The following is a 57,671-nucleotide window of genomic DNA, read 5'->3' on the forward strand; positions in this document are numbered from 1 at the left end:
CATCAAAATCGTGTATATGAGTAATAAATAATAGATTCTAAGAGGATCTACGCTTGATTTTATGCGATTTTATAACCAAGAAGTGAGTGATAGTCCATTTTTTGTTTGATGTGAGCAATCAAATCTAAGAATAGCAGTGAATCGACTTGTCGAAATATTACTCATCAATAAACATTGATATATTGGGTTACTCTCAAGCCTTTGACAAGGTATAATCCAATAATTTCCACGGTATTGAGCCAGTTATGGAGCTAATTCGCGGTATACAAAATATTAGAGCGCTACACCACGGTTGCGTTCTGACAATTGGAAATTTTGATGGTGTCCATAGAGGCCATCAGGCATTATTAAAACACTTGAAGCAAGAGGCGTCACAGCGAGGATTACCTACGGTTGTGATGACATTTGAGCCTCAGCCACTGGAGTTCTTTTTACCAGAAAAGGCGCCAGCGCGCCTGACTCGGTTACGAGACAAAATTAAGTATTTAGCTGAATGTGGTATTGATTACCTTTTGTGTGTCAAATTTGATAAACAATTTGCGGCACAAACCCCAGAGGAATTTGTTTCATCACTATTGGTGAATAAATTAGGGGTGAAGTTTCTTGCTATTGGCGATGATTTTCGCTTTGGCAAAAACCGTGAAGGTGATTTTCACTTTTTACAACAAGCCGGTGAAAGATATGGATTTGAAGTCGCTAATACTGAAAGTTATTGCGATAAAGGATTACGTATCAGTAGCACTGCAGTAAGAGAAGCGTTACTCAATGATGATTTAGTCCTTGCTGAATCACTACTAGGGCATCCTTACAGTGTTTGTGGGCGTGTTGTTCATGGTAATGAATTGGGCAGAACCATTGGTTTTCCGACAGCCAATATTCCTATGAAACGCTTAGTTGCACCAGTTAAAGGCGTTTATGCCGTTGATGTCTATTTATCAGATAATCAATCACCTTTACCTGGTGTGGCAAATATCGGAAGTCGTCCTACTGTAAAAGGGAAGGGCGTACAATTAGAAGTTCATTTAATCGACGTTAATATGGATTTATATGGACGTCGTATTGATGTTGTGTTACGAAAGAAATTACGTAATGAACAGCGATTTGCATCACTGGATGCATTAAAGCAGCAAATCGCAGATGATGTGGCTACTGCTAGGGATTTTTTATCGCAGCGGTCGGAGTCATAAACTAGCGGAAAATTGGAACTGAGAATCGAATGAGTGACTATAAAAATACCCTGAACTTACCAGAAACAGGGTTCCCTATGCGCGGGGATTTAGCAAAGCGCGAGCCAGAGATGTTATCACGTTGGTACAAAGAAGGTTTGTATCAAGCAATTCGTCAGGCTAAAAGTGGTAAGAAAACATTTATTTTGCACGATGGCCCTCCATACGCTAACGGCAATATTCATATTGGTCACTCAGTAAACAAAATTCTCAAAGATATTATTATTAAATCCAAAGGGCTGTCAGGCTTTGATTCTCCGTATATTCCAGGATGGGATTGTCACGGATTACCTATCGAACTAAAAGTTGAACAAATCGTAGGTAAACCAGGAGAGAAAATATCTGCAGCGCAATTCCGCGAGGAATGCCGTAAATACGCTTACGAGCAAATTGAAGCACAGAAAAAAGATTTTATTCGTTTAGGTGTTCTAGGAGATTGGGAAAAACCTTATCTTACAATGGACTATAAAACTGAAGCGAATACTATCCGTGCGTTAGCGCGCATTATCGCAAATGGTCACCTGTTAAAAGGGGCTAAACCTGTTCACTGGTGTACCGCATGTGGTTCATCACTGGCAGAAGCTGAAGTTGAATATTACGATAAAACTTCACCTTCGATTGATGTGCGTTTCACCGCAGTTGATCCAAACGCAGTTGCTGCAAAATTCCATGCAACAACAGATAAGCCTATTTCTTTGGTTATCTGGACAACAACACCTTGGACATTACCGGCTAACCGCGCTATCGCATTAAATGCAGAATTTAATTATGCCTTAGTCTCTTTTAACGATGAATGCGTGATTTTAGCCGCTGATCTTGTTGAAGATGTAATGAAGCGTATTGGCATCACAAGTTGGACTGTTTTAGGCGAATGTAAAGGTGCTGATTTAGAGTTATTGCGTTTTAATCATCCATTTATGGGCTTTGATGTACCTGCAATTTTAGGTGATCACGTTACTTTAGATGCGGGTACAGGTGCTGTTCATACTGCACCAGGCCACGGCCCTGATGACTTCGTTGTGGGTCAAAAATACGGTTTAGAAGTTGCAAATCCAGTTGGCCCAAATGGTTGTTACTTAGCAGGCACTTACCCAACATTAGATGGTATTTTTGTTTTTAAAGCGAATGATGTCATCGTTGAAATGCTAAAAGAAAAAGGTGCTTTGTTACATCACGAAGCCTTACAGCATAGCTATCCTTGCTGTTGGAGACATAAAACTCCGGTTATTTTCCGTGCTACACCACAATGGTTTATTGGCATGGATAAAAACGGATTACGTCAACAATCATTAAAAGAGATCAAAGGTGTTAAATGGATCCCTGACTGGGGTCAAGCACGTATTGAATCAATGGTTGAAAACCGCCCAGACTGGTGTATTTCTCGTCAACGTACTTGGGGTACGCCAATGTCTCTGTTTGTTCATAAAGAGACTCAAGAGCCACATCCACGTACTTTAGAGTTGATGGAAGAAGTGGCAAAACGTGTTGAAGTGAGTGGCATTCAAGCATGGTGGGATTTAGATATCCGTGAAGTGCTGGGTGATGACGCTGACGATTATATGAAAACACCAGATACACTGGATGTTTGGTTCGACTCAGGATCGACACACTCAACGGTTGTTGATGACCGTCCAGAGTACCACGGCAATTCAGCAGATATGTACTTAGAAGGCTCTGACCAACATCGTGGTTGGTTTATGTCCTCACTGATGATCTCGACTGCAATCAAAGGCAAAGCACCTTATCGTGAAGTGTTAACACACGGTTTTACCGTAGACGGTCAAGGTCGTAAAATGTCTAAATCTATTGGTAACACAGTAAGTCCACAAGATGTGATGGATAAACTGGGTGCTGATATTTTACGTCTATGGGTTGCATCAACAGATTATACTGGTGAAATCGCCGTATCAGATGAGATCTTAAAACGTTCTGCAGATACTTATCGCCGTATTCGTAATACTGCGCGTTTCTTCTTAGCTAACTTAAACGGCTTTGATCCGGCTAAACATCAAGTTAAGCCAGAAGAGATGGTAACACTTGACCGTTGGGCTGTAGGCCGTGCAAAAGCAGCGCAAGCTGATATTTTAAAACACTATGAAAATTACGATTTCCATAATGTTATTCAGCGCTTAATGCAGTTCTGTTCAGTGGAAATGGGTTCTTTCTACTTAGATATTATTAAAGATAGACAGTACACCGCGAAAAGCGATAGTGTTGCTCGCCGTAGCTGTCAAACTGCGTTATTCCATATCTGTGAAGCATTAGTTCGTTGGATGGCACCAGTTATGTCATTCACAGCAGATGAGATCTGGAATGAGTTACCAGGTGAACGTGCAAAATATGTCTTAACGGAAGAATGGTATACCGACTTATTTGGCTTAGATGCGTCAGAAACTTTAAATGATGACTACTGGGCTGAGTTACTTGCCGTTCGTGGAGAAGTCAACAAGGTATTAGAGCAAGCTCGTACAGATAAACAACTGCGTGGCTCTTTAGAAGCATCAGTCACTCTATATGCAGATAAAGCTTTAGCAGATAAGTTAAATGCGTTAGGTAACGAACTGCGTTTTGTTTTATTAACATCTCAAGCGAAAGTAGCAGATATTAATGAAGCACCAGAAACGGCATTAGCTTCTGATATGGCGGGGTTAAAAATCGCCTTTAACAAAGCAGATGGCGAAAAATGTCCTCGTTGCTGGCATTATGCGACAGATATCGGTCAAGTAGCGGAACACGCTGAATTATGCGGACGCTGTGTTACTAACGTAGCCGGTAACGGTGAAGAACGTAAGTTTGCTTAATTAATGAAGAAAACACTTTGCTCTACAGGTTTACGCTGGCTATGGCTAGCCGTCGCCGTAGTGGTGTTGGATTTAGGAACGAAACAGTATTTCATGCAGACATTTCGTCTGTATGAATCTGTTGCTGTGATGCCTTTTTTCAACTTCACTTACGCCCATAACTATGGTGCTGCCTTTAGCTTTTTAGCAGATAAAGGGGGATGGCAACGTTGGTTTTTTGCACTGATTGCATTGGCAATCTGCATTACTTTATTGGTAATGATGTATAAAAACAAAGCGAGTGCCAAACTAAGTAACGTTGCTTATGCGCTAATTATTGGCGGAGCATTGGGTAATCTCTCTGATCGTCTGATCCATGGGTTTGTCATCGACTTTCTTGATATTTATATCGGAGATTGGCATTGGCCTACCTTTAATATTGCTGATATGGGGATTTGTATCGGTGCAGGGCTTATTATTATTGAGAGCTTTTTCCCTGATAAAAATGTCAGTCCACAAGATACAAAAAAGCAAAAGTAATCAGACAAGAAGTTAACTAAAATAACCCCTGCCTTATGGCGGGGGTTACGCTTAATAGAAGGTATTAGTATGGTTATGCAGGTACTCAACGACAGCGCAGTGTTGCTGAATTTCACTTTAAAGTTAGCAGATGGCTCTGTTGCTGAATCTACACAAGCGCATGGTAAACCCGCCCTTTTCCGTTTAGGTGATGAAAGTTTATCACCAGCCTTAGAAGCTGAATTATTGGGATTATCTACGGGAGATAAAAAAACCTTTACGCTTGCGGGTGAACATCTTTTTGGTAAATACAATCCTGACTTGATCCAATACTTTATGCCTTCTGACTTTGCTGAGTCTGGTGTGCCAGAGGCTGGCACTATCATGTTATTTACAGCAATGAATGGTAGTGAAATGCCAGGCATTGTAAGAGATGTCACTGAAGATTCTGTAACAGTTGACTTTAATCATCCGTTAGCGTCAGAAGAAGTGACATTTGATATTGAAGTGGTCTGTATTAATCCGGAGGAGGAAACGGCGCATGCAAATACTGCTGGCTAACCCACGAGGCTTTTGTGCTGGTGTTGACCGAGCTATCAGCATTGTTGATCGCGCTCTGGAAATCTATGGTGCGCCTATTTATGTTCGTCACGAGGTTGTTCATAACCGCTATGTTGTTAACGACTTACGTGAACGTGGTGCTATCTTTATTGAAGAAATTTCAGAAGTACCCGATAACGCGATTTTAATTTTTTCTGCTCATGGTGTTTCTCAGGCTATTCGCCAAGAAGCTCGCTCACGTAATTTAACCATGCTTTATGATGCAACTTGCCCATTAGTCACCAAAGTTCATATGGAAGTGGCAAGAGCGAGTCGTAAAGGCAAAGAAGCAATTTTAATAGGTCATGCAGGGCACCCTGAAGTTGAAGGTACAATGGGACAATACAATAACCCTGAAGGGGGAATGTATTTAGTTGAGTCGCCTGCTGATGTTTGGAAATTAGAAGTGAAAGATGAAGATAATCTTTGCTTTATGACTCAAACAACGCTTTCTGTTGATGATACATCTGAAGTGATTGATGCTTTAAATGCACGCTTCCCTAAAATTATTGGGCCTCGTAAGGATGATATCTGTTACGCAACAACCAATCGCCAAGAAGCGGCAAGAGAGCTTGCTGAAAAAGCGGATGTTGTATTTGTAGTGGGGTCTAAGAACTCATCAAACTCAAATCGTTTAGCGGAGCTTGCACAGCGAGCTGGTAAGCCTTCTTATCTTATCGATAGCTTTGAAGATATTGATGAGTCATGGGTAGCTAATGCAAATATTGTTGGTGTTACAGCAGGGGCTTCAGCGCCAGATATTTTGGTTCAACAAGTATTAGAACGTTTAAAAACCTTTGGTGCTGATGATGTGGTCGAATTATCAGGGCGTGAAGAAAATATTGTTTTTGAAGTCCCTAAAGAGCTTCGTCTAGATTATAAAGTTATCGAATAATTTCACTTAAATGTGATCGTGGATTTAAAAAGCAGAGTGAATAACTCTGCTTTTTTTATGCTTAAAATAAAGTTAAATGAATAATCATGCTGTTCATCTCTTTTACTGATAATCACTCGGGTTTTGTGTGTTTTTCTTATCTTGAACGTTAAATGCTGGCATCAAATGGATGACCTCGTTAATCTGTAAACAATAAATAGAGATAATAAGTATTGTTTAGGAGAATTTAGTTATGTCTGCGAAAGAACTTCGTCTTGCCGTTGTTGGTGCGGGTGGTCGTATGGGGCGCCAATTAATTCAGGCAATTTCTCAACAAGAAGGAACGGTTTTAGGCGCTGCTTTTGAGCGTACTAATTCTTCATTGATTGGCGCTGATGCAGGAGAGTTAGCGGGTATCGGGCATATTGGTGTCACAATTACGGATAATTTGTTGGCTCAAGCGGGTGAATTTGATGTGTTAATTGATTTTACACGCCCCGAAGGAACGCTTTCTCATATTGCATTTTGTGTAGAACAGAAAAAAGGCATGATTATTGGTACGACTGGCTTTGATGATGAAGGCAAAAAAGCGATTGAAAATGCGGCCAATATTATCCCAATTGTGTTTGCTGCTAACTTTAGTGTTGGTGTCAATCTGGTGCTTAAATTACTTGAAAAAGCAGCTAAAGTGATGGGTTCTTACAGTGATATTGAAATTGTAGAAGCACACCATCGTCATAAAGTTGATGCGCCATCGGGTACTGCATTAGCGATGGGTGAATCTATTGCAGATGCATTAGGTCGTGATCTTAAAGAGTGTGCGGTTTATGAGCGTGTAGGGCATACGGGAGAGCGTGATCCTCAAAGTATTGGTTTTGCAACGATCCGTGCTGGGGATATTGTGGGAGAACACACCGCGATCTTTGCTGATATTGGTGAGCGAGTCGAGATAAGTCATAAGGCCTCTAGCCGGATGACCTTTGCAAATGGTGCTGTTAAAGCCTCTATTTGGTTAAGTGATAAAAAGTCTGGTCTTTATAATATGAAAGATGTTCTTTCACTGGAAAATTTGTAGTTTATAGAAAATATAGTTCATTGAAAACTCATAATTATTTTTATAATTATGAGTTTTTTGTTTTATATGTTATTTGTTTTGTTCTTATTTCTCTTTTTTGTTGGTTATCTCTATTTTTTGTTCGTTTTTATCTCTCTTGATACGCGAATTTCTCATTTTCTTCCTTCTTTCTTCGGTTTTTAAATTATCTTGGTAAGCAAACGGTTAAATTTGTCAGATTGATTGTATAAATTGTCACTTGGTTAATTAAATTGCTAATGAATGATATTTTTTAAATTAAAAAGGTGTTTTTTCTAGACATCTGCTCATTCGATCTTTAGAATGCGCCCAATTTGCCAAAAATTTGCCCAATTTTATGTTTTTGGCATTGATTTAGAGGCTTAAATCTGAATTAATATGCATGAAATGTGATTTATTATTCTCTGGAGGGCGTTTTGATTAGAAAAGCTATACTGGTTCTAGAAGATGGGACCGAATTCCACGGCAAGTCGATTGGCGCAGAAGGCGCCGCTATCGGTGAAGTCGTTTTTAATACTTCAATGACCGGTTATCAAGAAATACTAACCGACCCTTCTTACTCCCAACAAATTGTTACTCTTACCTATCCCCACATTGGCAACACCGGCGTTAATCATTCAGATGAAGAATCAGAAACAATCCATGCTCAAGGCTTAATCATTCGCGATTTACCATTAGTGATGAGCAATTATCGTGCTCAAGAAACGTTATCTGATTATCTTAAACGCCACAATATCGTTGCTATTGCAGATATTGATACACGTAAGCTAACTCGTTTGTTAAGAGAAAAAGGTGCACAAAACGGTTGTATCATTGCCGGTAAACATCCTGATACCAAACTTGCTCTTGAAAAAGCTAAGGCTTTTCCCGGCTTAAAAGGCATGGATTTAGCCAAAACAGTGACCGTCAAACAGCCTTATCAGTGGACTCAAGGCAGTTGGACGTTAGAAAATGAATTACCAGAGGCGAAATTGGCGACTGAATTGCCATTGCATATTGTGGCATATGATTTCGGTGTAAAACGTAATATTTTACGTATGCTGGTGGATAGAGGATGCCAAGTTACTGTTGTACCTGCTCAAACGTCAGCTCAAGAAGTTTTAGCGCTTTCTCCTGATGGTATTTTCCTTTCTAATGGTCCCGGGGATCCAGAGCCCTGTGATTACGCCATTAACGCCATTCAAACCTTTTTAGCTACTGATATTCCGGTATTTGGTATTTGTTTAGGGCATCAGCTATTAGCATTAGCTAGTGGTGCTAAAACCATCAAAATGAAATTTGGTCATCATGGTGGTAATCATCCTGTTAAAGATTTAGATAAAAATACGGTGATGATCACAGCGCAAAATCATGGATTTGCCGTTGATGAAACATCTCTTCCAGCCAATTTAAGTGTGACACATAAATCACTGTTTGATGGCTCTTTACAAGGTATTCATCGTACAGATAAACCTGCATTTAGTTTTCAAGGCCACCCAGAAGCCAGTCCTGGCCCTCATGATGCTGCACCTCTTTTTGATCACTTTATTGAGCTTATCGCGCAATATCGTCAAAACCTGCAACCAGTGACAACAAAATAAATCAGGAGCGAAAGAAAATGGCTAAAAGAACAGATATCAAAACAATCCTGATTTTAGGGGCTGGACCGATTGTTATCGGACAAGCGTGCGAATTTGACTATTCAGGCGCTCAAGCATGCAAAGCCCTGCGTGAAGAGGGATATCGGGTTGTTTTGGTAAATTCAAATCCTGCAACCATTATGACCGATCCTGAAATGGCCGATGCAACGTACATCGAGCCGATTCACTGGCAAGTTGTGAGAAAAATTATTGAAAAAGAGCGCCCTGATGCGGTATTACCGACAATGGGGGGGCAAACGGCACTGAACTGTGCGCTAGAATTAGAGCGCCAAGGTGTTTTAGCTGAGTTTGGTGTCACCATGATCGGTGCAACAGCCGATGCAATTGATAAAGCAGAAGATAGACAGCGCTTTGATAAAGCGATGAAGAAAATCGGCTTAGATACTGCTCGTTCAGGTATTGCACATAACCTTGATGAAGCTTTTGCTGTCGCTGAACAAGTTGGTTTTCCTTGTATTATTCGCCCTTCATTTACGATGGGCGGAACAGGTGGTGGGATAGCCTATAATCGTGAAGAATTTGAAGAAATCTGTATTCGAGGTTTAGATTTATCGCCGACCAATGAATTGTTAATTGATGAATCACTCATTGGTTGGAAAGAGTATGAAATGGAAGTGGTGCGCGATAAGAACGACAACTGCATTATCGTCTGTTCTATCGAAAACTTTGATGCAATGGGAATTCATACGGGAGATTCCATTACTGTCGCGCCAGCACAGACACTTACCGACAAAGAATATCAAATTATGCGTAATGCCTCGATGGCGGTATTACGTGAGATAGGTGTTGAAACTGGCGGTTCTAACGTTCAGTTTGCTGTTGATCCTAAAACAGGACGTTTGATTGTTATTGAAATGAATCCTCGGGTTTCTCGTTCATCAGCGCTTGCATCTAAAGCGACAGGTTTCCCAATTGCGAAGGTTGCTGCAAAGTTAGCGGTAGGCTATACCCTCGATGAGCTGATGAATGACATCACCGGTGGGAGAACGCCTGCCTCTTTCGAACCTTCTATTGATTATGTTGTGACAAAAATTCCTCGCTTTAACTTTGAAAAGTTTGCAGGAACCAATGACAGATTAACAACGCAAATGAAATCTGTTGGCGAAGTGATGGCAATTGGTAGAACACAACAAGAATCCTTGCAAAAAGCGTTACGAGGCCTTGAAGTTGGGGCGACAGGTTTTGATCCTAAAGTCGATTTAGATGACCCTGAAGCATTAACGAAAATTCGCCGAGAGCTAAAAGATGCAGGCTCAGACAGAATTTGGTATATCGCAGATGCTTTCCGAGCAGGTTTGTCTGTTGATGGGGTATTTAACCTCACTAATATTGATCGCTGGTTCTTAGTTCAAATAGAAGAAATCGTTCGTCTTGAAGAAAAAGTTAGCGAAGTCGGTATAAAAGGATTAAACGCTGATTTCTTGCGTCAACTAAAACGTAAAGGTTTTGCTGATGCGCGTTTAGCGAGAATACTTAACGTAAAAGAGCATACTATTCGTCAATTACGTGAACAGTATCAACTCCATCCTGTTTATAAACGTGTTGATACTTGTGCTGCAGAGTTTGCTACAGATACGGCTTATATGTACTCGACTTATGAAGAAGAGTGCGAGGCAAACCCAAACCAAGATAAACCTAAAGTGATGATCTTAGGTGGTGGGCCAAACCGCATAGGTCAAGGGATTGAATTTGATTATTGTTGTGTTCATGCGGCGCTTGCATTACGTGAAGACGGCTACGAAACCATTATGGTGAACTGTAACCCAGAAACGGTTTCAACAGATTATGATACTTCTGACCGACTCTATTTTGAACCGGTTACATTAGAAGATGTGCTTGAAATTGTGCGTATCGAAAAACCGAAAGGGGTTATCGTGCAATATGGTGGACAAACACCATTAAAATTAGCCAGAGCGTTAGAAGCTGAAGGTGTACCAGTGATTGGGACAACACCAGATGCTATTGATAAAGCAGAAGATCGTGAACGTTTCCAAAAAGCCGTTGATAAATTAGGACTTAAACAGCCTGAAAACGCGACTGTGACCGCTTTAGAAGAAGCGGTAGAAAAAGCACAATTGATTGGCTATCCGCTGGTGGTTCGTCCTTCTTATGTACTTGGTGGGCGTGCCATGGAAATTGTTTATGACGAAGTTGATTTACGTCGCTATTTCCAAACAGCAGTGAGTGTGTCGAATGATGCCCCTGTCTTATTAGACCGTTTTCTTGATGATGCGATTGAAGTCGATATTGATGCGATTTGTGATGGTAAACAAGTCGTGATTGGCGGCATTATGGAGCATATCGAACAAGCAGGTGTTCACTCTGGAGACTCAGCTTGCTCATTGCCTGCTTATACCTTAAGCAAAGAAATTCAAGATGTGATGCGTAAACAAGTCCGTGAACTTGCTTTTGAATTAGGTGTAAAAGGGTTAATGAATGCACAATTCGCAGTGAAAGGTGATGATGTTTATCTTATAGAAGTTAATCCTCGAGCCGCTCGTACTGTGCCTTTTGTGTCGAAAGCCACAGGTGTGCCATTAGCAAAAGTCGCCGCGCGTGTCATGATTGGTCAAAGCCTTGAAGAGCAGGGGGTAACAAAAGAAGTTATTCCACCTTATTATTCTGTAAAAGAAGTGGTTTTACCTTTCAATAAGTTTGCAGGTGTTGATCCTATTTTAGGACCTGAAATGCGTTCAACAGGTGAAGTTATGGGGGTTGGAGCAACCTTTGCTCAAGCCTTTGCTAAAGCGATGTTAGGTAGCAACTCGACCATGAAGAAAAAAGGGAGAGCGCTTCTTTCTGTGCGAGAGGGTGACAAAAAACGAATTGTTGATTTGGCAACGAAATTGCTAAAAAGTGGATTTGAATTAGATGCGACACATGGTACCGCTATTGTATTAGGCGAGGCAGGAATTAATCCACGCTTAGTCAATAAAGTTCATGAAGGTAGACCGCATATTGAAGATAGAATTAAAAATAGTGAATATGACTATATCGTTAACACAACTTCTGGTCGTCAAGCTATTGAAGACTCTAAAATTATTCGCCGTAGTGCTTTAAGATATAAAGTTCACTATGACACGACGTTAAATGGCGGATTTGCGACAACACTGTCATTAACGGCGGATCCTACAGCAAGCGTTATTTCGGTTCAAGAAATGCATAAAAAGATAAATAAAGCTTAAGTTTATTTATTGTCATAATAATGATCCCGAATATAAGGAAACTCGTATTCGGGATTTTTTCTATTTCTCTTCAAAAAGAAAATTTCATGGAAAAAAAAGCCACATTATCTTAAAAATAATGTGGCTTTGAATCTAATTTATTTGTTTATTAATAGGCGCCGTTTGAGCCACTCCAGTTGAAATTCTTAGTGACTACTTGTTTATTTCCATATACATCTAAGATTAGTTTAAATACACCATAACCTGTGTCATTAATCCTACATTCTTTATCAATAGCATATATTGATGATGTTGTCTTAAATTCATGATTATTTTCCGATGTATTATTCAAGATAAAATTATCTGGATAAATTACGTGTTGATTAATTATTCCTTGTGATAGATTCGATTGATTTAACGTTATATCATTTATTGTTGCAGTTAACGTGATTGGATAAAGTAATTTTTTATTATCACCCTTAAATTCAATTCTAGGTACTACTGTAAAGTGTACGGTGCTTGTTCCCCATGCGTCTTGGCAAGTTGGTGCTGAGCTACCACTATCTGTATATAAAAATTGAGAATTGAGATGAATTAAAAATAAATTTGCAGCCGTTTGTGCGGAAATAGATTTAACCGCAATGTTATATTCTTTAGGATAAGATTTATTATTTACATCAAAAGTGATCACTTTTAATTTCAAATTTTGTGGCTTATTAATATAAGATTCTGGTGGAGAGATAATAACAGGATCAGTTATATTGTTTTTAGGACTATAATTTTGTCTTTCCACTAATTGAATCAAATTATTCTTGTCATCATACAGTTCAAAGTTAATAGCATGAGGTGTTTTTATTGAGCTCCAATTAACAGTAAAGATATTATCTGAGATGTAAACAGGTTGCCAAGATAAATTGTTAGCATTTGAAGCAAGCATTTCTCTACCGGCAGACTGAAATTTTACTGAATCAATTGTAATATAAGGTGCAGGTTCAACCATAATATTATAACTATTATCGTTGTCATGATAATAAACATCATCTTTAATTGATAATGTGAGTGTGGCTTTTCCGACACCTAAGTGGGTGATTGCACCTTCCGGAGTTACTTCTACAACACTTGGTTTACTACTACTCCAAATGGCATTAATACCAGTAGGTAGTGTAGGAGTTGGTGCCTGAGCAGTCAATACGCCACTTGACAATGCATCAACAATTAATGTTTCATCTGAATTTTTAAAATGATAATTTATTGTGCCTTTATCTTGTGTGTAATTAATGACTATACTTGATGACTTAAATTGTTCTGTTGCTTGAGATAACACGGTAATAGGTGTATCGCCTGGTTTTATCGGTGTAATTTTTCCTTGTTCATCGACTGTTATTATAGCTTGTTTGTAATTGACAAATTGTTTAGGTGGGGGATTGTTTGTAGCATCTTTATTGCTATATAAAAGCACCACTTGTTGGGGAATATTATCATTCCAAATGGAGTTTAATTGAGTTTCTTTTGCGGCTAGCCCAATATCCGCTTTCTCAATCACCAAAGGATAACTATTTTGAGCTGGTTGATATTGATTATTACCTGATGTTTGTAGTGTGATAACCGCAGTACCTGCTTTTTTCATCGCAATGCTACCGGTCGCCGTATCAATAGAGGCAATGGTCGGATCTGAGCTAGACCACATAACGTTAATATTATTAGGTACTCCCGTATAACCTAGAGCGCTAATAGGTGCTGAAGCATAGGTTTCTTGCTGGATTTGTTTATCAAAAATAATATCAGGTTTCGGGATAGTGACTTTAATGGTTAATGGTTTTGCAATAGTTAATCCTTCCGCTTCAGCTGTTAAGATGATATCTGTTTTAACATTTGAAGTAAGATTGGTTTGATATTTACCATTTCCTAATGAATTTAGTGGGTTATCACTAAAGTTAGGCTTACCATTGGTTGTTTTTATCGAAACTTTTTTGCCATCAATAGTATTATTGTATTTATCCATTAAATTTACAGTGAGTAGAGCGCTATCTTTATTATCTCCCCCTATTGATTGACGGTTACTGCTAAAGGTTGATTTATTAGTATCAATATTCGTTGGATTTACAGTGACATCTTGAATTGACTTATGATTATTTAAATCAAGATAAGCACTCATTTTTAAGATACCAGCAACAGTACTGGTGACTTTTGTTCTAGCAATACCATTTGTATCTGTATAGGTACTAAAGTCATAGTCATTAGCTAAACCTTGTAACTTCCAAGATACAATAACATTAGGCAATATATTGTCATTAGCATCGACAATGGTTGCTTGATAATTAACACCGTTATCTCCGGCAATCATGCTTATTCTATCGACATTGACAGATTTGATTTGCCAGGTTGTTGCATCTGCACGAAGTTGTAAGGTTTTTTGTTTTTTAAAATCAACACCATTAACTTTAACACTTAATTGTGCTGTACCTGATTTAGTTCCCGTAGCTTCAATTTCATAGTGGCCCGGTGAGACTTGTTTAGCTGGGCTAAACTGAATTATCGGATTGTTAGAGATCCCCTCCACTTGCTGATCTGGCAGAATATTACCGCCTTTATCTTTAATCGTTAAAGTGAGTAATGCTTTATCTGTGCCGTTAGCGATGATTGTTGCCGGGATTAAGTTGATTTCTGAACTGTTTTCATCAACATCATCAGCGACAAAATTAACATCGGGTGCTGGGTAACTACCTGAAATTAATACGGCATTAACTTTAGCAATACCTGCCGGATTACGTGTTAATTCAACATCAGCAATACCTTTGTTGTCTGTAAATGTCAGCGGTTTAGCAAGTAAGCTATCTTTATCCGTCGTCCATGTCACACTGACGCCACTGTTAACAGGATTGTTATTTTTATCACTGATATAAGCGTGATAAACGATGGTATCGCCAGCATGAGGTTGTGTATTACTTATCACAAATTTATCAACTTTGGCTGTCTGGTTATTAGGCAGAACAGTTAATCGCGCTGTTTGTGTGAGTGTGGACGAATTAACTTTAGCACTGATTGTGGTTTGACCTGCTTTTAATGCACTAACTTGAGCTTGATAAATCCCAGTTGAGATTTCATTAAATGCAGTTGTAGTTGCGGTTAAATCAGTACTGTATTTAATGCTGATTTTGCTCGCCAGTCCGGTTAATAAATTATCGTATTTATCTTTTAACGTTAACGTAATTTGAGAGTGGCCCGTTTCAGAAATAATAGTATCAGGGATAAGTGATAATTGAGATTTATCAACAGAAATCACATCAGTATTAAAGTTAATCAGATGGTCTGCATCAAGAGATTGTTGGCTATCAAGCATCGCTGTAACTTGTGCCGTACCTGCTTGTGTACTGCTTAAGGCTATTTCTGCAATCCCATTTTTATCTGTTTTACTGATAGGTAATGAAAGTTTGCCTAGAGAAGTTAACCAACCCACAGCAATACCTTCCATACTTGGATTACCTTGTTTATCAACAATTTTTGCACGGATAACAACTTTATCTGTCCCATTTGCGGTGACATCAAAAGGCGCGATAACATTAACCGCATTAATTATGGCATTTTGCTTATCTGCGATAAAACCAAGAGGTTGAGTTAAATTAAAGGTATTACTTGCATTCGTATATTGGGCACGAATAAGACTAACACCTTCTTGTTTACCGTTGATGGTTGTTTGATAAATGCCGGTATTGATTTCTTTGAGTGCACTAAATTTAATGGTGTTGTTATCACCAGAGAGAGCGATAAATTTATTTTGTTTCGGAACTGGATTACCAAATTTATCTTTTAAGTTTATTGTACCAGTAGCAAGTGATTGACCATTGGCAATAATAGATTGAGGTTCAATCAAAAATGAACTTTGTGATGCATTGACTTGACCAGCAATAAAATGAAGATTTTTTGTGGCGCTTTGGCTATTTTCCAGTGTTGCTGTGACAGTTGTAGTTTGTGCTTCAGTTCCTTTTATTACAACTTGTACATTACCATTGTCATCAGTTTTCACCATATTCTCACTCAACACATTATGAGTTGAATGCCAGAATACAGATTGTTTTATTAATGGATTATTTTGAGCATCCGTAACATGTGCCATTAAAGTTATTGTATCGTTATTATCTGCAATCGCTTCTGTTTTGTTATTTACAGTCGTTAAGACAATATTGGCACTATTGGGATCGGCAATAGCGGTGAGTGTTACTTGTGCTTTTTCTTTATTTGAAAGAGTAGCAATAATCTCTGTTGTACCTGCTTTTTTGGTTTGAATTTTATTGGTTGTCTGCCCTTGATTGTCGGTCACACTCTTTTGTTTATCGAGTGTGGTTGAGGCACTAGATTGCCATTCGACGGTGACATTAGGTAATTTATTACCAAATTTATCTTTCACCACTGCGGTGAGTATCGCTTGTTCTTTATTGTCTGCAATTAATTCGGTTTTATTCGAAGCTAAAGTGATTAAACCTTGTTGGTTATTAGCAACAAAAGTAATAGGTAATGCATCGAGTGATTCATTACTGATACTGGCTGTAACAATAACATCAAAGGCTTGAGTACTCGTTACTGTTGTTTGAGCAATACCTTGGTTATTTGTTGTTGAAACATCATTAATCGAAACAATCTGTTGATCACGGTTCGTAGACCAAATGACTTTCGCATTCGGTAAGATGTTGTGATTTTTATCTTCAACGACAGCAGTAAACGTTACTGCTGTTTTACCATCAGCAATATAAGGGGGAGCCGATGGTGTCACTGATATAATTTTACCGTTGGATAGATCGGCAATAAATTGCGTTGTCTTTTTCGTGTCTATTTTATTAACCCGTGCTATTACGGTGGTTATGCCCGCTATTTTGCTGGTCATAGTTGTTGATGCATTACCTTCACTATCTGTCAGTAATTCAGTTTTTTTAAGTTGAGCTTGATTATCTGCAAATAATTGAATTTTGGCATTGGGAACAGGGTTGTTATTTTTATCAATGATATTGAAAGTAATTAATTTTTCATCCGTTCCATTGGCAAATGAGCTATTTGGATTAATAGTGAAAGTATTTATTTTTGCTGAATTAATATCGGCAATAAAATTAACACTAGTGGAATAGGTAATATTTTTAACACTCACATTAATGATGCTTTTACCTATATGTGTATTGGTGATTGGAACAATGATTTTACCTTCCGCATCTGTATTTGCTTGCCCAATAATCGTTGCCCCATTATCCGCAGTAAAAGAGACGGGATAGTTAGGAATTCTATTCGCATTAATATCAGTGACGATAACTTGAATTTTATTTTGGCTTTTACCATCAGCAGAAGCATTATTTTTGATTACGGTTAATCCTCCTTTTGCAATAATGGCGGAATGCGTATCAGCGACAAAAGTCACTTGTGCCTGATTAAAGGTGTTATCCCTAAATTTAGGTGTCAATGTTACAATTTCAGGTGTACTTCCTGCGGTGATGGTGACTTGATATTTCCCCGCATCAATTCTACTGAAATGTGAAACTTGGCTATTACTGGCTGGGTTATCAGATTGAATATTTAATGACAGTTCTTTTAGATTGATATCAATGGGAAGTTTATCATTATCAAGGATTGATAAAGTCAGATTTTGTGCAGAATGATTATCCGCAGGCAGTTGTGTTGTTTTTGGCGTAAATTGACTGTTTTGCGTATTAATCGCAGATTGATCAACCGTGACTTGACTCTGTACTGGATCAGAACGATTACCTTGTTCATCAATAGCAACGGCACTTATTGTGTAGCTATTTTTTTCAGATGAACCAGCAATATGACGAGGAAGAATGATTGAGTAATTAAGATTATTATTATGATTAATCTTACCTCCATTGGCGATTAAGCGACTCGCAGACCATTCAATATGTTTAACTGGGTATTTAGAGTGAACTTGCACACCTAAATCTTTTTCTTCTTTTGCGTAACCATTAATTGTTGGTGCAATAGAGAGGAATACTAAGGTTTTCTTTTTATATTCAAGAACAATGTCGTTGTTTCTATTGACAAAATCATAGCGACTTCCTGACATTAAACGTGTTGCTCGAACATTATCAGGATTAAGTTGTGAAGAGAGTGATTCTCCAAGTCGATATTGGATATTCACATCAAATTTATTATCACTATTATCGTTTAAACCAAAGCGACGTTCAGCGCCGAAGGTAATTAAAGGCACTGGCGTATAAGTAAGGCCTGCTGTATAAGCGTGAGGGTTTTCTTGACGATTATCTTTGCTAAATAATCCGACTTCTTTACCATAATATTGTTCAAAAATCAGTTTTGCACCTAATTGTGGATAAGTCGGCAGGTAGCCTTCTGTTCGAATATCCCAACCATTAGCAGGACGTTCGTTATAATCTATAACATCGTCAGAGGTACGCCAGTTAGATAGACGGTGGTAGTGATTTATACTTAATTTAAAATAGTCTCGCCATACTTCAGCACCGACACCAAAACGGCTGTGATAACGACTTAAATCGTAGTCATAAAAAGCGTTAAGACCGACCATAAATTTATCAGTAAAATGTCGGTAACCAATACCTTGGTTTAATTGGCTGCGAGAATCTTTGCGGTGATAGCTGGTTTGAGAAAAAACTAAGTTCTTTTTACTATCATAGAGTGGAATAAGAATATCTGCAGAGCTTCCTTCCAAAGTGAATTTTTTATCCGTTGAAAGTGAAACTTGAGCATGACCAAACTGATTTAGCCACTGTTCTATTTGTTGATTGGCTTTACTTGATATTTTGCTTATTGCATATTGTGTTGCATCAGTATCTTTATTTAATAAAGACGAGTTATCGACAATAATTTGTGCAAGCTCTTGCTCATTTGTCGTTGGAATAGCGGTATTTTGATTGTTATCTAACCATTTTTTTGTTGATAAAGGTTCATTAGGTATATTAAGAGTAATACCTGTTTTTATTTTTAATTTTCCAACTAAAGAAACATAATCAGGATTAGCTTCAATAAGTCTAAATAATTTTATATTGAATTTTTTCGCAATAGATTCAGGGGTATCATTAGCTTGAACCTGATAAGTGTTTTGGCTTTTTATTAAATTAATCGTTTGTTTTTCTGGATTATTTTCTTTTGCAAAAACATTAGCAGGGATCGTTGCCGAGATGGGAAATGCTAATTGAATAAAGATATTAAACCAAGCAACTTTCTTTGTGATAGAAGAAAGTTGAGGTGTTAGTCCACTTTTAAAATTTATCATTTTTAAACTCACCGTAACAAATAATGATGAGATTCTCGTATTTATAGATGTATTAGATATCAGAAAGTGAACGTCAATTAATTAATTTATAGATATATAAAAAATTGAGACCAGAAAATAAAAATGGAAAGCGAAAAGAGGACGGAATATTTTGTTATAGAAGAGCCAATAGAAAATCTATTCTATTGGCTTTTTAATTAAGGAATAAAAATTAGATATCGACAAAGAGGTCAGGATCAGGGCCTAAACGTTTTTTCTGTTCAAGAACGGTAATTTCAGCGACTTCTTCTTTTTCTAATTTAAAATCAAAAATATGGAAGTTTTCTTCAATACGAGAAGGTGTAACTGATTTTGGAATAACCACAAGCCCGCTGTCTAAATGCCAGCGCAAAACAATTTGCGCTGGGGTTTTATGGTATTTTTCAGCCAGTTTTTGAATAATGGGCTGATCAAAGACACCTTCACCACCTTGTGCTAATGGGCTCCAAGATTCCGTCACAATATTATGAGTAGTGTTCCAGGCTCTTAATGGTGCTTGTTGCATTAATGGATGAATTTCAATCTGATTAATAACAGGAGTTACACCTGTTTCTGTAATGATGCGTTCCAGATGTTCTTCTTTAAAATTACAGACACCAATGCTTTTTACTAATCCTTCTTTTTGCAGAATAATCATTTGTTTCCAAGCTTCGACATAAAGCTCTCGAGAAGGTGCTGGCCAATGCATTAAATAGAGATCGACATAATCAAGTTGTAAACGCTGGAGACTTTCTAATAAAGCACCACGGGCATGAGACTGATCGTTATTCCATAATTTCGTTGTGATAAACAGTTCATCACGAGGAACGGTGAGCTGTTTTAACGCTTTACCTACACCTTCTTCATTGTGATAAATCGCTGCTGTATCGAAAAGACGATAGCCTGTATCAAGTGCATGATGAATAGCTTTAACAACTTGATGATTATCTGCTTTCCACACACCAAGACCAAGTTGTGGGATGGTATTTCCATCAGATAATTTGATCAGTTTAGGTTTATCCATTTCTACCTCCAGAGTCGCATAAAGTACTTAGAGTGCCGCTGTATAAATACGTTGACTGACTTCTAATGTGATATCTTGATGCTCACCCAGTGCAATTTGTCCATGTTCTTCCAATTTTCGCACTAATGCGGGAATATCTTCTTCACTGATTTTGAAATCAGCCAGTCGAGTTCTAAGTCCCATTAATTCAAAGAATTTTCGAGTTTCATTAATTGCAGTTTCAATTTTAAACGCGTCAGAACCTTGGTTTATGCCCCAAACTTTTTGTGCATATTGAATTAACTTGCCGTATTTAGCTTGGCGTTTTTCATTTAATAATGCAGGTAAAACAATAGCGAGGGTTTGCGCATGATCGAGTCCGTGTAAAGCCGTGAGTTCGTGACCTAATGCATGTGTAGCCCAATCTTGAGGAACACCCACACCAAGAATACCATTTAGCGCTTGTGATGCCGTCCACATTATATTAGCACGGATATCATAGTCTGTAGGTGATGTCAGTGCTTTTGGCCCTTGATCAATCAAAATACGTAAAAGGCCTTCGGCATACTCATCTTGTACACGGGCATTCACTGGATAAGTGAGATATTGCTCTAAGATATGAATAAAAGCATCAACAACACCGTTGGCTGTTTGTCTTGGCGGTAAAGAATAAGTGGTTGTTGGATCTAAAATAGCACAATGAGGATAAATATGAGGACTGGCAAAGCTCTGTTTATCCATTGTCTGTTTTCTGCTGATAACAGAAAAACTGTTGGTTTCAGTACCCGTTGCCGGAAGTGTTAATACACAACTTAAAGGTATTGCTTTTTCAATGACTTTACCGCGACTTGTTACAATTTCCCATGGTTCGCCTTTATAAGGGATAGCGGCTGCAATAAATTTAGTACCATCAATAACGGAACCGCCACCGACGGCTAATAGATGTGTGATACCGTGATATCTGGCGTAAGAAACTGCTTTCATTAGTGTTTCATAGGAAGGATTCGGCTCAATACCGCCAAACTCATGTATTTGGTAGCCTGGCAGTGCAGTATAGATTTGTTCTAAAACACCATTGCGTTTAATACTGCCCCCACCATAAGTAAATAGAATTCTTTCATTTTTTCCGATTTCAGAACGTAGTTTTTCTATTTGCCCTTGACCAAAATGAAGGCGAGTGGGGGAGTAATAAGTAAAGTTTTGCATTTGGTATCCACCTTAATTCATTGTTCTGAATATACAGTTATGACAAATCATCAGGAAAAAGTGTTTTACTGTATCTAGATAAAATAACATGACATCAATATAACTATAAGGTTATGGAAATGAGAATGGAATGGCTTTTCTTATGACCATAACGGTTCATATTGTTATTAATTTATAAGGAGTGATATGGAAAGTCATTATTTAACATTAAACCAAGGACACTGGGATAAACAAGCAGCAATGGAAAATCAGTGGTCGAAACCTGTTAGTGATGACGATATTATCGCGGCTAAAAAGCCTTGAGGAAGTCCATTTAACGTCAAATCCCGTTAAAAATGAGTGGGTAGCGAATAGGTGCGCTTTTATAATCCCATTGTTTTTATTGCAAGATTTTATTGAAGACTTCGCTTCTTATACACGTTTTGGGGTTGATAACTATATTCCTATGTTTCTCGCATCAAAAGCGATTAAGCTTTAACGATAAACAGATTAAGACAAGAAGAGGATAGTGATAAATATAAACGGATTTTTACTAAGATATTAATAAATAAGAGATAAGATAATGAACAACAGAACGTTGCCTGTGTTAGATGATTAAAAACACCATTATAATGATTAAAATAATGGTGTTTTTTAAATTATTTATTGCTAGTGCTATTTTTACGATGGCGAATGTACATTACGACAGAGCCAATTAAACCTGCGCTTAACAATAATACTGGCAATGTCATCAGAATATTCATCACTAATGTTTCATGCTTTTGAATAAAAGGAATTAAATTCAATACATAGCCCAGTGAAACAATAATGCCTACCCATAAAAAGCCACTTAACCAGTTAAATATTTGAAAGCGGCGTTGTTGTAATTCAGATAATCCCGCCAAAGTGGGTAATAATGTTCGTACAAAACCAATAAAACGACCAATTAATAAAGCATATAAGCCTTGACGATGGAAAAGATCATTCGCTTTATGGTGATATTGCTCAGGTAATTGTGCCATCCAGCGTTTAACTACTTTTGTGTCACTGAGCCATCGGCCTTGTAAAAAGCCTAACCAACTTCCAAAACTAGCAGCAGTACCTAATACAATGATGGTTGGAAAGAAATGTAAAACATCTTTCGCAATAAGTGCACCACATAGAATAAGCAGTGTATCTCCGGGTAAAAATGCTGCGGGTAATACCCCATTTTCCAGCATAATAATAACAAAAAGAACAATATAGATAACCCACAACACATTAGGATTAGCCAGCACCATATAATCATGTTGCATTAATGCGTGAATTATCTCTTTCAATGTTTCCATTAGCGAACTCGCATTAAAAAGACTTTATGTTCGCTATTCTAACGCAAAATAAAGATAACAGTTTGATTTAATCCCTGTGGAGCCACAGGGATAGATTTTTTTTAATAAAAAATTCATTCTTTATTAAGAAATACGTAAAAATGCGTATTCGAGATCTGCAATTAGATCGTCTACATTTTCTAATCCAATATGAACACGGAATAATGTGCCTGTAAATTCTGGTTGTGTTTCATACTGGCGCATAGCTTTAATATCATTAGGTTGATAACCTAAAATTAAGGATTCGAATCCACCCCATGAAAATGCCATTTTAAATAATGAGAAATTATCTAAAAAAAGAGCAAATTCTTCAGCAGTTAGGATTTTCTTTAAACTAAAAGAGAATAGCCCGTTGCTACCTGAAAAATCACGTTGAAAATATTCATGACCTAGACAAGAAGATAAGGCTGGGTGATAAACACTATCGACTAAAGCGTGTTGTTTTAGCCAACGAGCGACTTCTAATGCGCTCTGTTCATGCTGTTTCATTCTTACGGGTAATGTTCTTAGGCCTCTAGCTGTCATATACGCAGTATCAGGATCGACACATTGTCCTAATAAATAGGCATTTTCACGTAATTGTGCCCAACAACGTTTATTAGCAACGGCAAAACCTAACATACCATCAGAGTGACCAATAATGTATTTTGTTGCTGATTGAATAGAAATATCAACACCAAGCATTAATGGTTTAAGTAATATTCCCGCCGCCCAAGTATTATCAATCATAATAATGATTTCAGGGTTATATTGGCGAACTGAATTGACTATTCCTTGCAGGTCTTGAATTTCCATCGTGATTGATCCTGGCGATTCAAGAAAAACGATTTTTGTTTCAGGACGTAGTAATTGGCTGATCGCATTGCCGATTAAAGGATCAAAATAAGTCGTTGTGACTGAGAATTTACGTAAGATCTGATCACAAAAATTTTGTGTGGGATCGTAAGCCGAACCCGTTACAAGAATATGGTCACCTTGTTCAATAAACGCGAGTATTGATTGCGTGATTGCTGCAGCACCAGAAGGAAATAATGCGCATCCTGCACCTTGTTCTAATTCAGTGAGTGCTTCTTGCAAAGCAAAGTGTGTGGTTGTGCCTCTACGACCATAAAAAAGTGCGCCTTCAGCGCGTTTTTTTGTTGCATCTCGTTTTTGCGCAACGGAATCAAAAATAACGGATGATGTTCGTTGTATAATTGGGTTTACTGCGCCTTGAGAATATTTTTTAGCTCGACCAGAAAGGAGGAGTGAGGTTTCTTGTTGTTTTAGCGTCATCCTTAATACCTTCTTTTAATTGATGGTGTGTTTACCTCAAGTTAATTCATTTTTTGGATAAGTACAAAAGAGTTGCTGGATAGTTGATAAAATTTCACGTTACGTGAAAGAACGATAATTTGTCTTAAAAATGGACAAATGGAAAAAAAATCGCCAAATAGTAATGATAATTACTATCAAAATGCTTCATGTTTGATATCATTTGAGCGTTTTCTCTTTCCTGATGGCAAACAGGATGATTGTAAGTAAACGATTTTGGGTAAGTAATGACGTAAAAATGTCATTACTGAATAAATAAATAGATAAAAAAGAGAGTAAAAGGCCAACTGATGCGTAATTTGACAGCTTCTATTCTATTGGCAATCGGTCTGACAGGCTCTGCTTTTGCGGATACGACTCCTGCCACACCAACTGAACAGCCAACAACTGCTGCCGTTTCTTCAACAGCTTCTACACCGATAACGACTACACAGACAACTGCCACTACAGCCTCAACAACGGGTAATGAAGTGAAAGCAGAAAATACTGCAAGCGCTAAGCCTGAAGGTGAAAATACAGCTGTAATAACGGCTGAGAATTCAGAGAATGCACCTTCAGCGACAGAAAACACACCATCAGAAGTACAGCCTGAAATGGTTGCTGGTGGCGGATTTGCAGAAGATTTGTCCGTCATGGGTATGTATCGTAATGCCGATTTAGTCGTTAAGAGTGTCATGATTGGCTTACTGTTAGCCTCTATTGTCACTTGGGCTCTATTTTTCGCGAAAGGAAGCTACCTGATCTCACTGCGTCGTCGCTTAAGAAATGAGACGGCTCAATTAGTTGAAGCTAAATCACTCAATGATGCATTAGCGATTAGCAAAAAATTTGGTCATAAGAGTGCAACCGCTGATTTCTTTAATGATGCGGAATTAGAGCGTACTTACTCTCAAGAAAGTAAAGTGGCATCAGGCATTAAAGAACGTGTTGAAATGCGTATGGAACGTCGCGTTGCAGCAATTATCCGTGAGTTAGGTCGCGGTAATGGTTATTTAGCTACAATCGGTGCAATCTCTCCTTTTATCGGCCTTTTTGGTACGGTTTGGGGGATTATGAATAGCTTTATTGGTATTGCACACTCTCAAACGACAAATCTTGCTGTTGTTGCGCCCGGCATTGCAGAAGCGTTATTAGCAACAGCGATTGGTCTGATTGCAGCTATTCCTGCGGTTATTATTTATAACATTTTTGCTCGTATGATCGCGGGTTATCGTGGTGAAATTGGTGATATCGCAACGGGTGTAGTGACATTAGTCAGCCGTGATTTAGATATCGAAAACAGCAAAGCAAGGTAATGAATTATGGCAATGCGTCTTGGTGATGATTCAGGTGATGATAATGAATTACATGATATCAATGTGACGCCTTTTATTGATGTCATGTTGGTTCTACTCATTATCTTTATGGTGGCAGCACCGTTAGCTACTGTTGATATAAAAGTAAATTTACCCGCTTCAAGTGCTAAACCACAGCCACGCCCTGAAAAGCCTGTTTATTTAACAATTAAGTCGGATAAACAGATTTTCATTGGTGAAGAGATGGTCACACATGAAACGATAGCGAATGTGTTAGATACCATGACACAAGCAAACAAAGAGACAACAATCTTTTTCCAAGCGGATAAAAAGGTTGATTATGAAACGTTAATGGCTGCAATGGATTCGCTAAGAAAAGCGGGTTATCTCAAAGTTGGGCTAGTGGGAATGGAAACCGTCTCTACAGGTGGTTAATATTTAGCAAATAAGCTATTTATCTAAGTATTTTTACGCTATTTTAAAAGCACTTTATTTGTCGTTGTGAAATGATGAATAAAGTGCTTTTTTATTGTATAGACGATATAGAGTTTATATTTTTACCATTTTTAATAGTTGTCGATGTTATTAATAAAATTGAGTTAGAATAAAATTTAGCTTTAGTATTAAATAATATTAATAATGGATAGATTAAGTTACAGAATAAATAATTAATTAAGTTTATTGAGTGATGACGAGCTGAATCAATTAATGCTAAGTAGATGTCATTGTTTGAACCCTTCTAACATTAATATTCATTAACTCTTCATTTTTTTTCATTTTTAGATTTGTTGATATCGACTTCTTAAAGTTAAATTTATCTATAACCTTGTGATTTATAATGTCTTTATTTGAATTTGATTTAAGTGTAAAAACACTTGCGCAAAAAATCTTATTGGATATAATGCACTCACGTTACAAATTGAAATATCCTGTAACGTGTTATAACGCCTAATTTATTTATTATCTAAGTTATCCACATTTGGATACTTATTTTTTATTGCACCAGGTAGACCGTTGTTTTCAGTCATTCCAATTTCTGGTAAGTAGATTTTATTTACTTATTCAAACCGCTACTTATTTTTGATAAGCAGTGAGTAAAATAAAACGTGAAAGGCAGAGAACTACACATAGCATTTTATTATTTTAATAAATTTAGAAGCCATAACATTTCGGTGTTATGGCTTTTTTATTTTGTCTGTTATATAGGCTGTTACTGTGGTTTCTAAGATGAGCGCTTCTGAGTGTGTTTGTTGTGTATCATTTGGATACTGATCCTTAATTTATCGCTCATTATCCACGAAATCTTGCTTGATAAAAAAACAAACAGTTAACAAAATATTTCTCAATCTTTTAGATTTATGATCACTTCTTTTATCTATTCTTACAAAAAAAAGAAATAGGCCCCATTAGGGGATTATTTATCGATAAATTGTCTTTTTTTTATCCATAAAAACAACAGGGATTTAACATTAAATTTTATTTGCGTTAATTTCGTTATAGATTCGATATGTTATAAAATAACTTAATGAAATGATTACCATTATGTACTAATTAGTAATTATTAATGATCTTATCCTTTTGATGTTATCTCATGCCAATATGTATTTAATTTTATAACGATTTTATACTAAGCGAATTTCTTATTCCAAAAATGAATATACTTATAACTATATGAAAAATGATAGGAAAAATAGGTTAATATTTGGCTATAAAATAAACATTATCATGATGATTAAAAATTAATAACAAAAGAAGAGTCGCTAAATTGGTAATGAAAATAAGCTAAAGTTAAATATATTAATGTAATCATTTCTTGTTTATGAAATGCAATTTTTAACATTATTTATGATGTAATGTAAAGGTTGATAATATGAAAAAAAGATTCATCATTATAATTAAAAAATATATTAGAACTTATTTTTAATAATTTTTATTAGAAATTAGAAATAATGAATTATTAATTTTGTATTATTTTAAATATATTGTCTTATAATTTGGTTGTTTTTTGTCTTTTTTATAATCTATTGATTAATAAAGATTTAAATTTTATTTCCCTCTGTGTTTTTAAGATAATGATAATTGTTTCTATTTTCTTTATCATTATTAAATAGTATTTTAATAAATTTAAAATGACGAAATATATAAAAATTAAGCATTAAACTTTATATTGCTGAAACGTTTTTACTCACATAAAGGGATAATTTATTTTTTAATGAATTATCGCTTGATAATGATCAAGTCATTATTGTGTCGGAGTGTTAAAAAGGCGGTGTTTTAAAATTATTCCAATTAAAAATCATCATATCAGGAGAGATATATGGCCTTGGGGAATAATGTTTTTTCCCATCATGGTATTAACCGACGCGATTTTATGAAATTGTGTGCTGCGCTGTCAGCTACCATGGGATTAAGCGGCAAAGCTGCCGCAGAAATGTCAGAAGCAATGGCATCACCTGAACGCCCACCTGTTATCTGGATTGGTGCTCAGGAATGTACTGGGTGTACAGAGTCTTTATTACGAGCAACTCACCCGACTCTGGAAAACCTCGTTCTTGATGTTATCGCACTCGAATATCACGAAGTGCTTTCTGCAGCTTTTGGTGATCAAGCTGAAGAAAATAAACACAATGCGATGGAGAAATACAAAGGTAAATACGTCCTCGTTGTTGACGGTTCAATCCCAGACAAAGACGGTGGTGTTTACTGTATGGTTGCAGGAAAACCAATTATTGAGCATATCAAAGAAGCTGCTGAAGGGGCTGCTGCGATTATTGCTATTGGTTCATGTTCTGCATGGGGTGGTGTACCTGCTACTGGGGGCAACCCAACAGGCGCTAAATCACTGGAAGCTATTTTACCGGGTAAAACCGTTATCAATATTCCAGGATGTCCACCAAACCCACATAACTTCTTAGCAACTGTTGCTCATATTATTACTTTCAACAAATTGCCTAAGTTAGATAGCAAAAACAGACCGCTTTTTGCTTATGAGCGTTTAATTCACGAAAACTGTGAACGTCGCCCTCATTTTGATGCGGGTCGTTTTGCTAAAGAATTTGGTGATGAAGGTCATCGTCAAGGCTGGTGTTTATACCATTTAGGTTGCAAAGGCCCTGAAACGTATGGTAACTGCCCAACATTAGAATTCTGTGATGTCGGTGGCGGGATCTGGCCTGTCGGTATCGGTCACCCTTGCTATGGTTGTAATGAAGAAGGTATCGGCTTTACTAAAGGTATTTTCCAATTAGCGAACGTTTATCAGCCAACACCAAAAGCACAAGTACCTGATGTTAATGCAAAAGAAGGTGGCGGTGTCTCTTATGGCGCGGCTGGTTTACTGGGTGCTGTCGTGGGTGCAGTTGCGGGTGTCAGTGTGATGGCTGTACGTCAATTAGGCCGTGACAAGAATGCCACAGGAGCCTCACAGGAGGATAAACGGTGAATAGGCGTCATTTCTTTAAGCTGGCATCAGGTGGGGTTCTCCTTGCGGGAATGGCTCCCACTGCGAGTCATGCTGCGGCGCAGAACCGTCCCCCAATTCCTGGGTCTCTCGGTATGCTCTACGACTCTACACTGTGTGTAGGCTGTCAAGCATGTGTCACAAAATGTCAGGAAATTAATCACCCGGAGCCAATGGAGCGTGGTGATACTTACGCTAATGGTGATCCGATTTGGTCAAACAATGACAAATTAAGTCCTTACACAAATAACATTATTCAAATTTGGCGTGATGGCACAGGTGAAAATAAAGACCAACTGGAAAACGGTTATGCCTTTATTAAGAAACAATGTATGCATTGTGTTGATGCAAACTGCGTTTCTGTTTGTCCTGTTTCTGCGTTAACCAAAGATCCAAAAACGGGTATTGTTCATTATCACGCGGATATCTGTACAGGTTGTCGTTACTGTATGGTGGGATGCCCTTACAACATTCCAAAATACGACTACGATGATCCATTTGGTAAGCTCTATAAATGTGAGCTTTGTAACCAAAAAGGTGTTGAGCGTTTAGATAAGGGGTTATTACCAGGCTGTGTTGAAGTTTGTCCTACTGGTGCAGTGATTTTCGGAACACGTGAAGAGTTGCTGGAAGAAGCAAAACGTCGTTTAGCGAAAAAAGCGGGTGAAGAATATCATTACCCACGTCAAACCATTAGTGGTGGCGATACTTATCTACACAAAATTCCTGAATATCAAGATCATATCTATGGTGAGTTTGAAGGTGGCGGTACGCAAGTCATGGTACTTTCTGCTGTTCCTTTTGACAATTTAGGAATGCCAGAAGTCGCACCATTATCAACGGGTGCACGTTCTGAACATATTCAACATACGCTTTATAAAGGCATGGTATTACCAATAGCAGCCCTTGCCGGGATCACCTATTTGGTTAACCGTAATAGTAAAAAACAAGAGCAGGAACACCACAAGGAGGATAACGATGTCGAGTCATGATCCTCGTCCACTTGGCGGTAAGTTATTTACTCTAGCAGTAAGAGTATTTTTACCGCTTGCTGTGCTCGGTTTTATTCTTATTGGTAAGCGTTTGGTATTTGGTCTGGGCGATGTCTCTGATCTGAATGGGGGATATCCTTGGGGTATCTGGATTGCTTTTGACTTATTGATAGGAACAGGCTTTGCATGTGGTGGTTGGGCACTTGCATGGGCTGTTTATGTCTTTAATAAAGGGGAATTTCACCCATTAGTACGCCCTGCATTGTTAGCGAGCTTGTTCGGCTATTCATTAGGTGGTTTATCCATCGCTATTGATATTGGTCGTTATTGGAACATGCCTCACTTCTTTATGCCACAATACTTTAACGTTAACTCAGTGTTGTTTGAAACGGCGACCTGTATGACCATCTACATTATGGTGATGGCATTAGAATTCTTACCTGCGTTATTCGAACGTTTAGGTTGGAAAGTGTCGTTGAAACGTCTTAATAAAGCGATGTTCTTTATCATTGGTCTTGGTGCTTTACTGCCAACAATGCACCAATCTTCAATGGGATCGTTAATGATTTCAGCAGGTTGGAAAGTACATCCACTGTGGCAATCTTATGAGATGTTACCGCTGTTTTCTCTGTTAACGGCTTTCCTCCTTGGTTTCACTATCGTTATTTTTGAAGGCTCTTTATTAAAAGCAAGCCGTACCATGAATGATGATGAAACACCGCTATTTACCAAATTAACTAAAGTGATCGAAGTGTTACTGATCGCATTCTTGGTATGTCGCTGGGGTGAAATCATTTGGAACGGTAAACTGAGTTATATCGGAAATGGAGATATGTTCTCGTGGTTATTCATTGCTGAAAGTGCATTATTAGTACTTCCTCTTGTTTTAATGCATTTAAATAATAACCGCCGTAGTCCAAAAATGCTGTTTGTTTGTGCTCTATTTATCTTAATTGGCGCAGCAATGTGGCGTATGAACTACTCTTTAGTTGCTTACAATCCAGGCAATGGTTACCACTATTTCCCAACAGCAAGTGAATTGCTGATTTCTATTGGTTTCGTTGCATTTGAAGTAACAGCTTACATTCTTATTATCCGTTTATTGCCGGTTTTACCTGCACAAACAGATTCAAATATACAATTAAAAAAGGCTGAGGTTAAATCATGAGCCAACGCATTACTATTGATCCTATTACCCGTATTGAAGGGCATTTACGCGTCGATTGTGAAATTGATAACGGAAAAGTTGTTAAGGCTTGGTCTTCCGGTACCATGTGGCGCGGAATGGAGGAGATCCTAAAAGGAAGCGATCCTCGTGATGCATGGATTATCGTGCAACGTATTTGTGGTGTTTGTACGACAGTTCACGCAATTGCCTCAGTACGTGCTGTTGAAGATGCCTTAGGTATGGATATTCCTGTCAATGCGCAGTATATCCGTAATATTATTTTGGCTTCTCATATTCTTCATGACCATATCGTTCACTTCTATCAGCTTTCTGCGATGGACTGGGTTGATATTACTTCAGCGTTACAAGCAGATCCTGAAAAAGCGTCAGCGATGCTGAAAGGTGTTTCTAAGTGGCAATTGAACTCTGCTGAAGAATTCAGGAAAGTTCAGAAGAAAATTCAAGGTCTGGTTGACAGTGGCCAGCTAGGTATTTTCGCTAATGGCTATTGGGGTCACTCAGCCATGAAATTACCACCAGAAGTTAACTTGATTGCTGTTGCTCACTACCTGCAAGCGCTTGAATGTCAACGTGATGCGAACCGTATTGTAGCGGTTCTTGGTGGTAAAACACCTCACATTCAAAACTTGGCAGTGGGTGGTGTTGCTAACCCAATTAACCTTGATGCACCAAGTGTTCTTAACTTAGAACGTTTAATGTATGTGAAGCACTTTATCGACAATCTTGGTGATTTTATTGAACAAGTTTATAAAGTCGATACCGCTATTTTTGCTGCTTATTATCCTGAGTGGCTAAAAATTGGTAAAGGTGCTAACTACTATTTATCTGTACCTGAATTACCAATCAACGGTAATAACACCGAGTTTTTACTGTCTGGTGGTTATATGGAAGGCGTTGATTTCTCAACGTATCGTCCAATTAAAAACTGGAAAGATGAAAACCTGAAAGAGGGTATTGAAGAAAGTGGTAAACACGCATGGTATGAAGATGATGAACCATTAAAACCATGGGAAGGTTTAACTCGTCCTAAATATACTGGTTGGGATGAAAACAATAAATACTCATGGGTTAAATCACCAACATTCTATGGTAAACCTGTCGAAGTGGGAACATTAGCATGGTTAGTATGTGGTTTAGCTGGTAAGCATGAAGGTACTGTTAAACACTATAACGAAGTTAATGAAATCTATACTAAGTTAACAGGTGAAACACTGGTTAACGAGCAGCTAGAATCAACTTGGGGACGTATTATTGGACGTACTGTTCATGCTTGCGTATTACAAGATTCTCTAAACTTCTTATGGCAATCATTGGTTGATAATATTGGTCGTGGTGATACGACTTCCTTTATTAAACCAGAGTTTGAACCAGGCAAAGAGTATCGTGGTGTTGGTTTTGAAGAAGCCTCTCGCGGTATGTTATCTCACTGGATCGTGTTTAAAGACGGTAAAATCACTAACTATCAGGCAGTGGTTCCATCAACATGGAATGCGGGTCCTCGTAACTTTAATGATGAACCGGGTCCTTATGAGTTATCACTTGTTGGTACTCCTGTTGCTGATCCGAAAAAACCATTAGAAGTGGTAAGAACGATCCACTCCTTTGACCCATGTATGGCATGTGCTGTGCATATGGTTGATTTAACAGGAAAAGAACTCAGTAAGGTGAAGGTATTATAATGCGAACTCTTGTCTTAGGTATTGGTAATTTATTACTAAGCGATGAAGGCATTGGTGTTCGTATAGTAGAAGCGCTCGAAGAGCGCTTCTCTTTACCAGAGAACGTCGATGTTATTGATGGTGGCACATCAGGTATGGAAATCTTGCAAGATATCGCAGCAAGGGATCTCCTGATTGTTGCCGATGCGGTAAGAAGTAATCATGAACCAGGCAGTATTTTTGTGTTACATGATGATGATGTTCCCGCACTTTTTACACAGAAGATCTCACCTCATCAGCTAGGTTTATCTGATGTATTAATGGCACTGCGTATGACAGATGAATTTCCACGTAAACTGATTTTAGTGGGAATTGAGCCTGCATCATTAGAGCCAAGCATGTCGCTGTCTGACATTGGTAAGAAATCAATGGAAGTTGCACTAGAACATGTAGTGAATATTTTGCGTGAATATGGCATTTCTGTCACACCTAAAGAGGTAACAGCATGAGTGAATTAAGCTGGGATATCATAGGATATGATGAACCGCCTGTTGATCAACTTGAAGCGCGTTTTAGTGAAATCGCTGACAAAGAGATGAAAGGACTTCCTTTTTATCGTGAAGGTGTTCCTGTAAAAGCGGGAGGTTTTACCTTATTTGAAAATCAGTGGATTGGTGCTGTTCTTACTCCTTGGATGTTAGAACTGGTTGTTCTCCCTGGGCCTTCACAAGAATGGCCACACCGAAAAGTCGGTGATCGCATTGGGTTGGAATTACCATGTGGTCAGATTAAATTCGTTGTGGGTGAGCTTGCTGAGGGAATGCAGTACCTTGCTTGTTCATTAATGTCGCCACTTGATAGACATTTAGCAGCGGAACATGCTGTTGAGTTGGTTGAAAATAGTGTAAAAATGGCTCTTTCTCTTCCTGTTCAAACACAATCCGTAGCAGAAGTTGATTTAAGTCGTCGTTCTCTCTTCCGTGGTCAGTTAAGATCATAGGGTAGATATTTTCGCGACACAGAGTCACATTCTTCTTATTGAATAGTACAGGAGTCAGAATATGTGTAGCACTTGCGGTTGTGGTGAAGGCAATGTCAGAATTGAAGGTGTAGAACCTCATTCACATGAGCACCACCATCATCACTCTCATGACCATGATCATCACGACCACGGTCATCATCATGATCACGGCCATCATGGGCATGATCACCATCATGAACACAATGCTACTCCAGCGAATACTGTTCATAAATATATTGATAAGTCTGAACAAAAGCATAAGCATAACTACGAAACACATGGTCAGCCTATCATCGTTCATCACCACTATTATCATAACAGTGGTGATGTTCATCTTCACTTTCATAACGATGCACAGCTAAACGAAACCCCTGTTTTCCATGAACACCATCATGGCAATGACGATCATCATGCACATGATCATTCACACAGTCATGATCATGCTCACGACCATACCCACGATCATAACCATGAGCATTCACATCACCATTCTCACAGCCACGATCACGAGCCTGAAGAGCAATTTAGCCCTGTGATTGAAAATCAGAATATGCATTATGGCCAAGGTGAAGCAGGCACACATGCTCCCGGTATTAGCCAAAAGCGTATGCTGAAAATTGAAATGGATGTGTTGGATAAAAATAACCGCATTGCTGTTCATAACCGTGAACATTTTGAACAACAAAATGTACTGGCATTGAATTTAGTTTCAAGTCCCGGTTCTGGTAAAACGACACTATTAACACAAACCTTAAAGCTATTAGCGCAACGCGTGCCTTGCGCTGTGATCGAAGGCGATCAGCAAACCACGAATGATGCGGATCGGATCCGTGAAACAGGTGTGCCTGCTATCCAAGTGAATACAGGTAAAGGTTGTCACCTTGATGCACAAATGGTGCATGATGCGACACACCAACTAGGCTTACAAGATAACAGCGTTCTCTTCATTGAAAACGTGGGCAACTTAGTTTGTCCTGCCAGTTTTGATCTGGGTGAAAAACATAAAGTTGCTATTCTTTCTGTCACTGAAGGTGAAGATAAGCCTCTGAAATATCCGCATATGTTTGCTGCGGCTGATTTAATGATTATCAACAAAATTGATTTAGTGCCACATTTGAATATTGATGTTCAAGCCTGTATTGAATCAGCTCGCCGTGTTAATCCAAATATCGAAATCATTGCGTTGTCAGCAACAACGGGTGAAGGTATGAAAGAGTGGTTAACTTGGTTGGAGAGTCGTCTATGTGCTTAGGTGTTCCAGCTAAAATAGTTGAGGTGGGCGAAGACGTTCACCAACTCGCTTATGCCGAAGTCAGTGGCGTTAAACGTGCTGTTAATATTTCGATGGTATGTGAAGGCGAACCTAGTGAATTATTAGGTAAATGGGTACTGATTCATGTGGGATTTGCCATGAGTATTCTTGATGAACAAGAAGCACAAGATACCCTTGATGCATTACAGCATGTTTATGGTGTGACCCTTGAAGAGGCTGATGATGCAGTACGTTGATGAATTTCGTGACCCCGAACTTGCGAAAGCCTTACTGGCCCAAATTCGTGAAACTATTTCACAATGGCCCCATCCGATTAAACGTCCATTACAAATTATGGAAGTGTGTGGTGGTCATACACATGCCATTTTTAAATTTGGTCTAGACCGCTTATTGCCAGAAGAAATTGAATTTGTTCATGGGCCGGGTTGTCCTGTTTGTGTATTGCCGATGGGACGAATTGATGCATGTTTAGAAATAGCCGCCCGTCCTGATGTGATTTTCTGTACTTTTGGTGATGCAATGCGAGTACCGGGACGTAATGGCTCAATGCTTGATGCGCGCCGTCGTGGCTGTGATATTCGTATTGTCTATTCACCGCTCGATTCACTCAAAATTGCACAAGATAACCCAGATAAACAAGTTGTTTTCTTTGGTTTAGGTTTTGAAACGACGATGCCAAGTACTGCCATGACGCTACAACAAGCGAAATTGCGCGGACTCAAAAACTTCTCTCTGTTTTGTCAGCATATTACTATCGTGCCGACTTTACGTTGTCTACTAGAGCAAGATGATGTTCGCATTGATGGCTTTATTGCACCAGGGCATGTCAGTATGGTGATTGGCTGTACGCCATATCAACCGCTATGTGATGAATTTGAAAAGCCTTTTGTGGTGACAGGATTTGAACCATTAGATTTATTACAAGCTATACTGATGGTCATTAAACAACTTAAAGCAAAAGCAGAAAATACAGATTATGTTTTAAGTATTGAAAACCAATATAGTCGCATTGTACCGAATGAAGGTAATAAGTTGGCTCAAAAAGCACTTAGTGAAGTGTTTATGTTAAAAGAAACCAGTGAATGGCGTGGACTGGGTGAAATTCCAATGTCAGGTATTCAATTAACACCTGCTTATTCTGAGTTTGATGCTGAATTACGTTTTACTCCTGCACCGCAGAAAGTGGCAGATAATCCGCAATCTCGCTGTGGCGATGTATTAACAGGACGATGCAAACCTTCCGATTGCCCACTCTTTGGTAAAAGTTGTACACCAGAAACGGCGTTGGGTGCCTTGATGGTATCATCAGAAGGTGCATGTGCGGCTTATTATCAGTATCGCCGTGAAGGTAATATATGAAACAACCTGATGAAATCACCTTAGCCCAAGGAAATGGTGGGCAAGGTATGCAACAACTTATCGAAGGACTGTTTTTAAAAGCGTTCGATAACCCATTATTAAATGAAAAAGAAGATCAAGCACGGATCGCGTTAAATGAGTTAACTACTCTTGGCGATCGTCTTGCATTTAGTACAGACAGCTACGTTATTGATCCGATTATTTTCCCTGGTGGAAATATTGGTAAATTATCTGTTTGTGGTACGGCTAACGATCTTTCTGTTGGTGGTGCGGTTCCTCGTTATCTTTCATGCGGTTTTATTCTTGAAGAAGGGCTTCCATTTGAAACTCTAGAAACCCTTGTTATGGCGATGGCGAAAGCAGCAACGCAAGCTGGAATACAAATTGTTACCGGAGATACAAAAGTGGTTCCTCGTGGTGCTGCGGATAAGATCTTTATCAATACTGCGGGTATTGGGGTTATACCAACCACCATTAATTGGGCTGCAAGTAATATCAAAGCTGGCGATAAGATCTTAGTGAGCGGTACTATTGGTGATCACGGAGCAACAATCCTGAATCTTCGTGAAAACTTAGGACTGGAAGCCGATCTACAAAGTGACTGTGCTATTCTTGAACCAATGATTGCGCCACTACGTCAAATTAAAGGTATTCGTGCATTACGTGATGCAACACGAGGCGGAGTGACTGCAATTTTACATGAATTTGCTCAAGCCAGTGGTTGTGGCATGAATGTGCATGAAAATAAATTACCAATGAAACAATCTGTTCGTGGTGTTTGTGAACTATTAGGGCTTGAAGCGCTAAATTTTGCTAACGAAGGAAAAATTGTTTTAGTGGTGTCTCCAGATGCTGAAGCCCAAGTACTTGAAGCATTACATCAACATACTTTAGGTAAAGACGCTTGTACTATCGGTGAAGTTACCGAGGATAATTATATTCGATTAACGGGGATTTTCGGGACTAGCCGTATTCTTGACTTACCTTATAACGAACCATTACCTCGTATTTGCTAATTACTTCTTTCCCACTTATAGATTGAATGATCAGACGATTTATAAGTGGGATAAGTCTCCTATCTGTTACAAAAAATTTGTTATAACGCAAATTTCTCTCATTTATCTGAATACTGACTCTTTGATAAAAAAATTATCGGAGTAACATGTGCAACCAATCCTACTGCGTGGAGAGGGTCTCTCGTAGAGGTAAGCTCTAGGAAAAAACATGTCTTGGTCAGAATTTAAATCTCAGTACCTGATCCGTTTTTGGAAGCCTCTTCCAGCAGTGATCGCGGCGGGTATCTTATCCACTTACTATTTTGGTTTAACCGGCACTTTTTGGGCTGTCACTGGTGAGTTTACTCGCTGGGGTGGTCACGTTATGCAATGGTTTGGCGCTCATCCTGAAGAATGGGGTTACTTTAAAATCATCGGGCTTGAAGGTACGCCATTAACGCGTATTGATGGCGTTATGATTATCGGGATGTTTGGGGGTTGTATTATGGCTGCTCTTTGGGCTAACAACGTCAAACTTCGTCATCCTCAACATAAAATTCGTATTCTTCAAGCAGTTCTAGGTGGGATCATCGCCGGTTTTGGTGCTCGTCTAGCAATGGGCTGTAATCTTGCCGCCTTCTTTACGGGGATCCCTCAGTTCTCTTTACATGCTTGGTTTTTTGCGGTTGCAACGGCAGTCGGTTCTTACTTTGGCGCCAAGTTATCATTGATGCCTCTGTTCCGTATCCCAGTAAAACTACAAAAAGTAAGCCAAGCTTCACCAATTACTCAAGATAAACAACGTGCGAAACGTCGCTTTAGATTGGGAATGGTTATCTTTTTTGCCATGATTGCGTGGTCTTTAATTATTCTCTTTGATTCACCAAAATTGGGTTTCGCTATGCTAGGCGGTATTGGTTTTGGTATTTTAATTGAACGTGCGCAAATCTGTTTTACTTCTGCTTTCCGTGACTTATGGATAACTGGCAGAACCCATATGGCAAAAGCGATTATTATCGGTATGGCAGTTAGTGCCATTGGGATCTTCAGTTATGTGCAATTAGGTGCCGCACCGAAAATTATGTGGGCGGGCCCGAATGCCGTCATTGGTGGCTTGCTTTTCGGTTTCGGCATTGTTCTTGCTGGTGGGTGTGAAACGGGATGGATGTATCGTGCTGTTGAAGGTCAAATTCACTTTTGGTGGGTTGGATTAGGTAACGTAATCGGTTCAACATTACTGGCTTATTATTGGGATGATTTTGCCTCTGTGATCGCAACGGATTATGACAAGATTAATTTACTTGATACCTTTGGTCCTGTGGGAGGATTGGGGGTGACGTATCTGATGCTCGGTCTGTCATTTGCACTATTACTTTTGTGGGAAAAACACTTTTTCCGTAAAAAAGCCCAACAAGAAAAAGCAAATTCAACACAGTTCAATAAGGAAATCGCATGAGCCAGAAAGACACTATTATTCCTGATTATCGTCTAGATATGGTTGGTGAACCTTGTCCTTACCCTGCGGTGGCAACGCTTGAAGCTATGCCATCACTGAAAAAAGGCGAAATATTAGAAGTAGTGAGTGATTGTCCTCAATCAATCAATAATATTCCACTTGATGCGAAAAACTACGGTTATACCGTGTTAGATATTCAACAAGATGGTCCAACTATTCGTTATTTAATTCAAAAATAAATTATATTTTTATTAGATAAAAAAACAGCCTATACATCGTGTGAATGATAGGCTGTTTTCTTGAGAAGAGGTTATTATTCGGCTTCGCCACCTAGCACGTCAATTACTCGTTCAATCAGTGCACTTAATTCACCTGTCATTAAAACAAAATCAGCATCAAAACGTTGGGCAAAATCGGCTTTATCAATATCATCATTTTGCTCACGTAAAGTTTCACTGAATTTAATACGTTTGATAGAACCGTCATCACAAAGCATAAACTGAAGGCGATCCTCCCAGTCGACAGAAAGCTTGGTGACAAATTTACCAGCTTCAATATGTGTCGCAATTTCGTCAGAAACTAATTCCTGTTTCTTACAACGAATAACGCCACCTTCATCTAGCACCGCTTTTAGTTCTGCTTCATCCATTAAGGTAAAACCTGATGGGAGTTCTCCAGAGCGTACCCACTCAGTCATTTTTAATTCAACAGATTCATTAAAGTTCAGTGGCACTACGGGTAATGAACCTAGTGTTTTACGTAACAAAGCTAAATTGTCTTCGGCTCGTTTTGCACTGCCTGAATCAACAATAACGAGTTGTTTTTCTAAATCTAGCCAAATAAATGTTTGTGAGAATTTACTAAATGCACGAGGTAGTAGGGTATGTATCACTTCATCTTTTAAGGTGGCTTTCTCTGTTTTTTTCAGTTTACGGCCTTGTTCACCTTCAAGTTTTTCAACTTTGTCTTGCAGGGCTTGTTTTATGACTGTCGCAGGTAAGATTTTGTCTTCTTTTCGTGCACACATCATGACTTGTTTGCCTGCAACATGGATAAGCGCTTCACCACGATCGCCCATTGGTGAAATCCAACCTGTTCGAGTCATATCTTGGCTACTGCAAGGTGTGAATGCCAATGAAGCAAGCTGTTGTTCTAACTCATCCATTGACAGTGCTATCTCTTTATTTAAGCGATAGACCAAAATATTTTTAAACCACAGCATTTGACATTCCCCTTAATCATTATTTACCGCATTATGATACTGAATGTTGAGGGTATCTAAAAGGTAATATCCCTTAAAAGAAAATATCCATAATGTTATTTAATAAAAAAAGAAAAAAGCTGAAACGAATAATCAGTAAAATTACTCTATGATAATGAGTTTTATTCTTATTTAAATTGAACTAACTAAGAATATTAATGATGAAATAACGTAATTTTTAGCATAAATTTTCATGTGATGTTAATCACATAATTTTATCTTTACACTGTTTTTTATTTACAATATGAAATCACTTTCAGATTTATCTCTGCATTAATTTACAAAACAAAAATCTTCTTGACGGACTGATGTGATAATTGTCACAAAAATGAGAAAATATAAAGAGTGATTTTTCATAAATAACATAGTGACTTAGATCACGAATCTGAACATTTATTTTTTAAATATTGTCAAAATAGCACGATTGGTCTTTTTATGTTAACTTGAGTTATAGTTTAACATTTGTAATGTTTTTCAGTGTTTCTTTGCCACTTTTACGTATTGATTAGATATTGTGATTGAATGGTATTCTTGTGCTCCTCTTTTTAATATTTATAGTTAATTATTCTTTTTTTGAGTGGGTGTTACTCGTTACCACAAGTTAAATTGTATTTAAATGTGATTTTGCTTTTATTTAAATAAGAAATAAATATAAAGATAAAAAATTATTAATTAAGAAGAACAATATTTAAATCTTTAGTGTTATTTATTTAGTGGTTAAAATTAATACTTCCTTTTAAATATATTAAATAAGGAGATAAATTTTTTATTAGCAAAAAAAAGTGTCTTATAAAGAAATGAAATATAAAAGAAAAATCAAAAAGTGCTATTTTTAAAAAGTTGATTAAGTTCAAAAAACACGTATCTTTACCTTTAATTGTGATAGCTATCACTTAGGTATGTAACTATGAAAATACACATTGGTGTAATTGTGGGCCACATCACGAAAGCTGGGCTTTTTTTTGAGTAACATGCCATCGAAAACTCAACAACCTATTTCTTTTCCTGACAGAAATAAAAGCAATGCCCTTATTTAAATATAATGAGGATATTATTTTTGTGTCTTATTGGTGATTACGTCTGTGTCAAGGAAATTAAAACCTTTAAGAAAATTTTGTAGAGTCATAATTAGTAGCTATAAAAATTATCAATTGTGAGAGCGATTTTCTTTTTCGAAATTCGTGGCAGAGATCTTTTGTCTGAATCTCAGGTCAACTATATACGGCGGTATTATTTTTGGCCTTAAAGAAAATCATAAAACTATAGAAAATAGATGGGTATTTTAATCATGAAAAGCTTGAAGCCTCTAGCAGCACTGGTTGGGTTGTTGGTTCTTTCTGGATCGGCAAACGCAGTAAACGTGTATAACGATAAAGGTACACGTTTTGATGTAAATGGTCAGTTTCGTTTAAAAACACAAGTGACCAGCCAAAATCATGAAATGAAAATGAATGATGATGGTAGCCGTATTGGTTTCTTCGGTTCACACGAACTGACTAACGATATCAAAGTGTTTGGTAAATTAGAGTGGGGTTCAGATACTCAAAAAACTAACAGTGATAACCCTAAATCAAACTTTGAAATGTACAACCGTGTGGGTTATGTCGGCTTCTCTCACCGTGATTATGGTCAAATCCAATTTGGTCGTACTTATATCCCAATCGACTGGGTTAAAAAATCAAGCTACGGCTACGGTAACACCGGTGTATTTTACTTTAGCGATGTATTAGGCCGTGCTGTAGGTTATAGCAATGGTTATGCAGATGGTAAAGGTGTTGGTAAAAACAACTTTATGACTCGTTTACCACAAACTATCTTTATTGAAACTAACCGTTATGAAGGCTTTAAATTAGCAGGTACTGTAACAGGTAAAACGGGTGATGATAATACACGCACTACAGGTGACATCACTCGCGCTTATTCATTAGTAGGTTTCTATAAATCAACTTTCGGTTTAGAGTTTGATGCGGGTTACTCTGCGGCTAAAGGTGAAGCAACTCATAGCAGTAAGAGCACCGTTCAAGGGAAAACGCCTGAAAATAGTATTTTAGCATTTGGTGCGGAATACTTCTTCCCAGGCCGTGAGTTCTCTATCGGTTTAGACTATGGTCAATCTCGTGGTAAAAATTCAGGTTTAACTTTAGCAAGTAATGCAGTTTCAAAAGATTATAAATGGAACTCTGTTAAAGGCGATTGGAAAGCTGACCTGTATGGTGTTGGTGTAAAATGGCATTGGGATCGTATCGAAAGTGGTATGTATGCGGGTTACTACCTGCGTGATGGCGATGCCAACACATTCAACTACAAAAAAGAAACCTATACTGTGGGTGTAGATAAACGTTTTGCTGTATCTAAATACAACAACTTACGTCTATTTGCTGAAATGGCATACGATGATGCACGTAGTGACAACGAAGCATATAAAGACACTAAACAATATATCTTCGAAACCGGTATGCGTCTGTACTTCTAGTCTTAGTAAAGGCATTACCGTTTGATAGAAGTAACCAAAGGAGAGCCATTTTGCTCTCCTGTTAACCAATATATAAGGGGTGTGTAATGGTTAAGAATGTGTTGAAGATTTCAACATTAGCAATGTTTGTCGCATTCAACGTGAATGCTGCGACAGTCGATCTTCGTATTATGGAGACGTCTGATGTTCACAGTAACTTAATCGACTTTGATTACTTCAAAGACAAACCAACAGAACAGTTTGGTTATGTTCGTACTGCTAATTTAATTAAAGCAGCAAAAGCTGAAGCAACCAATGCGATTTTAGTTGATAACGGCGACTTGATCCAAGGGAGCCCGCTGGCTGACTATCAAGCAGCTAAAGGCTTAGAAAAAGGCGAATCTCATCCAGCTCACCAGCTGATGAACACCATGGGCTACACTGTAGGTAACTTTGGTAACCATGAATTTAACTATGGTTTAGATTACCTGAAAAAAGCCATTGCCGGTGCTAAATTCCCTTACATCAACGCCAACGTGATGGATGCGAAAACAGGCAAAAACTATTTCACACCTTATATCATTGTTGATACACCAGTAAAAGATCGTGATGGTAAAGAACACACTATCAAGATTGGTTATATCGGCTTCGTACCACCACAGATCTTAATCTGGGATAAAGCCAATCTGGATGGTAAGGTCGTTGTAAACGATATTACAGAAACAGCGAAAAAATTCGTTCCTCAAATGAAAAAAGAGGGTGCTGACCTGATTGTGGCTATTCCTCACTCTGGTTTTGCGTCAGAACCTTACAAAGCAATGGCTGAAAACTCCGTTTATTATTTAAGCGAAGTTGAAGGTATTAATGCCATCATGTTTGGTCACGCTCACGGTGTATTCCCAAGCAAAGAATTTGAAGGTATTAAAGGCGTAGATACAGAGAAAGGTACTGTAAATGGTATTCCTGCTGTTATGCCTGGCCAATGGGGTGATCACTTAGGTGTCGTTGATATGGTTATCAATAACGACAGCGGTAAATGGGTGATGACTGAAGCAACGGGTGAAGCGCGTCCTATCTTTGATAAAGCAAATAAAAAAGCATTAGTTGAACGTGATGCTGAATTAGCTCAAATCATCGAAAAAGCACACCAAGGTACCCGTGATTTTGTGGGTAAACACATTGGTAAAGCTTCTGCCAACATGTACAGCTTCTTAGCATTAGTACAAAGCGATCCAACTGTACAAATTGTTAATGATGCACAAGTTGATTACACCAAACACTTTATTCAAGGTGATCCGAACTTAGACGGTTTACCAGTATTAGGTGCAGCCGCGCCATTTAAAGCGGGTGGCCGTAAAAATGCACCAGCAGACTTTGTTGAAGTTGAAAAAGGTGATTTAACATTCCGTAACGCTGCAGATTTATACCTGTATCCAAACACATTAGTGGTTGTTAAAGCAACCGGTGCGGATGTTGTTGAGTGGTTAGAGTGTTCAGCAGGTATGTGGAACCAAGTTGATCCTAACTCAACTAAACCACAAGAACTGATCAACTGGGATGGTTTCCGTACTTATAACTTCGACACCATTAGTGGTGTGAACTATAAAGTTGACTTAACTCAACCCGCTAAATATGACGTGGATTGCCAAGTTGTTAATAAAGATGCGAATCGTATCAAAGAAGTAACTTTCGAAGGCAAACCAATCGATCCTAAAGCAACATTCCTGATCGCAACAAATAACTACCGTGGATACGGCGGTAAATTTGCAGGTACAGGTGAAGCTAATATTGCATTTGCATCTCCAGATGAAAACCGTGCAATTTTAGCGTCTTATATTGCAAAACAAACGAAAGAAAACGGTGAAGTGGTAACTAAAGCCGCGAACAACTGGTCATTCTTACCTATTAAGACTGATAAAGTATTAGATGTACGTTTTGAAACTTCTCCAAGTGAAAAAGCCGCTGCATTTATTAAAGATTTCGCTCAATATCCAATGACCTTTGTGGAAAATGATGAAATCGGTTTTGCAATTTACAAAATTGATTTAACTGAGAAGAAATAAGCTATTAAGCCTGCCCATTCAGGGCAGGTTTTCCTTACCTTTTTGAACCAAGAGAGTAAATTTATTGCTCTTTAAGGGGATTTTATGCGCTTTATGAAGCTATTACCTGCTGCTTTTGCTTTAGTGCTAGCAGGATGTGCAACGCAAGCACCTGAAATTACAGAACCATTAAAACCTCAAGCTAAATTAGTTGAAGGCGTATCTTGTATTGTACCTGATGCACCAACAGCACCTTACGACTACATCGCTTCTAATGATCGCTATGGTCAAAATAGCACGGCATCAACAGATTACTTTAAGTTAGCAATTAACTACTCACCGGCTTTTTGTGATTATAAAAGTAATAACATTAAACGTTTAAATAACGATAATGAAAAAGATCGTGCAAAACGTGAGTACGATAAATTTGAAATCCAGTGTTTCTCTGATAACAAATTTGGCTGGATTGTTCATGGGCTGTGGGCTGAAACCTGTGATGGTAAATCATGGGAAGAGTGCCGTGATTGGAAAGACATACGCAAGCATCCTCGTTTATGTAAAGGTGATTTACCGCCTTTAGAATACTCTACTATCAAACCTTATCTGTGTGATTCTCCGGGTATCGATCTACTACAAGGCGAATGGGAAAAACACGGTGTGTGTGCGTTTGATACACCAGATGCATTTTTTGGTAAACAAAAAGAGTTGTATGAAGCGTTAGTATTACCAGAAGGCCGTCCTTCAAACAGTGCATTGATTAAGTTCTTAAAAGAACACAATCCATCACTGAAGGATAAAGAAATTCAAATTAATCGAGATGAATTCTATATCTGTTATAGCAAAGATTTCGAAGTAATTGATTGTCCGAAACGTGAATTTTGATCTTAGGGATAAATTTTAAATGAATCATAAATATAAACTCGTTGCACTGGCGGTAAGCTCAGTCTTATTAGCTGGTTGTGCTAAGAATTACGACGAAGCTAATGTTGTGGATGTGCGTGTTATCGCAATGAATGACTTCCACGGTGCGCTAAAAGCGCCAGGTCCAAACAAACCTGGTGGCATCGAGCACATGGCTACGTTAATCAAAGAAATGAAAAAAGATAACCCGAACAATATCGTTGTTGCGGCGGGTGATATGGTTGGTGCAAGCCCTCTGTTATCTTCAATGTTCCATGATGAACCTTCAATCGAAGCATTATCATTAGCAGGCTTAGAAGCAACGTCTGTGGGTAATCACGAATTTGATAAAGGCATGGGCGAGTTACTGCGTAAACAAAACGGTGGTTGCCATCCAGTAACGGGTTGCCAAGGCCCAACTGAATTTAAAGGTGCTGATTTTCAATACTTATCAGCAAACGTAACTGTTAATGAAACAGGTAAAACGTTATTCCCTGAATATGTTATCAAAGAATTTAACGGCATCCCGGTTGCTTTTATCGGTGTGACTCTAGAAGGTACGGCGGCTATCGTAACCCCTAAAGGCACTGAAGGTTTAAGTTTCCATAACGAAGCCAAAACAATCAATGCATTAGTGCCACAGTTAAAAGCACAGGGTGTTCAAGCGATCGGTGTATTGATCCACGAAGGTGCAGCACAGCGCCGCGATGGTGGTCCTGTTAATATCAACGCATGTAATGGTATTACAGGTAAAGTATTAGGTGTTGTTGACCAATTAGATCCAGCGATTGACTTTGTTGTGACAGGTCACACTCACCAAGCTTATAACTGTACTATTAATGGTAAATCAGTGACATCTGCACAATCTAACGGTGCAATGTTAACACGTATCGACCTGAAATTAGATAAAACAACAAAAGACGTTGTTGATGTAGAAGCACGTAATATTTGGGTTGATAACCGCAAATATGAAAAAGATCCTGCAGTAACTAAACTGTTAGAAGCTTATGAAAAAATCGCTACCCCATTAGCTAATCGTATTATCGGTAAGTTAGAAGGTAATTTAACTAAGCAAACTAACGACGCAGGTGAGTCTGCTCTGGGTCAAGTGATTGCTGATGCGCATTTATATACGGCAAAACCAAAAGATATGGGTGGCGCACAAATCGCATTTATGAACAGCGGTGGTATTCGTGCTGATATGACCGGTGGTGACGTTTCTTATAACGCAATCTACACTGTACAGCCGTTCTCTAACGTACTGTTAACTCAGACGTTAACGGGTGAGCAAATCAAACGCCTGTTAGAGCAACAGTGGGATCGTTCGCGTCCACAAGTATTAGCCGTATCTGGTAACTTCCAATACACATGGGATAGCAAAGCATCGAATGGTAATCGTGTTATCGTTGAATCAATGAAAATTGACGGTAAACCAGTAGATATGAAAGCGAACTACCGTGTTGTGGCTAACGAATACTTAGCAACGGGTGGTAGTAACTTCTCAGTACTGAAAGAAGGTAAAGATCCAGTTTACAGCGTGCCAGATGTTGATGCAGTAGTGAAATACTTTGCAGAGCAGTCTCCAATTGCTCAACCAAAAGCGAATAACATCACACGCAAATAACGTATTTTCATACGCCTTGTGAAAATCGCACCTTTTATTTCGGTAAGAGGTGCGTAAATAAATAAAGAGAGCAAAGTGTTGAACACAAAGGGTCCATCCCTACCTTTGTATTCATTACGCACTTTGCTCTTTTTTTATGGATGTGTAATAAAAAAAAGCCCACAGAGGCTTGTGGGCAATGGAATGAAAGTAAAGAAAAGAGGGTATTACTTATTGCTAGGGTATTTTGTCAGATGTCTGTTCTAACACTTATTTGAAGATTTTAAAGCGTGCATCATCTTCCATATAATTCTTTTCACCAGCCTCTTGTTCAATTGAACCAAAGACCATTTGTGCTCTTAATTTCCATGTTTTTGGCAGATCCCAAGTTGCATGAACTTCGTCATCAATAATTGGGTTGTAGTGTTGTAATGAAGCACCTACGTTTTCTGCTGCTAATGCAGTCCAAACAGAAAGTTGCGCCATACCACTAGCTTGTTCTGACCATATAGGGAAGTTATCCGCATACAGTGGGAATTGCTCTTGAAGACCTTTTACGATATCAGTATCTTCGAAATACAAAATTGAACCTGCCCCTGCGGCGAAACTATTAATTTTTGCTTCAGTTGCACTAAATGCTTCTGCGGGTACTAATTTTTTCAGTGTATTTTTAACGATATTCCACAGTTTTTGGTGTTGTTCACCAAACAGAATAACAACACGAGATGTTTGTGAGTTAAATGCTGTTGGGCTCTCTTTGACGGCTTCTTTGATAATCGCAGTGACCCTGTCTTCGCTAATTGGAAGTTGATTACCTAAATGATAAATTGTTCTACGTTTTTTCATTAAATCAGTAAATGCGTTAGACATGGTTGTCTCCTTGATAAATTTTAGCGCTTAAAGCGTGTTTTAGCTTGAGCTAATCTATAGACACACTATAGAGCTTAGTAGTGATTTATTGATATATAAAAAATTTAATCAGTTACGTCAAAATATTCGACCTAGTTTTTAACTAATTGATTTATATTTTATTTATCTACATATCTAAATTCGGGAGCAAGTTGGCTGATACCTAATCCTCCGGCTTTCTTCACTTTAATTTGCACTGGAATGCGCTCTTTCATGGCTTCTACATGACTAATTACGCCAATAATTTTGCCGGATGCATTAAGGCTATCAAGTGCATCTAATGCAATATCTAAGGTATCAGGATCTAATGTGCCAAAGCCTTCATCAAGAAAGAGTGATTCAATTTGAGTTTTGTTACTGACCAAATCCGAAAGCGCTAAGGCGAGTGATAAACTGACTAAGAAACTTTCGCCACCAGAGAGCGTGCGAGTATCACGCAGTGCATCTGCTTGCCATGTGTCTGCAATTTGTAGTTCAAGGCTTGCTGATGTTTTGCGTTGCAAGAAATAACGTCCATGAAGCTTTTCTAAACGACGGTTAGCCAAATAAATGAGATGATCAAGCGTTAAGCCTTGGGCAAAGCGGCTAAACTTATCTCCTGATGCAGATCCCACTAATTCATTTAAGTAGCTCCAATCGTCAAACTGAGATTGTTGTTTGGTAATATGAGTCAGTAGCGCCTGTTGCTCTTTACGCTTTTCTTCGTCAGCTCGTAGTTGCTCTTGAATACGAAATTTCGTTTCTTGTAATTGAATAAGTTGTGTTTCTAACAGCAATAACTGAGCGGTAATTTGTTCAAAATTTTGTTGTGTTATTAATATTGGTTGTTGTGATAAGTGTTGTTGATAGGCATTTTCTTGTGTATCTAAACGTGTTTTTTCTTGTAACAGCTTATCAAGACGTTGTTTTTGTTGCTCTTGTAAACGATGTCTTTCCTCGACGGATAACAATGAAGCGAGAAATGCCTTTTCATCAGTAAACGGGCTGTTTTTTAACGCATGTTGATATTGTTCAACGATAGCTTGTGAGTGAACATGAAGCCGTTGTAGTGATTTTTCGTTTTCTTGATATTGGCCAATAAGCTGATTTAAACGGATTTCGAGTCGGTTTTTTTCTTCACTATATTGCTCAATTTGCTTTTGTAACAATAGACTCCGTTTATCCAACTCATTACGTGCATCTTCGGTGGTTTGTGTTCCGAATAAAGTTTGGCGTTGTGTTTTTAGCTGCTCTTGTTGCTGATGTAGTTGTTGTAAATGGATGAGAACCGTATCAAGTTCTTTTTTAATTTCAGATAAATAGCGTTTTCTCTCTTCCTGCGTTGATAGCAATTCGCGGATAGTTTGTTGTAATTCGTGATGGGTTTTTAAGGTTGATTGATATTGTTGGCTCTCTTCTTTGCGTGCAGTAATCCATTGAATTTTATCTTCAAACCCTTGTAATTCATAACCTTGCTGTTTAACAAGGGATTGAAGATCCTGCGCTAACTGAGTTTGTTGTTGAAGATATTGCGCTGTCTGTTGCTGTTTATTGGTAACTTCTTTCTGTTGCTGAGCATATTCATTTTGTTGATGAAGAACAGTTTGTTGTTGTTGATTAAATTGCTCTTTGTTATCAGATAATAGTTTGTATTCCTGCTGAATTTTGGCTTCTAATGCTTGATAATTAATTCGTTTTTGTGTCAGTAAATCATCTTCTTTCTTAAGTTCTACATCTAATTGAGTTAAAACTGCTTCTTCACAGCCGACATCTGGTAATGCATAAGTTTGCGCTACATCCCGCCATTGTTGTGTTAATGATGTAATATCTTGTGTGAGTTGCTCAAGTTCGTTACTTAATTTTTCGTTTTGAGCTTGATAGTTAGCAGACTGTGTTTTTTGTTCGACTAACTCTATTGTTAATGCATGAACTTGTTGCGTTAAAATATCTAGCCGTGTTTTTGTTTCATCTGGTTTAATTTTTTTATATTTTTCAACATAAGGATGTTCAGTTGAACCACAAACAGGACATGGGGTGTCTTTAACTAAACGCTGTCTCTCTTCTTCGTACTCGGCTAATTTTCGTATTAAAAGATAATTGTCATTTAAATCTTTAAGATGTTGCTCTTTTTCTTTTAAAACGATGCTATTTTTGCGGATATTTTCAGTTAGCACCGCTATGTTTTGCTGGTTTTCTAAATAACTTTTTTGTTGCTGATGTTCAGCTTTTATAGCACGCTCTAATTGAGCCTGTAATCCCATTAGTTTTGCGAGAGCATTTCTTTGCTGATAAATTTGTTGCAAACGATGAGGAATATCCGCAATGGCATCTGCTTTATTTTGTTGCTCAAGTTGCGTTTGCAATTCGCTTAATTGTTGTTGCTGTAAATTAAGCTTGTGTTGTTGTGCTTCTAGCGTGTGTGTCGTTTTTTCGAGGGAAAGTTTAAGAAATTGCGCTTTTTCTTGTTCTATTTTTTCATTTTTCTGACTCGTTAGATATTTCTCTGTAATTTCATCATATTGCTCAAAATAACGTTGCCATAAAGGTAAGTTTTCAGCAAGTTGAGCATGAGCTGCATGCTGATTTAAATATTCATTTAATTCATTGAATTGCTTTTGTGAACCAGCTAATTTGACATCTGTTGACTGTATTTTTTCCAGATATTCTGATTGTGTTTTTTCTAGTGTATTTTTTTGCTGTGTTTTTACTGAAATATCTTGTTGTAGCAAGATTAACTGATTATCTAATGGCGCGACTTGTTCACGAATAAGTTGCAATATTTGCTGTTTTTTCTCATCGTGTTGTTTAAATGTTTCACGAGCTTCGACTAAATGCTGATTAATAGGTTGGCTCTGTTGTTCAATACGCAGTTTTTCTGCTTTTAGTGTTGATAGTTGTGATTCAATATAGGTTTGTTCCTTTAATAGACGATCCTTTTCATCATAAAGTGGACGGATTTTTTCTGCTGGTTCGCTATTTTCAAGACGTTGAATATCGGGCTTGGCAGCAACTAACGCTTCTTGTGCTAAATTAACTTCGGTTTGTGCTAATACTTTGTTTTTATTGAGTTCAATTTCTTTTTCTTGCCACTGCTTTGCTGTTTGATATTCCTGTTGTTCTTTTTGTAATAGGTTCTCTTTGGCAACAAGATTAGTCTGTTCAGTTAATAAAGCTTGGCGAGTATTTTCATCTAATAACGCCATCATTTCGGCTTGCTGTTTTAGTGTTTTTAATGCTTGTTCTTCTTCACGCCAATGTTTAAAGATAGATTGGGATATATGACGATAAATATCGGTACCTGTGAGTTCTTCGAGTAATTCAGCGCGGGATTTATCATCTGCATTTAAAAAAGCCGCAAATTGTCCTTGAGAAAGCAACATAGATTTAGTGAAACGATCAAAATCAAGGCCAGTAATATTAATGATCATCTCTTTTACTTGGCTTATCTTGCTTGCTAATATTTTGTCTTCGCCTCCGGCTGTATTTATTTTAACAAGTTCGGCTTGTGGTGCTTGAAGATTGCCATCTTCTTTATAATTAGCACGGCGTTGTTCCCAAAATGCTCGATACGCTACACCTTTGACTTCAAATTCAACTTCGGTCAAACACTCTGCGGTATGGCGTGTCATTAACTCATTTTGTGATTGTGTGACTTTATCTAATCTTGGCGTTCGATGATAAAGCGCTAAACTAATCGCATCTAATAGGGTGGTTTTTCCCGCACCTGTAGGGCCTGTAATCGCAAATAACCCGTTGCTGATAAAAGGTTCTTGGTTGAAGTTAATTTTCCATTCACCTTTTAGAGAGTTAATATTTTTAAATCGCAGACTTAAGATTTTCATTATGCTTCGTTATCCTCTTTCTCTGCCATTTCAACTGCTTGTTTAAATAATGTTGTTAAACGAGTTTTCGTTTCTTCTGAATCAAACTCATGTTGTTCTAAGCGTCTTTCAAAAACATCATAAACGGTTAATTCGGTCAGTGTTTCGTTCTCATTTTGAGTAAATGCTTGGCGCTGTTTTCTGGCTCTTCTTAATAAAATTACTTCAAAAAGTGGGTCATTAGTGAGCTCTTGAATGCGGGTTTGTATATCACTGAGATAGTCTTGGGTTGAGACTTCGATATCCAACCAAATAGTGGTATCGATTTCACCGTATTGTTTTTTTAGATCTTCAAGTTTTATAGCTATCTCTTTTAATGAACCACTGATAGTGCGTAATAACTGAAATTCAGGGATGGGTAATAGTGTGAGGTTAGTTAATTTATCTTGTTCAAAATCGATAAGGCAGATACTTTTCTGTTGTCCGCTCTCATCAAAACTTAAGGGGATAGGGGAGCCACTATAACGAATATGGCCTGATTTATTCACCACTTGAGGACGATGAATATGACCTAGAGCAATATAGTCAAATTCTGGGAATAGGGTGGCAGAGAAAGCTTCTAAAGTACCAATATAAATTTCTCGTACCGAGTCCGTCACACTCGCACCAATGGTTGTAAGGTGGCCTGTTGCAATAATGGGAATGTTGACATTTAATTGCTGACGTAATTCGAGAGCTGTTTGATATTGCGTTTGATAATATTCAGCAATCGCGTCTTTTAAGGCGGTTTGTTTTTCAGCACCTGATTGCCCACTTTTACTGCTGATCATGTCTCTAGGCCGTAGATAAGGGATTGCACACAGTAATGCGCCTGGCGTGTTATCTTTTTGAGGAAGAATGATCGGGGCTTGTGGTGTTTCTGCATGAACATTGGCAATAACTGTCGTATTTAAACACGCCAATAGTGATTTTGATTCATTGAGTGTCGCGACAGAGTCGTGGTTACCACCTAGAATAACGAGCTGACATTGTGTGTCTCGGATAGCGACAACAAAACGATTATATAGCTCTCGAGCATAACTTGGTGGGGAGCCTGTATCAAAAATATCACCAGCAACAATTAGTGCATCGACTTGATAGTGTTTAATTTGTGCTAATAACCAATCAAGAAACTGCTGATGCTCTTTAGCTCGAGTTTTAGTAAAAAAATATTGCCCTAAATGCCAGTCCGATGTGTGAATAATCCGCATTGCTATCCCTCTTTTTTATTTGATGAAGAGTATAGCGCACCTTCGTTTTTTCGTGAAAACTTAACAATACGTCCTCTTTTTGAGTGATATTTCACCAAAAAATGGTTTATTTACCTTAACAACAGGGATCTATTTCAGTAATGTTAAGGTTAGTCATAAATCTGTCATAAAACTGCATCATAATCATTTTGACCCTCTATAACATTACACAGGATAGAGTATGGCAAGGCGTATTCTTGTTGTTGAAGATGAAACCGCAATTCGAGAGATGATCTGTTTTGTTTTGGAACAAAATGGTTTTCAACCGATTGAAGCAGAAGACTATGATTCTGCATTGAGCTTTCTTATTGATCCTTACCCTGATCTGGTTTTATTAGATTGGATGATCCCCGGAGGATCTGGTTTGCAGATAATAAAACAGATGAAACGGGAAAGTAACACCCGCGATATTCCAATTATTATGCTAACAGCAAAAGGGGAAGAGGAAGATAAAGTCCAAGGATTAGAAACGGGCGCTGATGATTATGTTATCAAACCCTTTTCACCTAAAGAGCTTGTCGCCCGAGTGAAGGCGATCTTACGGCGTTTATCACCGATGTCAGCGGAAGATATCATCGAATTCAATGGATTAGGACTTGATCCTGTTTCTCATCGGGTAACGAGTCAAGACAAACCGATAGATATGGGACCCACCGAATTTAAACTCCTGCACTTTTTTATGACACATCCTGAACGTGTATACAGTAGAGAACAACTGCTAAACTACGTTTGGGGAACGAATGTTTATGTCGAAGACCGTACTGTTGATGTGCATATTCGTCGTTTACGTAAGGCCATTGAAGAAGATGGTCATGACAAAATGATACAGACAGTACGTGGAACGGGATATCGTTTTTCTGCCCGTTTCTAAGTCAATATGGGAGTAATCGTCTGGTGTTAGAACGACTATCATGGAAAGCCCTCGTTTGGGGGCTATGTCTATTTTGCTTACCTGCTTTTATATTATCGCTTTTTATCGGGCATCTTTCTTGGTTGCTGGTGGCATCGCTTTTCAGTGCTCTTGTGTGGCATGCCTATAATTTGCTGAAATTATCTAAATGGCTATGGTTAGAGCGCTCTGTATTGCCCCCAGAAGGAAGTGGCGGATGGGAGCCTATTTTTTATGGTATTCGACAGACCCAACAACGTAATCGTAAACGACGCAGAGAATTAGGCGACTTAATTAAACGTTTTAGAAGTGGTGCTGAAAGTTTACCCGATGCAGTCGTGATGATGACGAATGAAGGGAATATTTTTTGGTGTAATAGTCTTGCTCAACATTTACTGGGTTTTCGCTGGCCTGAAGATAATGGGCAAAATATTTTTAACTTATTACGCTATCCTGATTTTTTGCATTACTTTACCGCAGGTGATTTTAGTCGTCCCTTAACCATTTCACTAAATAGTGGTTCTATTGTTGAGTTTCGTGTGATGCCATATAGCGAAGATCAGCGTTTGATGGTGGCTCGCGATGTGACAGAAAAAAATAAACTAGAAAACTCACGACGTGATTTTTTTGCTAATGTCAGTCATGAGTTAAGAACACCACTAACCGTTATTCAAGGCTATCTTGAAATGATGGAAGAAAATAGTGTAGCAAAACCCGCAGAGCATAAGGCGATAGTCACAATGCAAGAGCAAGCTAAACGTATGGATACGCTTGTTCAGCAACTTTTACAGCTTTCTCGTATCGAATCTGCTCCGCATATTGATTTAAACAAGATTGTTGATATTCCTGCTATTTTGGCGTTATTACAACAAGAAGCGAACTCATTAAGTCAAGGTCGGCATCAGATTGTTTTTGATGTTGATGATCAGTGGGCTGTTCGTGGTAATGAAGAGCAATTGCGTAGTGCTGTTTCTAACTTAGTGTATAACGCCATTAATCACACTGAAGAAGGTACAACAATCAAAGTCAATTGGAAGAAGATTCCCCAAGGTATGTTATTTAGCGTTTCAGATAATGGATCGGGGATCAGTGCTGAACACTTAACACGTTTGACAGAACGTTTTTATCGCGTTGATAAAGCTCGCTCTCGTCATTCTGGTGGTACCGGGTTAGGTTTGGCTATTGTGAAAAAATCGTTGCTCCATCATCACTCTCAATTGAATATTGAAAGTAAAGTGGGGGTTGGGAGTACATTCTCTTTTATCCTTCCTCAAACATTGCTTAGCGCTAAAGAAACACACTAGCTGTATGTCTTTTTTAAAACCTTTATCATCTGTATTCAATCAGTGATAAAGGTTTTTTGTTCCTTTCTTCATCTTTTTAATATCAACAAAAACTAATATCGTAGCGTTAAATTTTAATATTATTAATTAATGTTAACTTTAAATGATGCCGATATTCAATATTATTGGTGATAAAATGCACAAATCATATCATGTATATTCGATAATATATGATAGTTATAACTAGTGCTGAAAAATAGTTTAGATGATTATTCTGGTTTTTGGATTGGCTATTGCCTTTTTTCATTATAAAAGTTTTACTTGTGACCAGTTATCGGCAATTTTTTCTATTTAGTACTTAATTGCTCTACATGAAATGATTATATATGGATATTATCCTGAATAATGATGATATGAGCCTAAATAGATATTGTTGATTTTATGTTGCGCTATATCGGCGTAATTAAATCATTATTGTAAATACATATTAACAAAACTTATGGCACATAGATTAACTTCCAGAGATATTCTGGCATTAGGGTTTATGACATTCGCCCTATTTGTTGGCGCTGGCAACATTATTTTTCCTCCAATGGTGGGGTTACAATCAGGCGAATTTGTTTGGACCGCAGCGATTGGCTTTTTGATCACCGGTGTTGGTTTACCTGTTTTAACGGTTGTCGCATTGGCAAAAGTTGGTGGTGGCATTGAGGCATTAAGTACACCTATTGGTAAATCAATGGGATTATTATTAGCTATTGTTGCTTATCTTGCTGTTGGCCCCCTTTTTGCTACTCCTCGTACTGCAACCGTTTCTTTTAAAGTGGGTATTGCTCCTTTAGTGGGTGATACAGAGATGTCATTGTTGATTTACAGCATTGTCTATTTCTTAATTGTTATTGGAATTTCACTTTATCCGGGAAAATTACTAGATAGTGTTGGTCATATTCTTGCACCGATTAAAATTTTGGCATTAGCAATATTAGGTGTTGCCGCGGTATTTTGGCCTGCGGGTGGCGCTATTCCTGCTACTGATGCTTATCGTGATATGGCGTTAACTCAGGGCTTTATTAACGGTTACCTCACCATGGATACATTGGGTGCTATGGTTTTTGGTATTGTTATTGTTAATGCGGCTCGCTCTCGGGGTATTGATAATTCATCATTGTTAACACGTTATACTATGTGGGCGGGAATTATTGCGGGTGTATTGTTAACTGCGATCTATTTGAGTCTATTTAAATTAGGCTCTAGCAGTGGCAGCATTATTCCTGGTGCTCAAGATGGCGCTGATATTTTACATGCCTATGTACAGTACACTTTCGGTAACTTTGGTAGCTTCTTCTTAGCCGTATTGATTTTCTTAGCCTGTATGGTGACTGCTGTTGGCTTAACTTGTGCATGTGCAGAGTTTTTTAGCCGTTATTTACCTATCTCTTATCGTGTATTGGTATTGATTTTGGCGATATTCTCAGCCGTTGTTTCAAACTTAGGCTTGAGCAAGCTGATTGCGTTTTCTATTCCTGTACTGATAATGATTTATCCACCTTGTATTGTGATTATTTTAATGAGTTTCACATTACGTCTGTGGAATAACCCAAGTCGTATTATCGCGCCAGCAATGGCTGTTAGCTTATTTTTTGGTATTTTTGATGCAATCAAAGCGTCTGACTATCTGAAACATTTATTACCCGATTGGGCTACAAAGTTACCGTTAAGTGAGCAAGGTTTGGCGTGGTTAATTCCTGTTCTCATTACTATTGTTGTGTGTGGTATTTACGATAAAGTGGCAGGCTCTCCGAGTAAAAAAGTGATCCATACTGAAGCCATCCATAAGCAATAAAGTACATTGGGTTAAAGATAAAAAGGGAAACGAAAGTTTCCCTTTTTGTTGATTTAAAACTCATCTTGTAATACCTCTTCAATCGTCCTTGGCATACGTGGTTTATTCACTTTCTTTGGATCAACAACTGCATAAAGATTATTTAAATCATCAAGGCATTGCCAAAGTAACAGTAGCTGGCGTAGTGAAATTTTACCTTGTAACTCAAACTTTTTGATAGTTGAAGCAGGAACTGTACTACGCTCGGCAAGTTGTTCACGTGACCATTTTTCTTTTTCACGCAACTTTCGTAAATGAGAGGCAAAGGCTCGACTAACATCGAGATCAGTAAGTAATGAGAGTATCTATTTGATTTAAGAGTAGAGCAAACAGTTTAGCTTAGGTTGCTCATTAAATTTTATTTGCAGAATACTGTTTTTCTGCCACAGGTTGTTGGTTTTCATCTAAATAGTAATAAACGCCAGCAACAATATCATCTTCACCTTCATAGAAGATTTTAAAGCGAGTACGATTGCCGTCATGATAAGCAATCACGGCACTACCCCCTTTTCCTAGGCAGAACTGTTCTATATTACCCGTTGATATGCAAATACTGTTGTCGCCAGATACCGTGATTTTGCAGTTATCGCCAGTGTTAATTGCTACTGCGTTTTTTCCAGTCACATTGATCTGC

The 57,671-nt window shown here is 38.1% G+C and carries 40 protein-coding genes (1 of these 40 only partly in view); 29 read left to right on the forward strand and 11 right to left on the reverse strand.

Annotated features, from left to right (window positions below; all coding sequences use genetic code 11):
* Positions 1 to 245 precede the first annotated feature (245 nt).
* The 8 genes from ribF (at position 246) to carB (ending at position 11,917) form a co-directional block, all read left to right on the forward strand.
* Positions 246 to 1,187 carry a bifunctional riboflavin kinase/FAD synthetase gene (gene ribF, locus DK858_RS08915; protein ID WP_109397106.1) on the forward strand — a complete coding sequence of 314 codons (942 nt, stop codon included), beginning with the start codon at positions 246 to 248 and terminating at the stop codon, positions 1,185 to 1,187.
* 29 nt (positions 1,188 to 1,216) lie between these two features.
* The gene (gene ileS, locus DK858_RS08920) at positions 1,217 to 4,027 is read left to right on the forward strand and encodes an isoleucine--tRNA ligase (RefSeq protein WP_109397107.1); all 2,811 of its coding nucleotides are present in this window, start codon (positions 1,217 to 1,219) and stop codon (positions 4,025 to 4,027) included.
* A 3-nt stretch (positions 4,028 to 4,030) separates the two neighbouring features.
* Entirely contained in the window at positions 4,031 to 4,546 is a 516-nt protein-coding gene (gene lspA / locus DK858_RS08925) for a signal peptidase II (protein WP_069368642.1), read from the forward strand.
* Positions 4,547 to 4,615: 69 nt separating this feature from the next.
* Positions 4,616 to 5,086, forward strand: coding sequence for an FKBP-type peptidyl-prolyl cis-trans isomerase (gene fkpB, locus DK858_RS08930; protein WP_109397108.1), 471 nt, complete (start codon positions 4,616 to 4,618; stop codon positions 5,084 to 5,086).
* Positions 5,067 to 6,020: a 4-hydroxy-3-methylbut-2-enyl diphosphate reductase gene (gene ispH / locus DK858_RS08935; protein ID WP_023580932.1), complete on the forward strand. Its 954-nt coding sequence runs from the start codon at positions 5,067 to 5,069 to the stop codon at positions 6,018 to 6,020. The genes fkpB and ispH overlap by 20 nt, the downstream gene beginning before the upstream one ends.
* A 232-nt stretch (positions 6,021 to 6,252) precedes the next feature.
* Positions 6,253 to 7,074: a 4-hydroxy-tetrahydrodipicolinate reductase gene (gene dapB / locus DK858_RS08940; RefSeq protein ID WP_109397109.1), complete on the forward strand. Its 822-nt coding sequence runs from the start codon at positions 6,253 to 6,255 to the stop codon at positions 7,072 to 7,074.
* A 434-nt stretch (positions 7,075 to 7,508) separates the two neighbouring features.
* Positions 7,509 to 8,672 carry a glutamine-hydrolyzing carbamoyl-phosphate synthase small subunit gene (gene carA, locus DK858_RS08945; protein ID WP_109397110.1) on the forward strand — a complete coding sequence of 388 codons (1,164 nt, stop codon included), beginning with the start codon at positions 7,509 to 7,511 and terminating at the stop codon, positions 8,670 to 8,672.
* Between the two features lie 17 nt (positions 8,673 to 8,689).
* Complete coding sequence (gene carB, locus DK858_RS08950; protein ID WP_109397111.1) at positions 8,690 to 11,917, forward strand: carbamoyl-phosphate synthase large subunit; 3,228 nt, start codon at positions 8,690 to 8,692, stop codon at positions 11,915 to 11,917.
* A gap of 148 nt (positions 11,918 to 12,065) precedes the next feature.
* Here carB and DK858_RS08955 read toward each other — a convergent pair whose 3' ends face one another.
* The 5 genes from DK858_RS08955 to metC form a co-directional block, all read right to left on the reverse strand.
* Positions 12,066 to 19,142 (reverse strand): Ig-like domain-containing protein, encoded by a 7,077-nt coding sequence (locus DK858_RS08955; protein WP_109397112.1) that lies wholly within the window; start codon positions 19,140 to 19,142, stop codon positions 12,066 to 12,068.
* 211 nt (positions 19,143 to 19,353) lie between these two features.
* Entirely contained in the window at positions 19,354 to 20,184 is an 831-nt protein-coding gene (gene dkgA / locus DK858_RS08960) for a 2,5-didehydrogluconate reductase DkgA (RefSeq protein WP_109397113.1), read from the reverse strand.
* Between the two features lie 27 nt (positions 20,185 to 20,211).
* The gene (locus DK858_RS08965; protein WP_109397114.1) at positions 20,212 to 21,369 is read right to left on the reverse strand and encodes an iron-containing alcohol dehydrogenase; all 1,158 of its coding nucleotides are present in this window, start codon (positions 21,367 to 21,369) and stop codon (positions 20,212 to 20,214) included.
* A 638-nt stretch (positions 21,370 to 22,007) separates the two neighbouring features.
* Positions 22,008 to 22,676, reverse strand: coding sequence for a DedA family protein (locus DK858_RS08975; RefSeq protein ID WP_109397115.1), 669 nt, complete (start codon positions 22,674 to 22,676; stop codon positions 22,008 to 22,010).
* A gap of 123 nt (positions 22,677 to 22,799) precedes the next feature.
* Complete coding sequence (metC, locus tag DK858_RS08980; RefSeq protein WP_109397116.1) at positions 22,800 to 23,990, reverse strand: cystathionine beta-lyase; 1,191 nt, start codon at positions 23,988 to 23,990, stop codon at positions 22,800 to 22,802.
* 329 nt (positions 23,991 to 24,319) lie between these two features.
* Here metC and exbB point away from each other — a divergent pair, with 329 nt between their 5' ends.
* The 14 genes from exbB (at position 24,320) to yedF (ending at position 38,966) form a co-directional block, all read left to right on the forward strand.
* Positions 24,320 to 25,324: a tonB-system energizer ExbB gene (gene exbB / locus DK858_RS08985; RefSeq protein ID WP_109397117.1), complete on the forward strand. Its 1,005-nt coding sequence runs from the start codon at positions 24,320 to 24,322 to the stop codon at positions 25,322 to 25,324.
* A 6-nt stretch (positions 25,325 to 25,330) separates the two neighbouring features.
* The gene (exbD, locus tag DK858_RS08990; RefSeq protein WP_109397118.1) at positions 25,331 to 25,759 is read left to right on the forward strand and encodes a TonB system transport protein ExbD; all 429 of its coding nucleotides are present in this window, start codon (positions 25,331 to 25,333) and stop codon (positions 25,757 to 25,759) included.
* A gap of 1,882 nt (positions 25,760 to 27,641) precedes the next feature.
* Positions 27,642 to 28,766, forward strand: coding sequence for a hydrogenase 2 small subunit (gene hybO / locus DK858_RS08995; protein WP_109397119.1), 1,125 nt, complete (start codon positions 27,642 to 27,644; stop codon positions 28,764 to 28,766).
* Positions 28,763 to 29,776, forward strand: coding sequence for a hydrogenase 2 operon protein HybA (gene hybA / locus DK858_RS09000; RefSeq protein ID WP_036911746.1), 1,014 nt, complete (start codon positions 28,763 to 28,765; stop codon positions 29,774 to 29,776). The genes hybO and hybA overlap by 4 nt, the downstream gene beginning before the upstream one ends.
* A complete protein-coding gene (gene hybB / locus DK858_RS09005) occupies positions 29,763 to 30,944 on the forward strand; it encodes a Ni/Fe-hydrogenase cytochrome b subunit (protein ID WP_109397120.1) in 1,182 nt (393 codons plus the stop codon). The genes hybA and hybB overlap by 14 nt, the downstream gene beginning before the upstream one ends.
* Positions 30,941 to 32,644: a hydrogenase 2 large subunit gene (gene hybC, locus DK858_RS09010; RefSeq protein ID WP_109397121.1), complete on the forward strand. Its 1,704-nt coding sequence runs from the start codon at positions 30,941 to 30,943 to the stop codon at positions 32,642 to 32,644. Before hybB ends, hybC begins: the two co-directional genes overlap by 4 nt.
* On the forward strand, positions 32,644 to 33,132 hold the full coding sequence (locus DK858_RS09015; protein WP_109397122.1) for a HyaD/HybD family hydrogenase maturation endopeptidase: 489 nt from the start codon (positions 32,644 to 32,646) through the stop codon (positions 33,130 to 33,132). Before hybC ends, DK858_RS09015 begins: the two co-directional genes overlap by 1 nt.
* The gene (gene hybE / locus DK858_RS09020; RefSeq protein WP_109397123.1) at positions 33,129 to 33,623 is read left to right on the forward strand and encodes a hydrogenase-2 assembly chaperone; all 495 of its coding nucleotides are present in this window, start codon (positions 33,129 to 33,131) and stop codon (positions 33,621 to 33,623) included. Before DK858_RS09015 ends, hybE begins: the two co-directional genes overlap by 4 nt.
* A 61-nt stretch (positions 33,624 to 33,684) precedes the next feature.
* On the forward strand, positions 33,685 to 34,896 hold the full coding sequence (gene hypB / locus DK858_RS09025) for a hydrogenase nickel incorporation protein HypB (protein ID WP_109397124.1): 1,212 nt from the start codon (positions 33,685 to 33,687) through the stop codon (positions 34,894 to 34,896).
* The gene (hybG, locus tag DK858_RS09030; protein ID WP_006535180.1) at positions 34,887 to 35,153 is read left to right on the forward strand and encodes a hydrogenase maturation factor HybG; all 267 of its coding nucleotides are present in this window, start codon (positions 34,887 to 34,889) and stop codon (positions 35,151 to 35,153) included. Before hypB ends, hybG begins: the two co-directional genes overlap by 10 nt.
* Complete coding sequence (gene hypD / locus DK858_RS09035) at positions 35,140 to 36,276, forward strand: hydrogenase formation protein HypD (protein WP_109397125.1); 1,137 nt, start codon at positions 35,140 to 35,142, stop codon at positions 36,274 to 36,276. The genes hybG and hypD overlap by 14 nt, the downstream gene beginning before the upstream one ends.
* Entirely contained in the window at positions 36,273 to 37,292 is a 1,020-nt protein-coding gene (gene hypE, locus DK858_RS09040; RefSeq protein ID WP_109397126.1) for a hydrogenase expression/formation protein HypE, read from the forward strand. The genes hypD and hypE overlap by 4 nt, the downstream gene beginning before the upstream one ends.
* A gap of 208 nt (positions 37,293 to 37,500) precedes the next feature.
* Entirely contained in the window at positions 37,501 to 38,727 is a 1,227-nt protein-coding gene (gene yedE / locus DK858_RS09045) for a selenium metabolism membrane protein YedE/FdhT (protein WP_109397127.1), read from the forward strand.
* Entirely contained in the window at positions 38,724 to 38,966 is a 243-nt protein-coding gene (yedF, locus tag DK858_RS09050) for a sulfurtransferase-like selenium metabolism protein YedF (protein ID WP_006535172.1), read from the forward strand. The genes yedE and yedF overlap by 4 nt, the downstream gene beginning before the upstream one ends.
* A 74-nt stretch (positions 38,967 to 39,040) precedes the next feature.
* Here yedF and rdgC read toward each other — a convergent pair whose 3' ends face one another.
* Positions 39,041 to 39,949: a recombination-associated protein RdgC gene (gene rdgC / locus DK858_RS09055; RefSeq protein WP_109397128.1), complete on the reverse strand. Its 909-nt coding sequence runs from the start codon at positions 39,947 to 39,949 to the stop codon at positions 39,041 to 39,043.
* A 1,327-nt stretch (positions 39,950 to 41,276) separates the two neighbouring features.
* On the opposite strand from rdgC, the gene DK858_RS09060 reads away from it, so the two are divergent.
* From DK858_RS09060 to DK858_RS09075, 4 genes are all read left to right on the forward strand, one after another.
* A complete protein-coding gene (locus DK858_RS09060) occupies positions 41,277 to 42,461 on the forward strand; it encodes a porin (protein WP_228407271.1) in 1,185 nt (394 codons plus the stop codon).
* Between the two features lie 86 nt (positions 42,462 to 42,547).
* Positions 42,548 to 44,503 carry a bifunctional 2',3'-cyclic-nucleotide 2'-phosphodiesterase/3'-nucleotidase gene (locus DK858_RS09065; protein ID WP_109397130.1) on the forward strand — a complete coding sequence of 652 codons (1,956 nt, stop codon included), beginning with the start codon at positions 42,548 to 42,550 and terminating at the stop codon, positions 44,501 to 44,503.
* Positions 44,504 to 44,587: 84 nt separating this feature from the next.
* The gene (locus DK858_RS09070; RefSeq protein WP_109397131.1) at positions 44,588 to 45,364 is read left to right on the forward strand and encodes a ribonuclease T2 family protein; all 777 of its coding nucleotides are present in this window, start codon (positions 44,588 to 44,590) and stop codon (positions 45,362 to 45,364) included.
* Between the two features lie 19 nt (positions 45,365 to 45,383).
* On the forward strand, positions 45,384 to 47,006 hold the full coding sequence (locus DK858_RS09075; RefSeq protein ID WP_109397132.1) for a bifunctional metallophosphatase/5'-nucleotidase: 1,623 nt from the start codon (positions 45,384 to 45,386) through the stop codon (positions 47,004 to 47,006).
* A gap of 249 nt (positions 47,007 to 47,255) precedes the next feature.
* On the opposite strand, the gene DK858_RS09080 is transcribed toward DK858_RS09075, so the two are convergent.
* The 3 genes from DK858_RS09080 to sbcD form a co-directional block, all read right to left on the reverse strand.
* Positions 47,256 to 47,855, reverse strand: a complete 600-nt coding sequence (locus tag DK858_RS09080; protein ID WP_109397133.1) for a nitroreductase family protein — start codon at positions 47,853 to 47,855, stop codon at positions 47,256 to 47,258.
* Positions 47,856 to 48,013: 158 nt separating this feature from the next.
* Entirely contained in the window at positions 48,014 to 51,715 is a 3,702-nt protein-coding gene (locus DK858_RS09085; protein WP_109397134.1) for an AAA family ATPase, read from the reverse strand.
* Positions 51,715 to 52,944, reverse strand: a complete 1,230-nt coding sequence (sbcD, locus tag DK858_RS09090; RefSeq protein WP_109397135.1) for an exonuclease subunit SbcD — start codon at positions 52,942 to 52,944, stop codon at positions 51,715 to 51,717. The genes DK858_RS09085 and sbcD overlap by 1 nt, the downstream gene beginning before the upstream one ends.
* A 220-nt stretch (positions 52,945 to 53,164) precedes the next feature.
* Between sbcD and phoB the strand changes: the two genes are divergently transcribed.
* From phoB to brnQ, 3 genes are all read left to right on the forward strand, one after another.
* Positions 53,165 to 53,854: a phosphate regulon transcriptional regulator PhoB gene (gene phoB, locus DK858_RS09095; RefSeq protein WP_109397136.1), complete on the forward strand. Its 690-nt coding sequence runs from the start codon at positions 53,165 to 53,167 to the stop codon at positions 53,852 to 53,854.
* Between the two features lie 23 nt (positions 53,855 to 53,877).
* A complete protein-coding gene (gene phoR, locus DK858_RS09100; protein ID WP_109397137.1) occupies positions 53,878 to 55,176 on the forward strand; it encodes a phosphate regulon sensor histidine kinase PhoR in 1,299 nt (432 codons plus the stop codon).
* Positions 55,177 to 55,654: 478 nt separating this feature from the next.
* Positions 55,655 to 56,998, forward strand: a complete 1,344-nt coding sequence (brnQ, locus tag DK858_RS09105) for a branched-chain amino acid transport system II carrier protein (RefSeq protein WP_109397138.1) — start codon at positions 55,655 to 55,657, stop codon at positions 56,996 to 56,998.
* 53 nt (positions 56,999 to 57,051) lie between these two features.
* Here the strand turns inward: brnQ and DK858_RS09110 are convergent, their stop codons facing one another.
* Positions 57,052 to 57,342, reverse strand: coding sequence for a helix-turn-helix domain-containing protein (locus tag DK858_RS09110; RefSeq protein ID WP_109397139.1), 291 nt, complete (start codon positions 57,340 to 57,342; stop codon positions 57,052 to 57,054).
* A 46-nt stretch (positions 57,343 to 57,388) separates the two neighbouring features.
* On the reverse strand, positions 57,389 to 57,671 hold the 3' portion of the coding sequence (ydhT, locus tag DK858_RS09115) for a protein YdhT (RefSeq protein WP_109397140.1). 686 nt of this gene lie beyond the right edge of the window; 283 of the gene's 969 nt are visible here — the last part of the coding sequence; its start codon lies beyond the right edge, outside the window; the stop codon is at positions 57,389 to 57,391.

The sequence above is a fragment of the Proteus faecis genome (genome assembly GCF_003144395.1).
GTDB classification, from domain to species: Bacteria; Pseudomonadota; Gammaproteobacteria; order Enterobacterales; family Enterobacteriaceae; genus Proteus; species Proteus faecis.

What these genes read in the sequence shown, in the direction of transcription:
- rdgC (WP_109397128.1), bottom strand. Translation starts at nt 39,949, where the DNA reads ATGCTGTGGTTTAAAAATATTTTGGTCTATCGCTTAAATAAAGAGATA.
- exbB (WP_109397117.1), top strand. Translation starts at nt 24,320, where the DNA reads ATGCGTAATTTGACAGCTTCTATTCTATTGGCAATCGGTCTGACAGGC.
- hybO (WP_109397119.1), top strand. Translation starts at nt 27,642, where the DNA reads ATGGCCTTGGGGAATAATGTTTTTTCCCATCATGGTATTAACCGACGC.
- hypD (WP_109397125.1), top strand. Translation starts at nt 35,140, where the DNA reads ATGCAGTACGTTGATGAATTTCGTGACCCCGAACTTGCGAAAGCCTTA.
- DK858_RS09080 (WP_109397133.1), bottom strand. Translation starts at nt 47,855, where the DNA reads ATGTCTAACGCATTTACTGATTTAATGAAAAAACGTAGAACAATTTAT.
- hypE (WP_109397126.1), top strand. Translation starts at nt 36,273, where the DNA reads ATGAAACAACCTGATGAAATCACCTTAGCCCAAGGAAATGGTGGGCAA.
- dapB (WP_109397109.1), top strand. Translation starts at nt 6,253, where the DNA reads ATGTCTGCGAAAGAACTTCGTCTTGCCGTTGTTGGTGCGGGTGGTCGT.
- hybG (WP_006535180.1), top strand. Translation starts at nt 34,887, where the DNA reads ATGTGCTTAGGTGTTCCAGCTAAAATAGTTGAGGTGGGCGAAGACGTT.
- lspA (WP_069368642.1), top strand. Translation starts at nt 4,031, where the DNA reads ATGAAGAAAACACTTTGCTCTACAGGTTTACGCTGGCTATGGCTAGCC.
- DK858_RS09060 (WP_228407271.1), top strand. Translation starts at nt 41,277, where the DNA reads ATGAAAAGCTTGAAGCCTCTAGCAGCACTGGTTGGGTTGTTGGTTCTT.
- DK858_RS08975 (WP_109397115.1), bottom strand. Translation starts at nt 22,676, where the DNA reads ATGGAAACATTGAAAGAGATAATTCACGCATTAATGCAACATGATTAT.
- ileS (WP_109397107.1), top strand. Translation starts at nt 1,217, where the DNA reads ATGAGTGACTATAAAAATACCCTGAACTTACCAGAAACAGGGTTCCCT.
- hybE (WP_109397123.1), top strand. Translation starts at nt 33,129, where the DNA reads ATGAGTGAATTAAGCTGGGATATCATAGGATATGATGAACCGCCTGTT.
- dkgA (WP_109397113.1), bottom strand. Translation starts at nt 20,184, where the DNA reads ATGGATAAACCTAAACTGATCAAATTATCTGATGGAAATACCATCCCA.
- hybC (WP_109397121.1), top strand. Translation starts at nt 30,941, where the DNA reads ATGAGCCAACGCATTACTATTGATCCTATTACCCGTATTGAAGGGCAT.
- ribF (WP_109397106.1), top strand. Translation starts at nt 246, where the DNA reads ATGGAGCTAATTCGCGGTATACAAAATATTAGAGCGCTACACCACGGT.
- fkpB (WP_109397108.1), top strand. Translation starts at nt 4,616, where the DNA reads ATGGTTATGCAGGTACTCAACGACAGCGCAGTGTTGCTGAATTTCACT.
- DK858_RS09070 (WP_109397131.1), top strand. Translation starts at nt 44,588, where the DNA reads ATGCGCTTTATGAAGCTATTACCTGCTGCTTTTGCTTTAGTGCTAGCA.
- phoB (WP_109397136.1), top strand. Translation starts at nt 53,165, where the DNA reads ATGGCAAGGCGTATTCTTGTTGTTGAAGATGAAACCGCAATTCGAGAG.
- hypB (WP_109397124.1), top strand. Translation starts at nt 33,685, where the DNA reads ATGTGTAGCACTTGCGGTTGTGGTGAAGGCAATGTCAGAATTGAAGGT.
- carB (WP_109397111.1), top strand. Translation starts at nt 8,690, where the DNA reads ATGGCTAAAAGAACAGATATCAAAACAATCCTGATTTTAGGGGCTGGA.
- exbD (WP_109397118.1), top strand. Translation starts at nt 25,331, where the DNA reads ATGGCAATGCGTCTTGGTGATGATTCAGGTGATGATAATGAATTACAT.
- ispH (WP_023580932.1), top strand. Translation starts at nt 5,067, where the DNA reads ATGCAAATACTGCTGGCTAACCCACGAGGCTTTTGTGCTGGTGTTGAC.
- metC (WP_109397116.1), bottom strand. Translation starts at nt 23,990, where the DNA reads ATGACGCTAAAACAACAAGAAACCTCACTCCTCCTTTCTGGTCGAGCT.
- DK858_RS08965 (WP_109397114.1), bottom strand. Translation starts at nt 21,369, where the DNA reads ATGCAAAACTTTACTTATTACTCCCCCACTCGCCTTCATTTTGGTCAA.
- brnQ (WP_109397138.1), top strand. Translation starts at nt 55,655, where the DNA reads ATGGCACATAGATTAACTTCCAGAGATATTCTGGCATTAGGGTTTATG.
- yedF (WP_006535172.1), top strand. Translation starts at nt 38,724, where the DNA reads ATGAGCCAGAAAGACACTATTATTCCTGATTATCGTCTAGATATGGTT.
- DK858_RS09015 (WP_109397122.1), top strand. Translation starts at nt 32,644, where the DNA reads ATGCGAACTCTTGTCTTAGGTATTGGTAATTTATTACTAAGCGATGAA.
- DK858_RS09085 (WP_109397134.1), bottom strand. Translation starts at nt 51,715, where the DNA reads ATGAAAATCTTAAGTCTGCGATTTAAAAATATTAACTCTCTAAAAGGT.
- sbcD (WP_109397135.1), bottom strand. Translation starts at nt 52,944, where the DNA reads ATGCGGATTATTCACACATCGGACTGGCATTTAGGGCAATATTTTTTT.
- DK858_RS08955 (WP_109397112.1), bottom strand. Translation starts at nt 19,142, where the DNA reads ATGATAAATTTTAAAAGTGGACTAACACCTCAACTTTCTTCTATCACA.
- hybB (WP_109397120.1), top strand. Translation starts at nt 29,763, where the DNA reads ATGTCGAGTCATGATCCTCGTCCACTTGGCGGTAAGTTATTTACTCTA.
- DK858_RS09065 (WP_109397130.1), top strand. Translation starts at nt 42,548, where the DNA reads ATGGTTAAGAATGTGTTGAAGATTTCAACATTAGCAATGTTTGTCGCA.
- yedE (WP_109397127.1), top strand. Translation starts at nt 37,501, where the DNA reads ATGTCTTGGTCAGAATTTAAATCTCAGTACCTGATCCGTTTTTGGAAG.
- DK858_RS09075 (WP_109397132.1), top strand. Translation starts at nt 45,384, where the DNA reads ATGAATCATAAATATAAACTCGTTGCACTGGCGGTAAGCTCAGTCTTA.